The organism is Streptomyces sp. NPDC056734, assembly GCF_042790455.1.
GTDB lineage: Bacteria > Actinomycetota > Actinomycetes > Streptomycetales > Streptomycetaceae > Streptomyces.
On sequence record NZ_JBHTZD010000015.1, the window covers coordinates 197,362 to 254,030 of the forward strand.

The 56,669-nt window shown below is 72.4% G+C and carries 47 protein-coding genes and 2 pseudogenes (1 of these 49 running past the window's edge); 26 read left to right on the forward strand and 23 right to left on the reverse strand.

The annotated features are described in order from the left end of the window. Positions 1 to 159: 159 nt before the first annotated feature. From rsgA to ACFRFC_RS23695, 4 genes are all read right to left on the reverse strand, one after another. A complete protein-coding gene (gene rsgA, locus ACFRFC_RS23680) occupies positions 160 to 1,287 on the reverse strand; it encodes a ribosome small subunit-dependent GTPase A (RefSeq protein WP_382693747.1) in 1,128 nt (375 codons plus the stop codon). Positions 1,288 to 1,549: 262 nt separating this feature from the next. Beyond that, positions 1,550 to 3,043: a cellulose binding domain-containing protein gene (locus ACFRFC_RS23685; protein WP_382693748.1), complete on the reverse strand. Its 1,494-nt coding sequence runs from the start codon at positions 3,041 to 3,043 to the stop codon at positions 1,550 to 1,552. A gap of 203 nt (positions 3,044 to 3,246) precedes the next feature. Further along, entirely contained in the window at positions 3,247 to 3,837 is a 591-nt protein-coding gene (locus ACFRFC_RS23690) for a hypothetical protein (protein WP_382693750.1), read from the reverse strand. Between the two features lie 10 nt (positions 3,838 to 3,847). Continuing rightward, on the reverse strand, positions 3,848 to 5,167 hold the full coding sequence (locus ACFRFC_RS23695) for a radical SAM protein (protein WP_382693751.1): 1,320 nt from the start codon (positions 5,165 to 5,167) through the stop codon (positions 3,848 to 3,850). A gap of 122 nt (positions 5,168 to 5,289) precedes the next feature. On the opposite strand from ACFRFC_RS23695, the gene ACFRFC_RS23700 reads away from it, so the two are divergent. The 3 genes from ACFRFC_RS23700 to ACFRFC_RS23710 all read left to right on the forward strand — a co-directional run bounded on the left by ACFRFC_RS23700 (position 5,290) and on the right by ACFRFC_RS23710 (position 10,253). Continuing rightward, complete coding sequence (locus tag ACFRFC_RS23700; protein WP_382693753.1) at positions 5,290 to 5,811, forward strand: TetR/AcrR family transcriptional regulator; 522 nt, start codon at positions 5,290 to 5,292, stop codon at positions 5,809 to 5,811. A gap of 63 nt (positions 5,812 to 5,874) precedes the next feature. Beyond that, positions 5,875 to 7,152 (forward strand): FAD-binding protein, encoded by a 1,278-nt coding sequence (locus ACFRFC_RS23705; protein ID WP_382693755.1) that lies wholly within the window; start codon positions 5,875 to 5,877, stop codon positions 7,150 to 7,152. A gap of 233 nt (positions 7,153 to 7,385) precedes the next feature. Then, positions 7,386 to 10,253: a glycoside hydrolase family 2 TIM barrel-domain containing protein gene (locus ACFRFC_RS23710; protein WP_382693756.1), complete on the forward strand. Its 2,868-nt coding sequence runs from the start codon at positions 7,386 to 7,388 to the stop codon at positions 10,251 to 10,253. A gap of 327 nt (positions 10,254 to 10,580) precedes the next feature. Here the strand turns inward: ACFRFC_RS23710 and ACFRFC_RS23715 are convergent, their stop codons facing one another. Beyond that, the gene (locus ACFRFC_RS23715; RefSeq protein ID WP_382692807.1) at positions 10,581 to 11,105 is read right to left on the reverse strand and encodes a hypothetical protein; all 525 of its coding nucleotides are present in this window, start codon (positions 11,103 to 11,105) and stop codon (positions 10,581 to 10,583) included. Then, the gene (locus ACFRFC_RS23720) at positions 11,102 to 12,820 is read right to left on the reverse strand and encodes a PHP domain-containing protein (protein ID WP_382692809.1); all 1,719 of its coding nucleotides are present in this window, start codon (positions 12,818 to 12,820) and stop codon (positions 11,102 to 11,104) included. Before ACFRFC_RS23720 ends, ACFRFC_RS23715 begins: the two co-directional genes overlap by 4 nt. Positions 12,821 to 13,076: 256 nt before the next feature. On the opposite strand from ACFRFC_RS23720, the gene mmuM reads away from it, so the two are divergent. Then, a complete protein-coding gene (mmuM, locus tag ACFRFC_RS23725; protein WP_382692811.1) occupies positions 13,077 to 14,015 on the forward strand; it encodes a homocysteine S-methyltransferase in 939 nt (312 codons plus the stop codon). 256 nt (positions 14,016 to 14,271) lie between these two features. On the opposite strand, the gene ACFRFC_RS23730 is transcribed toward mmuM, so the two are convergent. Beyond that, positions 14,272 to 15,879 (reverse strand): carboxylesterase/lipase family protein, encoded by a 1,608-nt coding sequence (locus ACFRFC_RS23730; RefSeq protein WP_382692813.1) that lies wholly within the window; start codon positions 15,877 to 15,879, stop codon positions 14,272 to 14,274. Positions 15,880 to 16,187: 308 nt separating this feature from the next. Here ACFRFC_RS23730 and ACFRFC_RS23735 point away from each other — a divergent pair, with 308 nt between their 5' ends. Beyond that, positions 16,188 to 17,003 carry an SAM-dependent methyltransferase gene (locus ACFRFC_RS23735; protein ID WP_382692815.1) on the forward strand — a complete coding sequence of 272 codons (816 nt, stop codon included), beginning with the start codon at positions 16,188 to 16,190 and terminating at the stop codon, positions 17,001 to 17,003. Between the two features lie 162 nt (positions 17,004 to 17,165). Here ACFRFC_RS23735 and ACFRFC_RS23740 read toward each other — a convergent pair whose 3' ends face one another. After that, positions 17,166 to 17,900: a class I SAM-dependent methyltransferase gene (locus tag ACFRFC_RS23740; protein WP_382692817.1), complete on the reverse strand. Its 735-nt coding sequence runs from the start codon at positions 17,898 to 17,900 to the stop codon at positions 17,166 to 17,168. A gap of 182 nt (positions 17,901 to 18,082) precedes the next feature. Between ACFRFC_RS23740 and ACFRFC_RS23745 the strand changes: the two genes are divergently transcribed. Continuing rightward, complete coding sequence (locus tag ACFRFC_RS23745) at positions 18,083 to 18,484, forward strand: VOC family protein (protein ID WP_382692819.1); 402 nt, start codon at positions 18,083 to 18,085, stop codon at positions 18,482 to 18,484. Here the strand turns inward: ACFRFC_RS23745 and ACFRFC_RS23750 are convergent. Together ACFRFC_RS23750 and ACFRFC_RS23755 are read right to left on the reverse strand one after the other, a co-directional pair. Continuing rightward, the gene (locus ACFRFC_RS23750) at positions 18,464 to 19,159 is read right to left on the reverse strand and encodes a helix-turn-helix domain-containing protein (protein WP_382692821.1); all 696 of its coding nucleotides are present in this window, start codon (positions 19,157 to 19,159) and stop codon (positions 18,464 to 18,466) included. The genes ACFRFC_RS23745 and ACFRFC_RS23750 overlap by 21 nt on opposite strands. 10 nt (positions 19,160 to 19,169) lie before the next feature. Further along, positions 19,170 to 20,105: an AraC family transcriptional regulator gene (locus ACFRFC_RS23755; RefSeq protein WP_382692823.1), complete on the reverse strand. Its 936-nt coding sequence runs from the start codon at positions 20,103 to 20,105 to the stop codon at positions 19,170 to 19,172. Positions 20,106 to 20,187: 82 nt separating this feature from the next. On the opposite strand from ACFRFC_RS23755, the gene ACFRFC_RS23760 reads away from it, so the two are divergent. Next, entirely contained in the window at positions 20,188 to 21,039 is an 852-nt protein-coding gene (locus ACFRFC_RS23760; protein ID WP_382692825.1) for an NmrA family transcriptional regulator, read from the forward strand. 30 nt (positions 21,040 to 21,069) lie between these two features. Here the strand turns inward: ACFRFC_RS23760 and ACFRFC_RS23765 are convergent, their stop codons facing one another. Further along, positions 21,070 to 22,236: a YihY/virulence factor BrkB family protein gene (locus ACFRFC_RS23765; RefSeq protein WP_382692827.1), complete on the reverse strand. Its 1,167-nt coding sequence runs from the start codon at positions 22,234 to 22,236 to the stop codon at positions 21,070 to 21,072. Positions 22,237 to 22,347: 111 nt separating this feature from the next. On the opposite strand from ACFRFC_RS23765, the gene ACFRFC_RS23770 reads away from it, so the two are divergent. From ACFRFC_RS23770 to ACFRFC_RS23840, 15 genes are all read left to right on the forward strand, one after another. Continuing rightward, a complete protein-coding gene (locus ACFRFC_RS23770) occupies positions 22,348 to 23,982 on the forward strand; it encodes an acyl-CoA dehydrogenase family protein (RefSeq protein WP_382692829.1) in 1,635 nt (544 codons plus the stop codon). A gap of 431 nt (positions 23,983 to 24,413) precedes the next feature. After that, positions 24,414 to 25,700: a GAF domain-containing protein gene (locus ACFRFC_RS23775; RefSeq protein ID WP_382692831.1), complete on the forward strand. Its 1,287-nt coding sequence runs from the start codon at positions 24,414 to 24,416 to the stop codon at positions 25,698 to 25,700. An 86-nt stretch (positions 25,701 to 25,786) separates the two neighbouring features. Continuing rightward, the gene (locus tag ACFRFC_RS23780; protein ID WP_382692833.1) at positions 25,787 to 27,055 is read left to right on the forward strand and encodes a hypothetical protein; all 1,269 of its coding nucleotides are present in this window, start codon (positions 25,787 to 25,789) and stop codon (positions 27,053 to 27,055) included. Between the two features lie 137 nt (positions 27,056 to 27,192). Then, the gene (locus ACFRFC_RS23785; RefSeq protein WP_382692834.1) at positions 27,193 to 27,765 is read left to right on the forward strand and encodes a GNAT family N-acetyltransferase; all 573 of its coding nucleotides are present in this window, start codon (positions 27,193 to 27,195) and stop codon (positions 27,763 to 27,765) included. A 127-nt stretch (positions 27,766 to 27,892) separates the two neighbouring features. Beyond that, complete coding sequence (locus tag ACFRFC_RS23790) at positions 27,893 to 27,976, forward strand: putative leader peptide (RefSeq protein WP_360852596.1); 84 nt, start codon at positions 27,893 to 27,895, stop codon at positions 27,974 to 27,976. Between the two features lie 128 nt (positions 27,977 to 28,104). Then, positions 28,105 to 29,802, forward strand: a complete 1,698-nt coding sequence (locus ACFRFC_RS23795; RefSeq protein ID WP_382692836.1) for a nitrite/sulfite reductase — start codon at positions 28,105 to 28,107, stop codon at positions 29,800 to 29,802. Further along, positions 29,799 to 29,978 carry a hypothetical protein gene (locus ACFRFC_RS23800; protein WP_382692838.1) on the forward strand — a complete coding sequence of 60 codons (180 nt, stop codon included), beginning with the start codon at positions 29,799 to 29,801 and terminating at the stop codon, positions 29,976 to 29,978. The genes ACFRFC_RS23795 and ACFRFC_RS23800 overlap by 4 nt, the downstream gene beginning before the upstream one ends. Then, positions 29,975 to 30,685 (forward strand): phosphoadenylyl-sulfate reductase, encoded by a 711-nt coding sequence (locus ACFRFC_RS23805; RefSeq protein WP_382692839.1) that lies wholly within the window; start codon positions 29,975 to 29,977, stop codon positions 30,683 to 30,685. Before ACFRFC_RS23800 ends, ACFRFC_RS23805 begins: the two co-directional genes overlap by 4 nt. Before the next feature lie 92 nt (positions 30,686 to 30,777). Then, positions 30,778 to 31,314 (forward strand): adenylyl-sulfate kinase, encoded by a 537-nt coding sequence (cysC, locus tag ACFRFC_RS23810; RefSeq protein WP_382692841.1) that lies wholly within the window; start codon positions 30,778 to 30,780, stop codon positions 31,312 to 31,314. After that, positions 31,311 to 32,243 carry a sulfate adenylyltransferase subunit CysD gene (gene cysD / locus ACFRFC_RS23815; RefSeq protein ID WP_382692843.1) on the forward strand — a complete coding sequence of 311 codons (933 nt, stop codon included), beginning with the start codon at positions 31,311 to 31,313 and terminating at the stop codon, positions 32,241 to 32,243. Before cysC ends, cysD begins: the two co-directional genes overlap by 4 nt. Before the next feature lie 2 nt (positions 32,244 to 32,245). Continuing rightward, positions 32,246 to 33,580 (forward strand): sulfate adenylyltransferase subunit 1, encoded by a 1,335-nt coding sequence (locus ACFRFC_RS23820; RefSeq protein ID WP_382692845.1) that lies wholly within the window; start codon positions 32,246 to 32,248, stop codon positions 33,578 to 33,580. Positions 33,581 to 33,960: 380 nt separating this feature from the next. Continuing rightward, complete coding sequence (locus ACFRFC_RS23825) at positions 33,961 to 35,067, forward strand: aliphatic sulfonate ABC transporter substrate-binding protein (protein ID WP_382692847.1); 1,107 nt, start codon at positions 33,961 to 33,963, stop codon at positions 35,065 to 35,067. Positions 35,068 to 35,073: 6 nt separating this feature from the next. Beyond that, positions 35,074 to 35,889: an ABC transporter ATP-binding protein gene (locus tag ACFRFC_RS23830; RefSeq protein ID WP_382692848.1), complete on the forward strand. Its 816-nt coding sequence runs from the start codon at positions 35,074 to 35,076 to the stop codon at positions 35,887 to 35,889. Beyond that, on the forward strand, positions 35,876 to 36,796 hold the full coding sequence (locus ACFRFC_RS23835; protein WP_382692850.1) for an ABC transporter permease: 921 nt from the start codon (positions 35,876 to 35,878) through the stop codon (positions 36,794 to 36,796). Before ACFRFC_RS23830 ends, ACFRFC_RS23835 begins: the two co-directional genes overlap by 14 nt. Positions 36,797 to 36,801: 5 nt before the next feature. Further along, entirely contained in the window at positions 36,802 to 37,557 is a 756-nt protein-coding gene (locus ACFRFC_RS23840) for a sirohydrochlorin chelatase (RefSeq protein WP_382692852.1), read from the forward strand. Between the two features lie 80 nt (positions 37,558 to 37,637). On the opposite strand, the gene ACFRFC_RS23845 is transcribed toward ACFRFC_RS23840, so the two are convergent. After that, positions 37,638 to 38,201 carry a DUF1697 domain-containing protein gene (locus tag ACFRFC_RS23845; protein ID WP_382692854.1) on the reverse strand — a complete coding sequence of 188 codons (564 nt, stop codon included), beginning with the start codon at positions 38,199 to 38,201 and terminating at the stop codon, positions 37,638 to 37,640. Between the two features lie 382 nt (positions 38,202 to 38,583). Between ACFRFC_RS23845 and ACFRFC_RS23850 the strand changes: the two genes are divergently transcribed. Then, positions 38,584 to 40,833: an MMPL family transporter gene (locus ACFRFC_RS23850; RefSeq protein ID WP_382692856.1), complete on the forward strand. Its 2,250-nt coding sequence runs from the start codon at positions 38,584 to 38,586 to the stop codon at positions 40,831 to 40,833. Positions 40,834 to 40,977: 144 nt separating this feature from the next. Here the strand turns inward: ACFRFC_RS23850 and mgt are convergent. The 5 genes and pseudogenes from mgt to ACFRFC_RS23875 form a co-directional block, all read right to left on the reverse strand. Then, a pseudogene (gene mgt, locus ACFRFC_RS23855) lies at positions 40,978 to 42,244 on the reverse strand (macrolide-inactivating glycosyltransferase). 44 nt (positions 42,245 to 42,288) lie between these two features. Next, the gene (gene erm / locus ACFRFC_RS23860) at positions 42,289 to 43,065 is read right to left on the reverse strand and encodes an ErmE/ErmH/ErmO/ErmR family 23S rRNA (adenine(2058)-N(6))-methyltransferase (protein WP_382692858.1); all 777 of its coding nucleotides are present in this window, start codon (positions 43,063 to 43,065) and stop codon (positions 42,289 to 42,291) included. A gap of 306 nt (positions 43,066 to 43,371) precedes the next feature. Next, the gene (locus ACFRFC_RS23865) at positions 43,372 to 44,676 is read right to left on the reverse strand and encodes an ABC transporter substrate-binding protein (protein WP_382692860.1); all 1,305 of its coding nucleotides are present in this window, start codon (positions 44,674 to 44,676) and stop codon (positions 43,372 to 43,374) included. Then, the gene (locus tag ACFRFC_RS23870; RefSeq protein ID WP_382692862.1) at positions 44,676 to 45,509 is read right to left on the reverse strand and encodes a carbohydrate ABC transporter permease; all 834 of its coding nucleotides are present in this window, start codon (positions 45,507 to 45,509) and stop codon (positions 44,676 to 44,678) included. Before ACFRFC_RS23870 ends, ACFRFC_RS23865 begins: the two co-directional genes overlap by 1 nt. After that, a complete protein-coding gene (locus tag ACFRFC_RS23875; RefSeq protein WP_382692863.1) occupies positions 45,506 to 46,444 on the reverse strand; it encodes a carbohydrate ABC transporter permease in 939 nt (312 codons plus the stop codon). The genes ACFRFC_RS23870 and ACFRFC_RS23875 overlap by 4 nt, the downstream gene beginning before the upstream one ends. Before the next feature lie 207 nt (positions 46,445 to 46,651). On the opposite strand from ACFRFC_RS23875, the gene ACFRFC_RS23880 reads away from it, so the two are divergent. Continuing rightward, positions 46,652 to 47,515, forward strand: a complete 864-nt coding sequence (locus ACFRFC_RS23880; protein WP_382692864.1) for an aminoglycoside phosphotransferase family protein — start codon at positions 46,652 to 46,654, stop codon at positions 47,513 to 47,515. A 261-nt stretch (positions 47,516 to 47,776) separates the two neighbouring features. On the opposite strand, the gene ACFRFC_RS23885 is transcribed toward ACFRFC_RS23880, so the two are convergent. The 4 genes and pseudogenes from ACFRFC_RS23885 to ACFRFC_RS23900 all read right to left on the reverse strand — a co-directional run bounded on the left by ACFRFC_RS23885 (position 47,777) and on the right by ACFRFC_RS23900 (position 52,165). Next, positions 47,777 to 48,493: a 3'-5' exonuclease gene (locus tag ACFRFC_RS23885; protein WP_382692865.1), complete on the reverse strand. Its 717-nt coding sequence runs from the start codon at positions 48,491 to 48,493 to the stop codon at positions 47,777 to 47,779. Positions 48,494 to 48,598: 105 nt separating this feature from the next. Then, positions 48,599 to 49,846, reverse strand: coding sequence for an SAV2148 family HEPN domain-containing protein (locus tag ACFRFC_RS23890; protein ID WP_382692877.1), 1,248 nt, complete (start codon positions 49,844 to 49,846; stop codon positions 48,599 to 48,601). A gap of 103 nt (positions 49,847 to 49,949) precedes the next feature. Then, positions 49,950 to 51,259: pseudogene (locus ACFRFC_RS23895) on the reverse strand (copper amine oxidase). A gap of 72 nt (positions 51,260 to 51,331) precedes the next feature. Then, positions 51,332 to 52,165, reverse strand: a complete 834-nt coding sequence (locus ACFRFC_RS23900; RefSeq protein WP_382692878.1) for a Tat pathway signal sequence domain protein — start codon at positions 52,163 to 52,165, stop codon at positions 51,332 to 51,334. Positions 52,166 to 52,415: 250 nt separating this feature from the next. On the opposite strand from ACFRFC_RS23900, the gene glgX reads away from it, so the two are divergent. Further along, a complete protein-coding gene (glgX, locus tag ACFRFC_RS23905; protein WP_382692867.1) occupies positions 52,416 to 54,536 on the forward strand; it encodes a glycogen debranching protein GlgX in 2,121 nt (706 codons plus the stop codon). A 36-nt stretch (positions 54,537 to 54,572) separates the two neighbouring features. On the opposite strand, the gene ACFRFC_RS23910 is transcribed toward glgX, so the two are convergent. Both ACFRFC_RS23910 and ACFRFC_RS23915 read right to left on the reverse strand, forming a co-directional pair. Beyond that, the gene (locus tag ACFRFC_RS23910; RefSeq protein WP_382692869.1) at positions 54,573 to 55,739 is read right to left on the reverse strand and encodes a sensor histidine kinase; all 1,167 of its coding nucleotides are present in this window, start codon (positions 55,737 to 55,739) and stop codon (positions 54,573 to 54,575) included. Positions 55,740 to 55,743: 4 nt separating this feature from the next. Next, on the reverse strand, positions 55,744 to 56,397 hold the full coding sequence (locus ACFRFC_RS23915) for a response regulator transcription factor (RefSeq protein ID WP_382692871.1): 654 nt from the start codon (positions 56,395 to 56,397) through the stop codon (positions 55,744 to 55,746). A gap of 122 nt (positions 56,398 to 56,519) precedes the next feature. Between ACFRFC_RS23915 and ACFRFC_RS23920 the strand changes: the two genes are divergently transcribed. Then, positions 56,520 to 56,669: the beginning of a hypothetical protein gene (locus tag ACFRFC_RS23920; RefSeq protein ID WP_382692872.1), read on the forward strand. Its footprint extends 414 nt past the window's final position; 150 of the gene's 564 nt are visible here — the first part of the coding sequence; it begins with the start codon at positions 56,520 to 56,522; the stop codon falls past the right edge of the window.

The following is a 56,669-nucleotide window of genomic DNA, read 5'->3' on the forward strand; positions in this document are numbered from 1 at the left end:
GCACCCCACCCGGGGGCGGCACCCCACCCGGGGGCGGCACCCCACCCGGGGGCGGCACCCCACCCGGGGGCGGAGCGCGCAGTGGCGCGGCTCCGCCCCCCCTCCGGCGTCGGACGTCGGCCAGCGAGCCGGTAGTCACATGGGTCCGCCGGACAGGCCCTAGCGCTGTCGGCCCCGCTTGGCCTCCTGTGCCGCTCGGCCGATCGCTCCCTTCCTCTTCCAGTCCTTGCGGATCTCCGCGCGGACGCGGGCGTCGGTCTTGGCGACGATTCGCTGGTTCTCGCGCAGGAGCTTGCGGTAGCTCTCCAGGCGGCGGGCCGGGAGGGCGCCGGTGTCGATGGCCTCGCGGACCGCGCAGCCGGGTTCCGACTCATGGGCGCAGTCGTGGAAGCGGCAGCGCGCGGCCAGTTCGTCGATCTCGGAGAACACCTGTCCGACGCCGGTCTCGGCGTCCCAGAGGCCGACGCCGCGCAGGCCGGGGGTGTCGATCAGCACCCCGCCGCCGGGCAGCGGCAGCAGGTTGCGGGTCGTGGTGGTGTGGCGTCCCTTGCCGTCGGTGTCGCGGGTGGCCTGGACGTCCATCACCGCCTCCCCGAGGAGCGCGTTGGCCAGGGTCGATTTCCCGGCCCCGGACTGGCCGATCAGCACGGACGTACCGCCGCCGACGACCGCCGCGAGGACATCGACGCCGTCACCGTCCAGCGCGCTGACCGGCAGCACCGGCACCCCGGGCGCCGTGGTCTCGACGTCCTGCACCAGGTACCCGAGCGTCGCCGCGTCCGGCACCAGGTCGGCCTTGGTCAGCACCACGACCGGCTGGGCGCCGGACTCCCAGGCGAGGGCGAGGAAGCGTTCGACGCGGCCGAGGTCCAGTTCGACGGCGAGTGAGACGGCGATGATCGCGTGATCGACGTTGGCCGCGAGGATCTGCCCCTCGGACCGCTTGGACGAGGTGGAGCGGACGAACGCCGTACGGCGTGGCAGGTACGCCCGGACATAGCGCGGATTGCCGCCGGGCTCCACGGCGACCCAGTCGCCCGTGCACACGACCCGCAGCGGATCGTGCGGCGTGACGAACGCGGTGTCGGCGCGCAGCGGCCCGGCGGCGGTCAGCACATCGCACTGGCCGCGGTCGACCCGGACCACGCGTCCGGGCAGCAGCCCTTCGGCCGCGTAGGGGGCGAACTCGGCCGCCCAGGCGTCGTCCCAGCCGTAGGGGAGGAGGGTGGAGAGAACCGCGGAATCGGCGGAATCCGCGGAGTTCGCCGAAGCAGAGTGGGGAGTCAACGGGGACCCTTCTACATGCGGTCCCGGCGGGCGCGTAGGCGCGGTGAGGTCAGCCGGTGACCGCGGAGGTGGACGTGATGGTGTGCGGGATGCGGGCAGCGCCCAGCGCAGTGACAGCCATCTGTCGACACCTCCTGACTCTCTCGTCGGTACGGCTCCGGCGGTGGCCCAGTGGGCCCGCCGTCGCTCCCCGAGACTTTAGCCCGGCTCTCCCCGGCCCCGTCAACGCGTTTTCCACCTGCCCTTTCCCGTCCGCCGCGGGTCAGCGCGTCACACACTCCCGCCCGTTGAGGGTGAAGTCGTGGGCCGGTACGTTGCCGTCGTCCAGGAGGGCGACGAAGCCGAAGGTGAGCGAGCCGCCCGCCGGGACGGCCCGGTTGTAGTGGGCGGCGCGTGCCGTCACCCGGGAGCCGTCCTGCACATGCCGGGCGTCCCACATCGTGGAGATGCGCTGGCCGTCGCGGAAGCTCCAGCCGACGGTCCAGCCGTCGAGGGCGTGTTCGGTGCTGATCTCGACGGTGGCCTCGAAGCCGGTGGACCACTCGCTGGTCACGTCGTACGTCGCCCGGCAGCCGCTCTCGGGGCTCGCGTCCACCCCGCCGGTGGCCTCCGTGGAGGTAGAGGTGGAGGTGGAGGTGCCCTGGGGTTCCGGGTCCGGGTCCTGGTGGGCGGGTGGTGCGGTGGAGGCGGCCGGGGTGGGCGGCGGCGGCGACTGTGACGGGCGGGGGGTCTCCGACGGCTCCGGCGACTCGTCCGGCTCCGCCGTGTCCGGGTCGGCGATGGGCACCCGGTCGGGGGCGTCGCCCTGGGCCGCGGCGTCGCTCGTCGCGCCGCCGAACGGCATCAGGGAGACGCCGAGCGCGATGACGGAGACGAGCACCGCCCCGGCGAGCAGCCCGCCGCGCAGCACCCCGATCCGGCGCGGGTCCGGCGTCCGGCGGGCACCGGCGCTCGCGGCCTGTCCGGCGGCGAGCCGGACCTCGGCGGCGCGGCGGCGGCGTTCGAGGTAGGCGAGGCCGCCCCAGCCGAGCACCCCTCCGGCGAGCGCGGCGGGCAGTCCGCCGCCCTGCACCCGCAGACAGGCCGCGGCCTCCGCGCAGTGGGCGCAGCGGGCGAGATGGCGGGAGAGGTCATCGGGGGTGTTCGCGACGGCGGTCCGGGTGACGGCGTCGAGCATCCGGGCGTAGCCGCGGCACTGCGGGTCCATCGGGCGGTCGAGATGGTTGCGTAAGCAGCGGTCGCGGAAGAGTGCGCGCACCTCGGTGCGCTCCTCGGCGATCCCGGCCGGGTCGAGTCCGAGGCGGGCGGCGACCACGGGCAGCGGCTGCGCCTCGACCTCCGTCAGCCACAGCAGGGCGGCGTCGGGCCGCTGCATGTCCTGGAGGCCGCGCAGCGCGAGCGGGCGCTGGGACGGCGCCCCGGCGGTGTGCCGCACGGCCTGCCCGGAGGTGAGCCACAGCCGTAGCTCGGGGTCGAGCCGGTGGCCCTGGCCGCGGCGCTCCCAGTCGGCGGCCGTGTCACGGACCGCGCAGAGCAGCAGCGGGAGGTGCGGCAGGGTGGCCGGGCGGCGTCCGGCACCACGGCCGCTGCCGCCGGTACGGGTCTCCCGGATGCCGTGCGCGAACGCCTCGGTGGCCAGTTCCACGGCGGCGTCGGAGCCGCCCGTGCACAGGTCCGCGTACGAGAGCACGGTGTCCCAGCTCTCGTCGAACTCCGCGGCCTCCATGGCGTTCTGGGGGGTCGGCAGGTCTGGCATGGGTCTCCTGCGTCCAGAGCGAGGTCAACTCACCCTATGGATACGGGAGTTATGGGGAACCTCGCGGGCGCTGCCGAGCCTTTCACGTTTTCACCACAAATGACAAGCCAGGCATCCGATTAGCCGCCTCCGGCGCCTCGCGGGTCTCCGCGGGTCTCCGCGGGTCTCCGCGGGTCTCCGCGGGTCTCCGTGTCTCCCGCAGCTCACGCCCCCCGCGCCAGCAGCTCCCCCACCTCGCCGCCCACCTCGCAGGACACCGCCCCGGGCACCGCGCACCGCACCTCGAACTCCAGGTCCCTGGCCCGCGCCCACTCGGCGGCGTCCCGCTCACGGTCGAGGAACGCCGACCGTCCCGGCAGCAGCCGCAGCAGTGCGCTCCCCGCGTCCCAGTCGGCGGTGACGGTCACCAGCCCGGCGTCCTCGCCGGTCAGGAACGAGGCCATGCCGCGCAGCGCGGTACAGGCCCAGATCAGGCCGGGGAGCCGGAAGTCGACCCGTACGTCGGCGTCGAGGGCGAGGGAGCCGCTGTCCGGGTCGTACCCGGCGCTCAGGACGTCGTCCTCGGCCAGCGTGCTCAGCAGCCCGGCGTGGTCCCCGCCGGTCCAGCGGTCGCACTCGGCGACGGCGGCGGACAGTTCCTCGCGGTAGCGGCGCCCTTCGCTCCAGGGCGCGCAGAGCCCGGCCCAGTCCCGCTCCCCCCACGTGGACGCGGGGCGGACGGGCGCCCGTAGATACGCCTCCAGCCGCGGTCGGCCGATGATCACCGCCGCGGCCAGCGTCACATACTGACCCACGCCCTGTGCCTCACACCTCCACCGGCTCCTCGGCCGGAAGGCTGTCCATGAAGGAGCTGACGGAGAAGACCGCGCGGCCGGGGCCGGGCTTGCCGTAGCCGGGGGGCGAGGCGAGGCCGAACTCGTCCATGGTGGCGCGGTACGCCTCCAGCAGCCGGATGTGGTACTCCAGCGGGGCGCCCTGCGGGTTGGCCTTGCCCAGCGGGGTGGTCGGCTCGGGGCACCAGGTGGTGAAGCGGGGCGTGATGCCCCGGGACATGAAGAAGCGCAGGCCCTCGGTGGTCGAGGCGATGGCCTCGTCGACCGTCTTGAAGCCGAACGGCTCGGCCATCTCGACCCCCGCGACGAAGTTCGGGATGACATTGCGGGCCCCGAAGACCTCCGCCGACTCCAGGATCCGCTTGTGCCACACGTCCCGGCCGACGTACCGCTCCTTGCCGGGGCAGAACATCTTGAACAGGTACTCGTCCCACACCTCGTAGTTGGGGTGGTAGATCTGCACGCCGTAGTCCTTGAAGCGCTGGACGTCGTCGCGCGGCAGCGCCTGGGCGACCACCTTGCCGATCCAGCGGCCGGGGAAACGCTCCTCGATGGCCTTGGCGTAGTGGCCGTAGAAGTCGGCCTCGTCGCGGCCGGAGACGGTCTTGGTGATGGCGCCGCCGGTGAGGGTGTAGGCCGTGGACGCCTTGGCGGTGTCGTACCGGTCGATGATCTCCAGCGCCTCCAGCACCTCCTCCACGTCCTTGACGCCGGTGTACGGCCGCCCGGCCGCCTTGTGCTGACGCCAGTTGTGATTGATGTCGCAGTACTGGCACTCCTCCTTGGCGCCGAAGTACTGGCAGACCCGGAAGACGGTCAGATAGATCAGGTAGCCCCACTGGATGGTGGGGGCCACCTCCATGACCGACTTCCCGTTGGAGAGGGTGTGCCGGTAGTACTCCGGCATCGGCGGCACGCCCACGTCGGCGATGCGCTTGCCGTCGAGGTAGAGGCCGAGCATGCCGGAGTCGTCGGCGGCGACGCGGTAGGGGGAGGCCGGGTTCACCCGGACCGAGACGACCGTGCGGCGCAGATCGTAGGGGCCGCCGGTGAGGATGATCTCCTCCGGCGGGCGGCGCAGCGCGGCTTCGCCCAGTTCCGGGAGGGTGCCGTGGTCGAAGGAGAAGATGAAGTACGACTTCGGCTTGACCTCGCCCCCCTCGTTGTCACTGAGCGCCGACGGGTCGAAGGCGAGACCGCCACGCAGGAGATCCTCCTTGAAGACCGCCTCCCGTGGCACATGCGGGAAGCGCTCCATCAGATCCTCGACGAGCGCGGTGCGGCTGCCCATCCTTGTCTCCTCCCTGCGGCGGTGTTCGACTCTTCACGGTATGCCCCCGGCCCCGGCGGGTGTGCGGCCGGGTCCGGGGGTGAGCGTTGACGCTTCTGACAGTTTTCGTCAGAGTCGTCCGTATGACCAAACGGGACGACATCGCGGGGGCGGCGGTCGCGGTCTTCGCCCGCCATGGTTTCGCGCACACCTCGATGGATCTGATCGCCCAGGCCGCCGGGGTGTCCCGCCCCGCGCTATATCAGTACTTCCGCAACAAGCACGATGTCTTCGCGGCCGTCGCCGAGTGTGTGACCGGCCGGATCGTCCGGGCGGCCGAGCGCGCCCGGGACACCGAGGGCCCGCTGGCCGACCGGGTGCACGGGGTGCTGCTGGTCAAGCTGGCCGCGGCCGGGACCGGCGGGGCGGCCTTCCCGCACGAGCTGGTGGTCCAGGCCGCCGCGATGGGCCTGCCCCCGGCCGACGACGAGCTGGTCTACCTCCTCGCCCAGCTGCTCGCCGGGACGCCCGAGCCGATGGAGACCGCCGCCGTCCTGCTCGCCTCGACGGTCGGCATCGCCCGCTCGGACGGCGGCCCCGAGGTACTGCACCGCAGGCTGCGCCGGCTGGTGGACCTGGTGATCGGCGGCCTGACGGTGCGCTGAGCGCGCCCATCCGGCCAGGGTGATGTGATGATCACTACATGTCCGCCGGGGAGGGATCGCCACATGACCGGGACAACGGGAACGACGGGGACCACAGGGACCGTGACCAACTGGGCCGGGAACATCACCTACACCACCGGGCAGGTGCGCCGGCCGCCCACCCTCGGCGCCCTGCGGGACCTGGTCACCTCCGCCGCGCGGGTGCGGGTGCTGGGCAGCGGGCACTCCTTCAACACCCTCGCCGAGCCCGGCCCCGGAGGCGTCCTGCTGTCGCTCGACGCGCTGCCGCCGGTGCTCGACATCGACACGGACGCCCGTACGGTCCGGGTCTCCGGGGGCGTGCGGTACGCCGAACTCGGCCGCGCGGTGCACGCCCGCGGCCTCGCGCTGCCCAACCTGGCCTCGCTGCCGCACATCTCGGTGGCCGGTTCGGTGGCGACCGGCACCCATGGCTCGGGGGCGGGCAACGGACCGCTGTCGGACGCCGTACGGGAGGTGGAGCTGCTCACCGGCGACGGTACGACGGTGACGATCGGCCGGGGTGACGCCCGCTTCGGCGGTGCCGTCACCGCGCTCGGCGCGCTCGGCATGGTCACCGCGCTCACCCTGGACCTGGAGCCCGCGTTCGAGGTCGAGCAGTGGCTCCGCACCGAACTGCCGCTGACCGGCACCGACTTCGAGGCGGTGCTGAGCGCCGCGTACAGCGTGAGTCTGTTCACCGACTGGAAGGCGCCGGGCTTCCGGCAGGTGTGGGTCAAGCGGCGTACCGATCAGCAGCTGCCAGAGCTGCCCTGGGGCACGCCCGCGACCGAGGCGCTGCACCCGGTGGCGGGGATGCCCGCGGGAAACTGCACCGAGCAGCTCGGGGTGGCGGGGCCCTGGCACGAGCGGCTGCCGCACTTCCGGGCCGAGTTCACGCCGAGCAGCGGTGACGAACTCCAGTCCGAGTATCTGATGCCCCGGGAGCACACCGCGGACGCGCTGGCCGCGCTCGACGCGCTGCGGGCCGACCTCGGGCCGGTGACCCAGACCTGTGAGGTGCGCACGGTCGCCGCCGACGGGCAGTGGCTGAGTCCGAGCCACGGCCGGGACACCGTGGCAGTGCACTTCACCTGGGTGGCGGACACCGCCGCCGTACTGCCGGTGATGCGGCGGGTCGAGGCGGCGCTGGACGGTTTCGCGCCCCGGCCGCACTGGGGGAAGGTGTTCGAGATGCCGGGCGCGGTGGTGCGCGGGCGGTACCCGCGGTTCGACGACTTCCGGGCGCTGGTGCGGGAGCTGGACCCGGACGGCAGGTTCACCAACGCGTTCGTACGGGGCTTTCTGCCCGCCCTGCCGTGACCGGGGGCCGGTGAGGAGCGGTCCGCCGCCACGGGGGCCCGGTCGGAAGCGGTCCGCCGCCCCCGCCCCCGTCGGTACGCCGTTGCGGTGACCGTCGCGGTCCGCACGGGCGCGCGTCCCGCCATCGGCGCGGGCTTCCTGGGATGCCCCAGGGGACAGCCCCGCGGGCACCCTCTGGGCGACGGCTTCCGCGCCGTCGCCGGGACCGTCACCCAGGCCGACCGAGGAGAGCGATGTCCTTCCGTCCGACCACCGCCCCCGCCTACGTCGAGGACGTCTCGCCCGGCAGCGGCTTCCTGCCGCCCCGGGCCCGCCCCCTGTCCACCGACGCCACGACGCTGTCGCTGAACGGCACCTGGCGCTTTCGGCTCTCCCCCACCGCGGGCGCCGAGGACGACTCCTTCGCCCGGCCCGGGTACGACGCCGGGCACTGGGCCGCGATCACCGTGCCCGGCCACTGGGTGCTCCAGGGCGAGGGGGCGTTCGGCGCCCCGAGCTACACCAACCAGGTCTATCCGTTCCCGGTCGACCCGCCGCGCGTACCGGCCGAGAACCCCACCGGGGACCATCTGCGCGTCTTCGACCTGCCCGGCGGCTGGCCGGGCGACGGCGACGCGGTGCTGCGCTTCGACGGCGTGGAGTCCTGCGCCCGGGTGTGGCTGAACGGCACCGCGCTCGGCGAGTTCAAGGGCTCCCGGCTGCCGCACGAGTTCGCGGTCGGGGCGCTGCTGAGGCCGGGCGGCAATGTGCTCGCGGTACGGGTCCACCAGTGGTCGGCGGGCTCGTATCTGGAGGACCAGGACCAGTGGTGGCTGCCCGGGATCTTCCGGGACGTGACGCTGCTGCACCGCCCGCCCGGCGCGGCGCGTGACTTCTTCGTGCACGCCTCCTACGACCACACCGCCGGGACGGGCACACTGCGCGTCGACTCCGAGGTGCCCGGCCGGGTCACCGTCCCGGAGCTGGGCCTGGACCTGGCGACCGGCGAGACGGCGACGGTGCCGGTGGCGCCCTGGACTGCGGAGACCCCACGGCTGTACGACGCCGTACTGGCCACGGCGGGCGAGCGGGTGGCACTGCGCGTCGGCTTCCGGACCGTCGCCCTGCACGACGGCCTGATCAAGGTCAACGGGCGGCCGGTCCTCTTCAAGGGCGTCAACCGGCACGAGTGGCACCCCGAGCGGGGCCGGGCGCTGGACGTGGCCACGATGCGCGAGGACGTGCTGCTGATGAAGCGGCACAACGTCAACGCCGTGCGCGCCTCGCACTATCCGCCGCACCCGGCCTTCCTGGACCTGTGCGACGAGTACGGGCTGTGGGTGATCGACGAGTGCGATCTGGAGACCCACGGTTTCACCGGACAGGACTGGCGGGACAACCCGGCCGACGACGACCGCTGGACGCCCGCGCTGCTCGACCGGGCCGCGCGGATGGTCGAGCGGGACAAGAACCATCCGTCGGTGATCGTCTGGTCACTGGGCAACGAGGCGGGCACCGGGCGCGGGCTGACCGCGATGGCCCGCTGGATCCGGGCGCGCGACTCCTCGCGGCTGCTGCACTACGAGGGCGACCACGACTGCCGCGACACCGACATGTACTCCCGGATGTATCTCCCGCACACGGAGACCGAGCTGATCGGGCGCGGTCTGGACGGCGGCACCCAGCGCCGCCGACGGCTGCCGTTCGTGCTGTGCGAGTACGCGCACGCGATGGGCAACGGGCCGGGCGGACTCACCGAGTACCAGCGGCTGTTCGAGTCGTACGACCGGCTCCAGGGCGGGTTCGTCTGGGAGTGGATCGACCACGGGGTGACGGACACGCGGTACGGGTTCGCGTACGGCGGTGACTTCGGGGAGGAGCTGCACGACGGGAACTTCGTGTGTGACGGGCTGCTGTTCCCGGACCGCACCCCGTCCCCGGGGCTGGTGGAGTTCAAGAAGGTGATCGAGCCGGTCCGCATCGAGGGCGACGGCCGGGGCGGCACCGTACGGGTGACGAACCGGCAGGACTTCGCCGATCTGTCGGCGCTGGCGTTCGAGTGGGCGTACCAGGTGGAGGGCGTGACGGTGGCGGCGGGCACGCTGTCGGTGCCGCCGCTGGCGGCGGGCGAGTCGGCCGAACTGAAGCTGCCGCAGCCGCCGGACGGGCCCGGCGGTGAGGCGCTGTGGACGCTCCGGGCGGTGCTGGCCGGGGACACGGCGTGGGCCGAGCGGGGGCATGAGGTGGCGTGGGCGCAGTTGCCCGCCGTCGCCCGCCGGGTGCCGTCGGTGCCGGCGGGCGCCCGCCCGCAGGAGCGCGAGGGCGGGATCGTCCTCGGCCCGGGGGTCTTCGACTCCGGCACGGGGGCGCTGCTGTCGCTCGGGGAGGTGCCGGTGACCGGGCTGCGGCTGGACGTCTGGCGGGCGCCCACCGACAACGACGAGGGCGCCCCCTGGCAGCCCGGCCCCCGCCTCGGGCCGCTCTGGCGCACGCTGGGCCTGCACCGGATGCGGCACCGGCCGGAGGGCGTGGAGATGGCCGCGGACGCGCTGACGGTACGGACTCGGGTGGCACCGGCGGGCCGGGAGGCGGGCCTGTCCACGGTGTACCGGTGGACCGGCGACGGCACCCGGCTGCGGCTGGCGGTCACGGTGACCCCGCAGGGCGCGTGGCCGGTGCCGCTGCCCCGGCTCGGGGTGCGCTTCGGGCTCGCGGCGGCGGACCGGGTGAGCTGGTACGGCGGCGGGCCCGGCGAGGGCTACCCGGACACCCGGGCGGCGTGCCGCACCGGCCGCTGGCGGTCCACGGTCGACGCCCTCCAGACGCCGTACGTCCGGCCGCAGGAGAACGGCGCCCGGCCCGGTGTGCGCTGGGCGGAACTCGGCGGGCTGCGGGTCGAGGGCGACCCGGAGTTCTGGCTGACCGCCCGCCGCTGGAGCACCGAGCAACTGGACGCGGCCGGGCATCTGAGCGACCTGACGCCCGGGGAGACGGTGTGGGTCAATCTGGACCACGGGCAGAGCGGCATCGGCTCACAGTCCTGCGGGCCGGGCCCGCTGCCGCCGTACCTGCTGCGGGCGGAACCGGCCGAGTTCGCGTTCGTGTTCACCCCGACCGGCTGAACGCCGCCCACCCCGCCGGGCACCGGGGCAGTGGCCCTGTTCCCCGGCCGGGGAACCTGCGGCTCCTGGACCGGATCGCGGCCCCAGCGCCGGTCGTGGGCCACCGCGGGGACATCGTCGCCCAAAACCGCGCGGTCGCCCCGGGCTCTCCCGGGGCGCGCCCGCGGGGTGTGACGGCCGGGCGGGGGCCCGGCCGGGGCCGGGGGGGGGGCGCCCCCCCGGGGCCACCCCCCCCACCCCCCCCGCGGCGCCCCCCGGCCCCGCCGCCGCCCCCCCGCGCTGGGTGAACCGGCCGGGCGTGAACCGGCCGGGAGGTGAGCGGAGCGCTCAGTGGTCGGCGCAGCAGGGCGTCGGGTCCGGGTGTTCGAACGGCACCAGGATGCCGCCCGCGGCGGGCTGGGCGGCGAGCACCAGACGGCCCTGGCGCCACTGCGGGCGGACATGGTCGCGGGTGTGGAGCGGCAGGTCGGGGGCGGGGTCGCCCGGGGTGCCCAGGACGGTCACCGCGTCGATCGCGGAGGCGGCGAGGATCTCCCCGACCGGCAGGGTGCCGGTGAGCGCGGCGACGCCCGGGTAGCGGACGGCCCTGCCGCAGTCGTCGGGGGCGCCGTCGGTGACCTCGTGGCCCCAGGTGGTGAGCCGGTCCCGGGCGGCGCGCAGCGCCTCCGGCGTGTCCAGGGTGAAGGACAGGACGACGCGCGGCCGGTCGTCCCGCACCAGGTGGGTGCAGCCGAACCCGCCCTCGGGGAGGGCGAGCTCGGCCGCGAGCGCCTGGAGCAGGTGATCGGCCGCACGCAGGTCCTTCGTCCCCGCGTCGACCGTGAGGACGGACCCGAAGACGAAGGGGGTCACGAGGGCAGGACCCACACCGGGTTCGTGTAGAACCACAGGTCCTTCCACGGGTCGGCGTCGCCGACCACGTCCAGCACCGGGCCGTTCGGGTCGACGGCGGCGCCGCCCACGCCCACACCGTTGCGGTTGCCGTCGGTGCCGCGCAGCCGGACGTAGACCGGGCGGTCGACCTTGCCGAGGTCGTAGGTCAGCTTCGCGGTGCCGGTGGACTTGTTCACCTCGTACGAGCCGACCACCTTCGCGGACGGGGCGGTGAAGGTGTCCCGGTCCTTGACCTCGCCGGTGACATCGCCCTGGATGACATCCACGCGGGCCAGCTTCGGGGTGAACCCGGCCCAGTTGGGACCGCCGGCCAGCGCGACCTCGACGGAGAGGGTGACGCGGGTGCCCTTCTTGACCTGGAGGGCGCCGCCGAGGGTGGCCCAGCGGCTGCCGCCGGTCAGCCGCACGTCCAGACCGGAGAGCAGCTGGCCGTGGTCGACCCAGATACGGCCGGCCCGGATGCCGTCCATGACGGCGGCGTACGAGAAGTCCGCGGAGCCGACGTGGGTACGGCTGTAGTAGCCGGGCCAGTAGTCGCCCTGCGCCAGGTCGATGCCGCCGTAGACCGGGTCGTCGTAACGGCCGTTGGTGTTGAAGTCGCCGCCGCCGCGGGCCGCGGTGTCGGCGTAGACCTGGTGGGAGTCGGAGTTGGCGGTGATCCACCAGGGCTTGCCCTCGGCGATCAGGCTGTCCCACAGGCCGCCCACGGTGGCGGTCATCCAGTCGAAGCCGCCCCAGGTGCGGTAGCTCTCCAGCGGGTAGCCCGCGAAGGAGTCGGCGCTGGGGTTGTTGTCGTAGATGCCGCGGGCCCGGCCGGGGCCGAGCGGGGCGGGCAGTCCGGCGGCCTGGTGACCGGGGGCGCCCTCGAAGCCGACGGCGATCTGCCGGCTCGTCGTGGAGGCGTCGCGCCAGGCGCGGATCTCGTGCGGGGAGTCCACGCCGCGCCGCGCCGGGTGGTTGGCCAGCATCAGCGCGTCCTGCACCTTGCGCTTCTTGACCTGGTCGGAGAGGAAGGCCAGACCGGCGACCGCGAGGGCCTCGTTGGCGGGCGAGTTGCCGGTGGCGCCCTTGACGCTGCCGTCGTAGTCGTTCTCGAACTGCTTGAGGACGGCCACCTCGTTGGCGCCGGGGTGCACGAACACCGTGCCGTGCTCGGCGGACGGGATGTTCCACTCCAGGCCCTGGAAGACCAGGGTGTCCTCGTACGCGGAACGGGCCGCCTTGATGTCCGGGTTGACCTTCTCCACACCGATCTTGGCGTGCGTGGCGCTGCCGTGGTCGGTGATGACCAGCCAGTCCATGCCGTGCTTGGCGCCCTGGCGGACCTGGTCGCCGACCGTGTACTTGCCGTCGTTGCTGTACTGGGTGTGGATGTGGTGGTCCCCGGCCAGCCACAGGAAGCCGTTGGTGCGGCTGCCGGAGGAGGACGACGCCGACTGGGCCGTGGAGGCCGCGGCGGCCTGCGGCGCGAGCACACCGCCGGCGGCGAGACCTGCGCCGAGCAGTCCGGCGCGGCGCAGCAGTGAGCGGCGGGAGCGCTGGGCGGGGCTCAGTTCGGTGTCCGGCACGGAGGCGTCGAAGGCGGCGGGCAGCGCCGTCTGCTCCTGCTCGTGGTCATGGCCGTGGTCATGATCGTGGTGGTGGTGATGCCCGGGTCCGTGGCTGTGCCCCATGATGTGCCTCCTGTTACCGCCGCTGTCTTCCGCGGCGGCGGCTGTACGCGGTGCTGCTGCTCCGCGTGAGGAGAATCAAGGGGGCACATGAACTTTGCGCGACCATCGGGTGATCATCGGACGGCCCCGACACGCACGCTCGCACGGCCGTTCACAGCTTGCGCGCGGGACTTCGCGTTTGGGCCGGTTTGAGGCGACCTGGGGGCGGGCCCCATTGCCCGAGCCGATGGGGCCCGGGGTCGACTAGCGTCGAGATATGAGCAGCGCACAGCCTTCCTCGTTCGCCGCCGCGCTCGCCGCCGGGACGCTGGTGCTCGACGGGGGGATGTCCAACCAGCTGGAAGCGGCCGGGTACGACCTGGGGGACGCGCTGTGGTCGGCGCGGTTGCTGGCGGAGGCGCCGGAGGCGATCGTCGCGGCGCATCTCGCCTACTTCGCGGCCGGGGCCGATGTCGCCATCACGGCCAGCTACCAGGCGACCTTCGAGGGGTTCGCGCGGCGGGGCGTCGGGCGGGAGCGGGCGGCGGAGCTGATCGGGCGCAGTGTGGAGCTGGCGCGGGAGGCGGCGCGGCGGGCGGGGGTGGCGCGGCGTCTGTGGGTGGCGGGGTCGGTGGGGCCGTATGGCGCGATGCTGGCGGACGGGTCCGAGTACCGGGGGCGGTACGGGGTGGGGGTGGCGGAGCTGGAGCGGTTCCATCGGGCCCGGGTGGAGGTGCTGGTGGGGGCCGGGGTGGATGTGCTCGCGCTGGAGACGGTCCCGGACACCGACGAGGCGGTGGCGCTGCTGCGGGCCGTGCGGGGGGTGGGGGTGCCGGTGTGGCTGTCGTACACGGTGGAGGGGCTGCGGACGCGGGCCGGGCAGCGGCTGGAGGAGGCGTTCGGGCTGGTGGCGGGGGTGGATGAGGTGGTGGCGGTGGGGGTGAACTGCTGTGCGCCCAGGGAGGTGGGGCCGGCGGTGGGGCTGGCCGCCCGGGTCACCGGGAAGCCGGTTGTTGTGTATCCCAACAGTGGGGAGACGTGGGGTGGTGGGGGGTGGGTGGGGCGGTCTGCGTTTTCCGGGTTCTCCGGGTGTTCCGGGTTTCCCTCCGGGATGGTGCGGGGGTGGCGGGAGGGTGGGGCTCGGCTGGTGGGGGGGTGTTGTCGGGTGGGGCCGGATGTGATCGCTTCCGTTGCGGGGGTTTTGCGGGAGGGGTAGGGGGTGGGGGGTTTTGGTTGTGTGCCGGGTGCGGGTTGTGTGTGGCTGGTCGCGCAGTTCCCCGCGCCCCTAAGAAGGGCGGTTGCCCAGCCGCCCCCTCACGGCTCCCGCGTCCAGCCCCCCTCACGGCTCCCGCGCCCTGTCTCCCCCTGCGTCCGGCTCCCGCGCCCTCTCGCCCCTCTACGTCCGGCTCCCGCGCCGTGTCGCCCCCCCCTGCGTCCGGGTCACGCTCCGCCTCCCCCTACGTCTGTGCGGCTCACGCTCCGCCGCCCCCTACGTCCGTGCGTCTCACGTTTCCCGGGAGGCGTAGGCGGCGGACCACTGAGCGGAGGTCTGTCATGCGGGCCGGGAGGGGGGTGGGGGCGGGTGGGGGTGGGGACTGGGGTGGGGGCGGGGTGGTCCAGAGGGAGAGGTGGGCGTCTCGGGGGGACTTGACGGTGTGGGGTGGGCCGGCGCCGAAGAGGTGGACGGGGTGGGTGGGGTCCCAGTGCGGCCAGCCCGGGGTGCCGTCGGTGGCGAAGCGGATCCAGGAACGGTGCATGGCGTCGGCCAGGGCCCGGGGGGCGCCGGTGCCCGCGAGTTTGACGGCGTCGGGGGTCTCGCCGGTGTCGAAGACGAAGCCGAGTTCCAGGGCATGGCAGGCGCCCAGGTCGGGGAGGAGCGACGGCCAGGCGAACTCGTAGAGGTAGGACGAGGCGGGGCGGGCGTCGGCCAGGTGGTGCATCGGAAGGCGCAGGAGATGGTCGGTGACCATCTGGCCGACGATCTCGGCGGTGCCGGCCTCGGGGCTCAGGGTGCGGTAGCCGCGCGGCACCTCGTGGCCGCAGCGGCAGCGGGCCATGGCACCGGCGAGGGCGACCGGGCCGAGACGGTCGACGCGTTCCAGGAGGCCGCCGGGGACCAGCCACAGGCGGTACTCGTCCCGGGTCCAGCCCATCAGCAGGTCCACACCCGGGGCCGCGCCGCCCTCGGTCAGGGCCGTCAGGGGGTCGCGCGGGACGACCTCGCCGTCCACCACGATGCCGAAGGCCGGGCCGCCCAGCACCGGGCTGCTGAGCCGGCCCACCTCGGCCTGGGTGCGCAGCAGCAGCTCACGGTCGACGTCGGCGAAGGCCGCGGCGGTGGCCGGCACCCTCAGCCGGGTGGCCATCCGGCGCACCATCCGCCGTACCTTGTCCCGCTCGACCGCCTCCGGCGCCCCGCTCTGGAGCACCGCCCGCCGCACCAGGCCCTGGGTCTGCGGGGCGGCGATCAGGGCGCCGACGCTGATGGCGCCCGCCGACTGGCCGAACACCGTGATCCGCCCGGGGTCCCCGCCGAACGCCTCGATCGACTCGTACACCCAGGTCAGCGCGGCGATCTGATCGCGCAGACCGGCGTTTGCGGGGGCGTCGGGGAACAGGCCGTAGCCCTCGACACCGAGCCGGTAGTTGATCGAGACGAGAACCACCCCGTCCCGCGCGAACGGGCCGCCGTCGTAGACCGGCACCGCGGACGACCCCCGGGTCAGCGCGCCGCCGTGCACCCACACCATGACCGGCAGCCGGGCGCCGGGGCCGGGCTCGGGCGTCCAGACGTTCAGGTTCAGACAGTCGTCGCCGGGGACGACCGGGTCGGAGAGATACTGCGCGAAGGCTTCGGAGTACGGCGGTTTCGGCGGCGTCGGGCCGAAGTCGACGGCGTCCCGGACCCCGTCCCAGGGCGCGGGCGGCACGGGCGGCCGGAAGCGGTTCGGGCCGAAGGGGGGCGCCGCGTACGGGATCCCCCGGAACACCGCGACCTCGTTCTCGTAACGTCCCCGCACCGCCCCGTACGGCGTCCGCACCACGGGGTCCGTCCGGTCCGCCCGGTCTGCCCTTGTCATCCGCCCACCAGCCCTTCATCACGGCTCGCGCGTCCCTTCCAGAGCATCACACCGGGCGGATCTATTCCGGTGCGGGACGGGTGCGCGGGGGCTGTTCAGGTGATGGCGGGCGTTCGATGATCTTGCCGGAGGGGCTCCAGGCTGTCCTTCGTCCGCGACGTCGTGGCATCGTGTACTCGCCACCCCCAGAAGATGGCCAAAACTTCACCGTGCGCATACGGCGAGCCGTCACAAAGCCGCAGCTCCGGTCGGAAGTTCGCCTACGTTGTTGCTGACCTGATCATTTCTCTTCCGCAGGAGGCACTGCCGTGTCGGAGTCCAACCCCCAGATCGTCGCCTCGGCGGAGCTTCGCGCTCGGATCGACACCACCAAGCCGCACTCCGCCCGTTTCTGGAACTACTTCGTCGGGGGCAAGGACAACTACGAGGTCGACCGCGAGATCGGGGACCACATCAAGGAGATCTTCCCCGGGCTGGTCGATGTCGCGGTCACCAGCCGGCACTTCCTGGGCCGTGCCGTGCGGTACCTGGCCGTGGAGCAGGGCATCCGGCAGTTCCTGGACGTCGGCACCGGGCTGCCGACCGCCGACAACACCCATGAGGTCGCCCAGCGCGCCGCGCCGGACGCCCGGATCGTGTACGTCGACAACGACCCGATCGTGCTGACCCACGCCAACGCGCTGCTGACCAGCACCCCCGAGGGCAGGACCGCCTACCTGGACGCCGATCTGTACGACCCGGACACGGTCCTCAAGGCCGCCGCGGGCACCCTTGACTTCTCGCAGCCGATCGCCCTGATCATCCTCAACACGCTCGGCCATGTCGCCGAGTACGACAAGGCACGCGCCCTGGTGCAGCGGCTGATGGCCGGTCTGCCCGCGGGCAGCCACCTGGTGATCAGCGACTCCACCGCGACCAGCGAGGGCATGATCGCCGCGTCGGACGCGTACAACGCGAGCGGCGCGGTGCCGTACTACGTGCGCAGTGTGGAGGAGATCGCCGGGTTCTTCGACGGCCTGGAGCTGGTGGAGCCGGGGGTCACCCAGGTGAACCGCTGGCGGCCCGAGGGCGACGCGTCGGACGTGGCCGTGGACGCGTACGGCGCGGTGGGCCGCAAGTCCTGAATTCGCCCCCGAGGGGGCGGCCCGGTGACCGTCGACTTTCGGCCACGTACCGATACCGGTCACCGGTCCGCTCCCCCGGGCCCGGTCACCGACGGCGGGGGCGGCGTGCGTCCGTCCCCTCGACCCGCCCCACGGGCCGGTGATCTTCGACCGGCCGATGTGTCAGTCCGCCGCGGGGCGCAGCGCCACGAACACGAACTCACGGCCGGGCCGGTCGGGCGCGTCCCGCACGTCCGCCACCTGGTATCCGTGCTCCGCCAGGTCGGCCGCCACCTCCGCGCGCTCGCGGAACCGCAGGGTCGAGTGGGAGCGCAGGGTTTCGCCGGTCCCGGGAAGGTCGTAGGACGAACGGAACGTCACCAGCGGGCCGTCCGCCTCGATCAGGTCGATCCAGTGGGTGACCGGACCGACCCCGGGGACGTCGGTCACGGCGTACGTCTCCTCGCGGTTCCACTTCTCCCAGGCCCGGCGGGCCGGGTCGCGGGTCTCGAACACCAGACGCCCGCCCGGCCGCAGCGCCCGGTACGCGCCGCGCAGGGTCCGCCGCCAGTCCCGCGGGTCGGCGATGGACTGGGCGACATTGCCGGTCATGGTGGCCAGGTCGGCGGTGAGCGGGGGCAGTACGCCCGCGTCGCCGTGGATCCAGCGCACCCGCCCGGCGCCCGGCTTGCCCCGCGCCACGTCCAGCGAGGCCGCCGCAGGATCGACGCCCACCACCTCCAGGCCACGCCCGGCCAGCAGCAGCGCGAACACGCCGGTCCCACAGCCGATGTCCAGCACCCGGCGGGCCCCGAACTCCTCGGCCATGCCCAGATAGGCGTCCAGATCGGATCGGTCCGGGTCGAGCGGATCGTAGAGCGGGGCGAGCCGGGGATCGGCGAAGCAGGCGTCGGGCATGGGGCGACGGTAGGGGGACGGGGGGCTATGGGCAACGGGTTTCCGGGGGCTGTGACGTCCGGTGTGGGGTCCCCTCCGGGGTCCCGTGTCCTGGCAGGCATCCATCTCCCGACGCCCCACCTCCTGGAGTCCGCGTCCGATTCCTTCAAGACCCCCGCCCCCTCCCCACCTACGGTGACCCCATGACTCCACGATTCGACGCTTTCGGCCTGGTCGTCTCCGACATGGCCGCCTCTGTCGCCTTCTACCGCCGGCTCGGGTTCGCCTTCCCGGACGGCGCGGACGCGCAACCGCACGCGGAGGCCGAGTTGCCCGGCGGGCTGCGGCTGCTGCTGGACACCGAGGAGAGCGTGCGCGCCTTCCACCCCGGATTCGTGCCGCCCGCAGGGTCCCGGCACTCGCTCGCGCTGCGCTGCGACGACCCGGCCGAGGTGGACCTGGTGTACGGGGAGCTGACCGGGGCCGGGTACCACGGTGAGCTGAAGCCCTGGGACGCCTTCTGGGGGCAGCGGTACGCGGTGGTGCACGACCCGGACGGCAACGGCGTGGACCTGTTCGCCGCGCTACCGGGCGCCGCCGAGTAGCTCCCCGAGCGGCAGCCCGGTCAGGTCCTTCACGTCCCGGGACAGATGCGCCTGGTCGGCGTAGCCCGCGCGGGCGGCGGTCTCGGCGTACGGGACGCCCGCGCGGGCCAGGGCCAGCGCCCGCTGGAGCCGCAGCACCCGGGCGAGGGTCTTCGGGCCGTAGCCGAAGGCGGCCAGGGAGCGGCGGTGCAGCTGGCGGGCGCCCAGGCCCAGCCGGTCGGCGGTCGCGGCGACCGGGCGGCCCGCGGCGAGGGCGGCGACGACCCGCCGCAGCGCGGGGTCGGGCGGCGCGGTGAGCGCGGCGCGTTCCAGCGCCACGGCTTCCAGGGCGGCGCCGGGATCGGCGGCGGCGGACAGCCGCGCGGCCAGCGGGCGCACCTCGGCGAGCGGCCACAGGTCGGTCAGGGCCACCCGGCGGTCGCGCAGCTCGTGCGCGGGGACGCCGAGGAGCGCGGGCGCGGTGCCGGGGGCGAGACGGACGCCGGTCCAGGGGCCGCCGTTCCCGTCCCCGGGGCGGTGCGCCCGGGTGTCGGGGCCCGCGACCAGCAGCCGGCCGTCGTGCCAGAGCAGATCCATGCAGCCGTCGGGCAGGACGCGGCCGGTGCCGGGGCCGCCGGACGGGGTGTTCGTCCAGACGACCGCGCCGGTCAGCCGGGAGGCCCGTTCCTGGTACACGTACGCCAGGCTACGCCCGGCGGGAGCGGTGCTCCTGGGGGCTGACGCCGTACACCCGTTTGAAGGCGCTGGACAGGGCGAAGGCGCTGCCGTAGCCGACCCGGCGGGCGATGGACTCCAGGGTGTCGTCGCTGTCGCGCAGCCGGTCTGCGGCCAGGGCGAGGCGCCAGCCGGTGAGGTACGTCATCACGGGCTCGCCGACCAGGGCGGTGAAGCGGCGGGCGAGCGCGGCGCGGGAGACACCGGCCTTGGCGGCGAGGCCGGCGACCGTCCAGGGGTGCGCGGGATCGTCCTGGAGGAGGCGCAGGACCCGGCCGACGACCGGGTCGGCGAGGGCGCGGTACCAGGCGGGTGCGGCGGCGTCGGGGCGGGAGAACCAGGCCCGCAGGATGGCGATGACCAGCAGGTCGAGCATCCGGTCCAGGACCACCTCCTGGCCGGGCTCGTCGCGCACGATCTCCTGCATGACCAGCGGGGCGAGCGGGCAGTCCCACGCGTCGGGGCCGAGGCAGAGCAGCGGGGGCAGGGCGTCCAGCAGCCGGGCGCTGATCTCGCCCTGCCAGAGATAGGTGCCGATCAGCAGGACGGTCTCCCCGTCGGGATGGTCGCCCCAGGTGCGTACACCGAGGTCCATGGAGCCGTTGAGGGGGCGGCCGTCGGGGTAGCTGCACTCGCCGCCGGGCAGGATCAGCGCCTGCGGGGCGGTGCCGGGGTCGTCGGCGCAGGTGTACGGGGCGGGCCCGCGCGCGATGGCCACGTCACCGGCGCGCAGCAGCAGCCGCTCCCCGGTGTCCGGGAGCACCCAGGCCGTGCCGCGCACCATGACCATCACCGTCAGCGGCGCGTGGTCCTCCACGCGCACGCCCCACGGCGGGTCGAAACAGGCCCGGATCATATGGGCACCCCGCGCGCGGGGGCCGTCCAGCAGGCCGGCGAGTGCGTCCATGGGGGCCAGCGTAGACGGGCGCTTATGGGGGTGAGCGGCTCGGCGATGGGCGGTCCGGGGTCCCGGGCGTTGACTGGGAGACATGGCACACCACAAGAAGGACATCAAAGACACCAAGGACATGACGCTGGTCGTCACCGGGGCCTCGGGGCGTACCGGGCGCCGGGTGGCGGCGGCGGCGAGCGGCGCGGGCCTGACCGTACGGGCCGCCTCGCGGGCGCGGGGCTTCGACTGGAACGACCGGACGACCTGGGCGGACACGCTGCGCGGCGCGGACGCGGCGTATCTGGCGCACCCCGCCGACGTGGGTGCCCCGGAGGCGACCCTCGCGGTCGGGCTGCTGGCCCACGAGGCGGTGGCGCTGGGTGTGCGGCGGCTGGTGCTGCTGTCGGGGCGCGGGGAGGAGCAGGCACGGCCCACCGAGGAGGCGCTGCGGGAGTCGGGCGCGGACTGGACGGTCGTACGGTCCGCCTGGTTCATGCAGAACTTCAGCGAAGGGCTGCTGGCGGACCAGCTGCGGGGCGGGGAGCTGGTGTTCCCGGCGGGCGGGGTGCGGGAGCCGTTCGTGGATCTCCAGGATGTGGCGGACGTGGTCGTGACGGCGCTGACGTCCGGTGACACCTATGTCCGCACGTCGCTCGACGTGTCCGGGGGACAGTTGCTGACCTGGGGCGAGGCGGTCGCGGAGATCGCCGCGGTCAGCGGCCGCGACCTCGCCTTCCGCTCGCCGCCGATGCCGGAGTACGGCGAGGCGCTGGCCGGTTTCGGCCTGCCGCCCGAGGAGGTCGCCTTCCTCCTTGAGGTCTTCGAGGGCCTGCTCGACGGCCGCAACGCCCATCTCTCCGAGGGGATCCGGGAGGTGCTGGGCCGGGCGCCCCGTACGTTCTCGGAGTTCGTCCGGGAGTCGGCCGCGGCGGGGGTGTGGCAGGGGTGAGGCAGGGGTGAGCCGCCGGCCGGGCCGGGGTCAGCCCTCCCGGTTGCCCCGGTGGTCGTTCTCGCCGTGCTTGCCCGGTGTCTTGCCGTGGGTGGCGCGCAGGCGGGACGTGACGTCCTCCGGGGGGAGGAAGCGGGACCAGCGTTCGGGGAACTCCGAGGGCATGTCCGGGTCGTCGGGATCGTCGGGGTGGGCCTCGCGGGCGGCCTTGGCGCGGGCGACGTACTCCTCGACCTGGGCCTCGCGCAGCCGTTCGTTGGCGGCGCGGGCGGCGGCGGTCGCGGCGGCGGGCCAGACGCGGTCGATGGCGGCGTTCATGGCCGCGCCGACCAGGACGGCGAAGGCGGACACGCCGATCCACAGCAGGACGGCGACGGCGGCGGCCAGGGAGCCGTAGATCGTGGCGCCCTCGACGGTGTTCGCGAGGTAGATGCGCAGCAGGAAGCTGCCGAGCACCCACATGCCGAGGGCGACCAGGGCGCCGGGGACGTCCTCGATCCATGGGGAGCGGACCGGCACCGAGACGTGGTACAGCGTGGTCAGGAAGGCGATCGACAGGACGATGACGACCGGCCAGTACAGCACCTGGACGAGCGTCGTGGACCAGGGCAGGATCCGCAGCACCGCGTCCGGTCCGGCCACCATCAGCGGCAGGGCGATGGAGCCGACCACCAGGGCGACGAGGAACAGCAGGAACGACACCAGCCGGGTCTTGACGATGCCGCGTACACCGTCGAGGCCGTACATCACGGTGATCGTGTCGATGAAGACGTTGACGGCGCGCGAGCCCGACCACAGGGCGAACAGGAAGCCTATGGAGATCACGTCGGGCCGCCCGCCGCGCATCACATCGTCCAGGATCGGCTTGGCGATCTCGGTGACGCCCTTGTCCGACAGGACCGTGCGGGACGCCTCCAGGAGGTTGGTCTCCAGGCTGGAGATGGTGTCGGTGCCGGTCCAGTCGTCGACGTAGCCGAGCAGTCCGATCATGCTGAGCAGCAGCGGCGGTACCGACAGCAGGGTGAAGAACGCGGCCTCGGCGGCCAGGCCCAGGATCCGGTACTCGATACAGGAATGGACGGTGTCCTTCACCAGCAGCCAGGCGGTCCGGCGCTTGGAGACGTTCCGGTAGAGGGCACGCGCGCGATGCAGACGGCCGGAGGGCGGCGTCTTCGGGAGGTCACTTGCTGGCTGCACGAGCCAAAGGTATCGGCCTGGCCAGGCATCACTCACCCAGGTGGGGGGCGGGCAGGGGAACGCGTGTCCGCGAGCCGATCGGTTCGCTACCTGACGGTAGGTTTGAGGATCATGGCACGCAGCACGCACACCGTCACCAACCAGCCACCACCGCTCCTCGGATACGACGTCTACTCGGCCGACCGCGCGCTGGTGGCGGCCGTCGAACGCCATCTCGCCCCGCTACCGCTGGAGGAGGCCCGCGGCGAGTTGTCGGCCCTCGGCAGGAGCGCCGGATCCGCCCAGGTACAGGAGTGGGGGGTGCAGGCGAACGAGTATCCGCCGCGCCTTCGCACCCATGACCGGTACGGCCATCGGATCGACGAGGTGGAGTTCCATCCGGCGTGGCACCGGCTGCTCGGCAAGGGTGTCGGGTCGGGCCTGACGTCGGCCTGGACGCGGCCCGGCGGACAGGTGCGGCGGGCGGCGGCGTTCCTGGTGTGGACGCAGGTCGACGCGGGCAGCACCTGCCCGCTGTCGATGACGCACGCGGCGGTGGCCGCGCTGCGGGCCGATCCCGCGCTCGCCGCGGAGTGGGAGCCGCGGCTGACGTCGGAGATCTACGACCGGGGGCTGCGCCCGGCCCGGGAGAAGGCCGGGGCGCTGTTCGGGATGTGCCTGACGGAGAAGCAGGGCGGCAGCGACGTACGGACCAACACCACCCTCGCGCGCCCGCTGGCGGAGGCCGGGACGTATCACCTGACCGGGCACAAGTGGTTCTGCTCGGCGCCGATGTCGGACGGCTTCCTGGTGCTGGCGCAGGCGCCGGGCGGGCTGACCTGTTTCCTGGTGCCGAGGGTGCTGGAGGACAACAGCAGGAACGTCTTTCTACTTCAGCGGCTCAAGGACAAACTGGGCAACCGTTCGAATGCGTCCGCCGAGGTCGAGTTCGCCGGGACCTGGGCCCGCCGGGTCGGCGAGGAGGGGCGCGGGGTGGCGACCATGATGCGGATGGTCACCGCGACCCGGCTGGACTGCGCACTCGGCTCCGCGGGCCAGATGCGGCAGGCGCTCGTGCAGGCGGTCCATCACTGCGCGCACCGGGGGGCGTTCGGCGGTCCGCTGCTGGATCTGCCGCTGATGCGCAATGTGCTGGCCGATCTGGCGCTGGAGTCGGAGGCGGCGACCACGCTGACGATGCGGCTGGCGGCGGCCTGCGACGACGGGGGCGAGCAGGAGCGGGCGCTGCTGCGGATCGCGGTGCCGGCCGCCAAGTACTGGGTGACCAAGCGGTGTACGCCGATGGTGGTGGAGGCGGCCGAGTGTCTGGGCGGCAACGGCTATGTGGAGGAGTCGGGGCTGCCCCGGCTGGTGCGCGAGTCGCCGCTGAACTCGCTGTGGGACGGGGCCGGGAACGTCCAGGCGCTGGATGTGCTGCGGGCGCTGCGGCGGGAACCGGACGCGCTGGACGCCTATTTGCTGGAGGTCGGTGCGGCGCGGGGCGCCGATCACCGGCTGGACCGGGCGATCCGGGACCTGCTGACCGAACTGGCCGATCTGGAGGGCGTCGAGGCACGGGCCCGGCGGCTGGCCGAACGGCTGGCGCTGGTGCTGCAAGGGGCGCTTCTGGTGCGGTACGCGCCCCCGGCGGTGGCTGACGCGTTCTGTGCGTCGCGGCTGGGCGGTGACGGGGGTGCGGCGTTCGGCACGCTGCCGCACACGCTGCCGCTCGGGGAGCTGGTGGAGCGGGCGATGCCGGCCGGCTGATCCGGCTCGGGGATCCGGTCGGCTGATCCGGCCGGCTGATCCGGTCGGGCGTACGGCCCGTACGGCCCCGGCCTGGGCGGCTGTCCGATGCCGCCCGGCGGGGCGCACAGTGGCGAGGGTGGTGCTGCGCCGACACGGCACCACCCCCGCGACGCCGGCCCGGCAACGGGCCCACGGACGCCCGCAGGGGCGACGTGGTTCAAGTTTCAGCCACCCCAGGGTCGTTCACCAGGGTTGCAGAGGGTTGCAACTTTGAGCGCGTGTGTGCCCGGACTGTGCCCGTCCGTTACCCACGGACAGGCACTATGAACGGACAGGCACGATGGAATGGCCAGGCGAACGCGGCCGGAAAGCGTCGTTGACGGCGCTTGACATCCGGTGGCGGTACAGGGCTCTGCGGGAGGACATCAGTGGCGAAGGCGCCGACGCACATGACGCAACTCGCCGCCGTGGACGCGGCGCGCGCGGCTCGGATACTGCGCGAGGTGCGTGCCGCGCGGCTGGCCGGGGAGCGTGCCCGGATCGCGCCCCGGCCGGTCATCGAGCAGTCCTGGGGACGGATGCTGCGTGGCGGTGTCGACCCCGACCGGCATTTCCGCCCCGGGCTGCTGGACACCGACGAGGTGCTCCGGCGCCGGGAGACCTCGCCGCTGCGGCATGTGCTGCCGGTGCTGCGCCAGGGGCTGCTGTCGGTCGCGGACACCGCCCGGCACATCATGGTGGTGGCCGACGAGGAGGGCCGGGTGCTGTGGCGGGAGGGCAGTTCCCCGGTGCTGCGGATGGCCGACGGGCTGGGCTTCGAACTGGGCGCCGACTGGCGCGAGGACGTGGTCGGCACCAACGGCGTCGGCACGCCCGTGGTGGTCCGGCGGCCGGTGCAGGTCTTCGCCTCCGAGCACTTCGTCGCCACCTGCGCCGAGTGGACCTGCGCCGGGGCGCCGATCACCGATCCGCGCGACGGCCGGCTGATCGGCGTGGTCGACCTCAGCGGACCGCTGGAGACCATGCACCCGGCGACGCTCGCCTGGGTCGACTCGGTGGCCAAGCTGGCCGAGGCCCGGCTGCGTGAACGCCACTGCGGCGAACTCGACCGGCTGCGCGCGGTGGCCGCGCCGGTGCTGGCCAGGCTCGGCGGCCGGGCCCTCGCGGTGGACCGGGACGGCTGGACGGCGGCGGTCACCGGGACGCCCTACCTCAGCCGGGTGGCGCTGCCCAGGTCGTGCGCCCCGGGGCGGCGGACCGTGCCGGGGCTCGGGATGTGCGTGGTGGAGCCGCTGGGCGACGGCTGGCTGCTGCGGATCGCCGACGAGCCGCTGGACGAGGACGGCTCACGGATCGTGCTGGACCTCACCCATCCGCGCCGCCCCTGCGTCGAGGTCTCCGGCGGCGCGGGCACCTGGAGCCGGGAGCTGAGCCCGCGCCACGCCGAACTGCTCTATCTGCTGGCGACCCATCGCGCCGGCCGCAGCGCGGCGGATCTGGCCGAGGACATGTTCGGCGATCCGGGCCGCACGGTGACCGTGCGGGCGGAGCTGTCCCGGGTGCGGCGCTACCTCGGCAGCCTGCTGGAACATCGGCCGTATCGTTTCTGCGAACAGGCGGACGTCGAGGTGCTGCCGCCCGCCGACCCACGCGATCTGCTGCCCTGCTCCAGCGCCCCCGCGGTGATCGGCGCACGGCTTTTTGCTGCGTCTTCGTCCGCGAACCCGGGTACCTGACGTAGCATCCTTTCCGGGCCACCCCACCTGCGCCTCAGTCAACGTACGGATCATCAGGCGCAGTTGGCCCGGCCTCGGGAGGATCCATGAAGCAACGCGGCAGACACCGTCGGCGCAGGCGAGGCAGGGCGCTGCGGGCCACCCTGGCCGGAGCGGCACTGGCGCTCACCGCCACCGCCACCATGATCAGCGTCTCCCAGGCCACCAGCACCGGCGATCCGGGCCCCCTGGAGCCGCTCACCTCCCCCGGCGCCACCGCCCCGCTGGCCCTCGCCGAGGACCCGGTGCCCGGCGATTCCCTGAACCGGCTCAGCGCCTCCCTGGGCGCCCCGGTCGGGGTGAGCACCGTCCTGGCCGAGCCCGAGGGCGCCCTGCGCGACGCGGACCACTGTCCCTCCGCCGACCGGGCCGCGCTGCCCGTCACCCCGGCGGCCACCCGCGCCTACTGCTGGGACCCGGCCGACACCCGGGGCTGGACGGCGGGCGCGGTCACCACGTCCGGCGACGCCGACGACGACGGCCGCTGGGGACAGCACCAGGTGATCCTCTCCGGCTGGTCCGCCGAGAACTCCGGCACCGGGGACGATCTCGCCCGGGTCGCCTTCGTCGACGCCGACAGCGCCCGCCCCGACTACTCCTTCGCCCTGCTGGTCGTCCCGGACGACGACGGCCGCGACTACCAGGGCCTGGACTCCCGGCTGAGCGGAATGGTCTGGTACGGCGACAAACTCGTCGTCACCACCGCCGACACGGACGCCGACGCGCTGTACGTCTTCGACCTGGACCGCATCCACCGCACCACCGTCAGCGAACCGGCCGTGGGCAAGGTGGCCGACGGCTGGTCGGCGGCCGGACAGCCGTTCGTGCTGCCCGCGGTGGCCGCCTACACCGGCGAGGTCCACCCGGACGCCCTCTCCCTGGACCGCAGCACCGCGCCCGACACCCTGGTGGCGAGCGAGTGGGTGCCGGCCGACGCGGAGGGCGGCAGCAGGCTGTGGCGCTATCCGCTGACCGAGGACGCCCTGTCGGGTCCGCTGGTCACCGGTGCCGGGGGCCTGGCCACGCCCGAGGAGGCGTACCGCACTCAGGCCACCGGGGTGCGCGGGGTGCTGGCGTACCGGTCCGGCTGGTATCTGAGCCGGCCCGCGGACCCCGACACGGACCGCGGCACCCTGTGGTGGCAGAGCACCGAGGGAGCCAAGGCCGCCGAGTGCGGGGCGGAGGAGTTCCGCACCTGCTGGAGCGGTTCGGCCGCGCCCCTGTCGTACTGGGCACAGACGGGCGAGCTGTGGTCCCAGTCGGACCACGCGCTCTTCGCCCTGCCCCTGGCCTCGGTGGACGACTCCCTGGGCTGACCGCCCCGCCGGTAACCCCGCCCGTACCCCTCGCCCGCGCCCCCGGCCCCGTACCCCCTTGCCCGCACCCCCGGCCCTCGCCCCTGCCCGCACAGGCCGATCGACAGATCCGGCCGTCGGATGATTCCCTGGCCGGCATGAGCAACATCGCCGTGACCACCTGGTCCCTGGAGCAGACGGACCGGTCCGATCTGCTGCCCTCCGCCGCCCCCGAGGGCGATGTCCGGATCGTCCGCGCCGAGGTGCCCTCACCGGAGTTCAGCCGCTTCCTGTACGCCTCGGTCGGCCAGGACATCCGCTGGACCGACCGGCTGAGCTGGACGTACGAGCAGTGGCGCGGGCAACTGGAGCGGCCGGGCGTGGAGACCTGGGTGGCCTACGAGCGCGGCACGCCCGCCGGGTACGTGGAACTGGCGCCCGGCGACGACGGCGTGGTGGAGATCGAGTACTTCGGGCTGATCCCGGCCTTCCGGGGCCGGCGGATCGGCGGTCATCTGCTGGCGTACGGCGCCGCCCGCGCGTGGGATCTCGCCGAGCGCTGGCCGGGGCTCGCGGTGACCAAGCGGGTGTGGCTGCACACCTGTAGCAAGGATGGCTCACATGCGATGGACAACTATCTTCGCCGGGGGTTCGCGCTGTTCGACACCAAGGTCGAGGAGGAAGCGGAGGTACCCACTCCGGGTCCCTGGCCGGGGGCCTACCCTGCCTGACCTGCGCCGACAAGCCCTGCGGCGGACCGTGTGACCGATCACACTCTCGTCTCACCCTTCGGGACAAGGGTGTCCACATCGTGGATAATGCTGGACTGTGTCCAGAACGCCGTGCCACGCTTCCGTCATGTCTGGAACTGGAGTCGCCTTGGTGAGCCGACGGCACGTCGACCTCGGCCGCATGTCCAGCGCCATCTGTCCGGCCGGCTGACCGCACCAGCGCCGCCGTAGCCCCCGCACCACCCTCCCCCTTTGCGCAATGCCGCGCAAGCATGCCGCCATGCGCCCTTACGCGCAGGTCAGAGCTGCTTTCCGCCTGTTCCGAAGGACGTCTTCATCATGGCCGCCACCCCTGAGAAGCCCGCCGCCTCCGCGCCCCGCCGCAAGGTGAGCCGTCACCGCGGCGAGGGCCAGTGGGCCGTCGGACATCACACCCCGCTGAACGGCAACGAGCAGTTCAAGAAGGACGACGACGGTCTCAATGTGCGGACACGCATTGAGACGATCTATTCCAAGCGCGGTTTCGACTCCATCGACCCCAACGACCTGCGCGGCCGGATGCGGTGGTGGGGTCTGTACACCCAGCGCAAGCCCGGGATCGACGGCGGCAAGACCGCGATCCTGGAGCCGGAGGAGCTGGACGACGAGTACTTCATGCTGCGGGTGCGCATCGACGGCGGCCGGCTGACCACCGCGCAGCTGCGGGTGATCGGCGAGATCTCGCAGGAGTTCGCGCGCGGCACCGCCGACCTCACCGACCGGCAGAACGTGCAGTACCACTGGATCCGTATCGAGGACGTCCCCGAGATCTGGAACCGGCTGGAGGCCGTCGGCCTGTCCACCACCGAGGCGTGCGGCGACACCCCCCGGGTGATCCTCGGCTCGCCGGTCGCGGGCATCGCCGAGGACGAGATCATCGACGGCACCTGGGCGGTGGACGAGATCCAGCGCCGGATCGTGGGCAACAAGGACTTCTCCAACCTGCCCCGCAAGTTCAAGTCCGCGATCTCCGGCTCCCCGCTGCTGGACGTGGCCCACGAGATCAACGACATCGCGTTCGTCGGCGTCGACCACCCCGAGCACGGCCCCGGCTTCGACCTGTGGGTCGGCGGCGGGCTGTCCACCAACCCCAAGATCGGCGTCCGGCTGGGCGCCTGGGTCCCGCTGGCCGAGGTGCCCGATGTCTACGAGGGCGTCATCTCCATCTTCCGCGACTACGGCTACCGGCGGCTGCGCACCCGCGCCCGGCTGAAGTTCCTGGTCGCCGACTGGGGGCCGGAGAAGTTCCGCCAGGTGCTCCAGGACGAGTACCTGAAGCGCCCCCTGCTCGACGGCCCGCCGCCCGCCCAGCCGGTGGCCCGCTGGCGCGACCACGTCGGGGTGCACCGGCAGCGGGACGGCCTGTTCTACGTCGGTTTCGCGCCGCGCGTCGGCCGGGTGGACGGCGCCACCCTCACCAAGATCGCCGAACTGGCGGAGGCCCACGGCTCGGGCCGGGTCCGGACCACCGCCGAGCAGAAGATGATCGTCCTCGATGTCACCCAGGAGCAGGTCGACTCCCTGGTGGCGGGCCTGGAGGCGCTGGACCTCACGGTCACGCCGTCCCCGTTCCGGCGCGGCACCATGGCCTGTACCGGCATCGAGTTCTGCAAACTCGCCATCGTCGAGACCAAGGCGCGCGGCGCCGCGCTGATCGACGAACTGGAGCGCCGGATGCCGCGGTTCGAGGAACCGATCACCATCAACATCAACGGCTGCCCCAATGCCTGCGCCCGTATCCAGGTCGCGGACATCGGTCTCAAGGGCCAGCTGGTCCTGGACGCGAGCGGCGAGCAGGTCGAGGGCTACCAGGTGCACCTGGGCGGCGCGCTCGGCCTGGAGGCCGGTTTCGGCCGCAAGGTGCGCGGTCTGAAGGTCACCTCCGATGAACTGCCCGACTATGTCGAGCGGGTCCTGACCCGGTTCCAGGAACAGCGCGAGGACGGCGAGCGGTTCGCCGCCTGGGTCACCCGCGCCGGCGAGGAGTCGCTGTCATGAGCGAGCGCGCGGCACCCTTCTACTGCCCCTACTGCGGCGACGAGGACCTGCGGCCCAGCGAAGTGGGCCACGGGGCCTGGGAATGCGCGGCGTGCAGTCGCGCATTCCAGTTGAAGTTCCTCGGACTGCTGTCCCGGGGACTTCGGCACGACACCACAGGAGGGGACGGGATATGACCGCGCTGACGCAGGCCCCGACAACCGACGACCTCAAGGCGCTCGCCGAACGGGCGGGCCGCGACCTGGAGGACGCCTCCGCGCTGGAGATCCTGCGCTGGGCGGCGGACACCTTCGGCGAGCGTTTCTGTGTGACCTCCTCGATGGAGGACGCGGTGGTCGCCCACCTCGCCTCCCGCGCCAGGCCCGGCGTCGACGTCGTCTTCCTCGACACCGGCTACCACTTCGAGGAGACCATCGGCACCCGCGACGCCGTGGAGGCGGTGATGGACGTCCGGGTCATCACCCTCACCCCGCGGCAAACCGTCGCCGAGCAGGACGCCGAGCACGGCCCGAAGCTGCACGACCGCGACCCCGACCTGTGCTGCAAGCTGCGCAAGGTGCAGCCGCTGGAAGAGGGGCTGAAGAGCTATCAGGCGTGGGCGACGGGCCTGCGCCGCGACGAGTCCCCGACCCGCGCGAACACGCCGGTGGTCGGCTGGGACGACAAGCGCCAGAAGGTGAAGATCTCCCCCATCGCCCGCTGGACCCAGGACGACGTGGACGCCTACGTCGCCGAGCACGGCGTGCTCACCAACCCGCTGCTGATGGACGGTTACGCCTCCGTCGGCTGCGCCCCCTGCACCCGCCGGGTGCGGGAGGGCGAGGACGCGCGCGCCGGCCGCTGGGCGGGCCGCGGCAAGACCGAGTGCGGGCTGCACGGCTGACCATGACCGCGCCTTCGACGCATCCGACCCCCCTGACGCCCCCGGCGCCACGGACGACGCCCCCGCCGCATCCGACGAACCAGGAGATCCACGTGACGACCGGAGCCACTGTCTGGCTCACGGGTCTGCCGAGCGCCGGCAAGACCACCATCGCCCATGAACTGGCCGGCCGGCTGCGCACCGACGGCCACCGGGTCGAGGTGCTCGACGGCGACGAGATCCGCGAGTTCATCTCCGCGGGCCTCGGCTTCTCCCGCGAGGACCGGCACACCAATGTGCGGCGCATCGGCTTCCTCGCCGAACTGCTCGCCCGTAACGGGGTGCTGGCCCTGGTCCCGGTGATCGCGCCCTACGCCGACAGCCGGGAGGCGGTGCGCAAACGCCACCAGGAGGGCGGGGCTGCGTACATCGAGGTGCATGTGGCGACCCCGGTGGAGGTGTGCAGCGAGCGGGACGTGAAGGGGCTGTACGCCCAGCAGGCCGCCGGTGAGCTGACCGGGCTGACCGGCGTGGACGACCCGTACGAGGAGCCCGAGGCGCCGGATCTGCGGATCGAGTCGCAGCACCAGAGTGTGCGGGAGTCCGCCGCTTCGGTGTACGCCCTGCTGAGCGAAAGGGGACTGGCATGACGGCCGTGGCCACGGTGACCGAGACCGGAAGTCCGTACGCCCTCTCGCATCTGGACGCGCTGGAGTCCGAGGCGGTCCATATCTTCCGTGAGGTGGCGGGCGAGTTCGAGCGGCCGGTGATCCTGTTCTCCGGCGGCAAGGACTCCATCGTCATGCTGCATCTGGCGCTGAAGGCGTTCACGCCCGCCCCGGTGCCCTTCTCGCTGCTGCACGTGGACACCGGGCACAACTTCCCCGAGGTCCTCGCCTACCGGGACCGCACGGTCGAACGGCACGGACTGCGGCTGCATGTCGCCTCCGTGCAGGACTACATCGACCGGGGGGTGCTGCGGGAGCGTCCGGACGGCACCCGCAACCCGCTCCAGACGGTGCCGCTGACCGAGAAGATCCAGGACGAGAAGTTCGACGCGGTGTTCGGCGGCGGGCGGCGCGACGAGGAGAAGGCGCGGGCCAAGGAGCGGGTGTTCTCGCTGCGCGACGAGTTCTCCCAGTGGGACCCGCGCCGCCAGCGCCCCGAACTGTGGAACCTGTACAACGGGCGGCACGCGCCCGGCGAGCACGTCCGCGTGTTCCCCCTCTCCAACTGGACCGAGCTGGATGTGTGGCAGTACATCGCCCGTGAGGGCATCGAGCTGCCGGACATCTACTTCGCGCACGAGCGGGATGTGTTCCTGCGCGGCGGGATGTGGCTGACGGCCGGGGAGTGGGGCGGGCCCAAGGACGGCGAGACCGTCGAGAAGCGGCTGATCCGCTACCGCACGGTCGGTGACATGTCCTGCACGGGCGCGGTCGACTCCGAGGCGACCACGCTGGACGCCGTGATCGCCGAGATCGCCGCCTCCCGGCTCACCGAGCGCGGCGCGACCCGCGCCGACGACAAGCTGTCCGAGGCCGCGATGGAAGACCGCAAGCGCGAGGGGTACTTCTAGCCATGAGCACCATCACGACCGAGGAACTCGCGGCCACCACGCTGCTGCGGTTCGCCACCGCCGGTTCCGTCGACGACGGCAAGTCCACGCTGGTCGGGCGGCTGCTGCACGACTCCAAGTCGGTCCTGTCCGACCAGCTGGAGGCGGTGCAGCGGGTCTCCGCGAGCCGGGGCCAGGACGGGCCGGACCTCGCGCTGCTCACCGACGGGCTGCGCGCCGAGCGCGAACAGGGCATCACCATCGACGTGGCGTACCGCTACTTCGCCACCACCCGACGCCGCTTCATCCTCGCCGACACCCCCGGCCATGTGCAGTACACCCGCAACATGGTCACCGGCGCCTCCACCGCCGAACTCACCGTCATCCTCGTCGACGCCCGCAACGGCGTCGTCGAACAGACCCGCCGCCACGCCGCCATCGCCGCCCTCCTGCGCGTCCCGCACGCCGTGCTCGCGGTGAACAAGATGGACCTGGTCCGCTGGGACGAGAAGGTGTTCGCGGCGATAGCCGAGGAGTTCACGGCGTACGCCACCGAACTGGGCGTCCCCGAGGTCACCGCGATCCCGATCTCCGCGCTGGACGGGGACAACGTGGTGGAGCCGTCCGCGCACATGGACTGGTACGGCGGCCCGACCGTCCTGGAGCACCTGGAGACCGTGCCGGTCAGCCATGATCTGGCGCACTGCCACGCGCGGCTGCCCGTGCAGTACGTGATCCGGCCGCAGAGCGCCGAGCACCCCGACTACCGGGGGTACGCCGGGCAGATCGCCGCGGGCACCTTCCGGGTCGGCGACGAGGTGACCGTGCTGCCGTCGGGGCGGAGCACCACGGTCAGCGGCATCGATCTGCTGGGCAGGCCGGTCGACGCGGCCTGGACCCCGCAGTCGGTGACGCTGCTGCTCGCCGACGACATCGACATCTCGCGCGGCGATCTGATCGTGCCCGCGGCGGACGCGCCGGCCACCACCCAGGACGTGGAGGCGACCGTCTGCCATGTCGCCGACCAGCCGCTGACGGTCGGGCACCGGGTGCTGCTCAAGCACGGCACCCGCACGGTCAAGGCGATCGTGCGGGACATCCCGTCCCGGCTGACGCTGGACGATCTGTCGCTGCACCCGCACCCGGGGCAGCTCGTCGCCAATGACATCGGCCGGGTCAAGATCCGTACCGCCGAGCCGCTGCCCGCCGACTCCTACGCGGACTCGCGGCGCACCGGCTCCTTCATCCTGATCGACCCGGCGGACGGCACCACCCTCACCGCGGGCATGGTCGGCGAGTCGTTCGCCGCGCCCGTGCCGGTACGGGACGCCACCGACGACGACGGGTGGGACTTCTGACGTGAGCGTCACTCCGGACATGAGCGCCACCCGTGACATGAGCGGTACTTCAGACATCAGCGGGACTCCTGACATGAGCGGGACTTCTGACATGAGTGGGACCGAAAGAGGCCGGATCGAGATGGGTGGGGGCGGCTGACATGAGATCGACCGATTTCTTCTCCACGTTCGCGAAAGAGGGCGGCCGCGTCGGCAGCGGCACCCTCGGCAGCGGACAGGGCGGGGTGGCGCGATGTGCGTGAACCGTGCGACCTCCGCGATGCCCTGTCCGATGACCACCGCACTGCGCCACGCGCCTCGCGCGCGGCGAAAACCAGCCGACCTCCCGGCCACGCCCTGAAAAGGCCGTGACCGCCGGGCCACCGAGAGGAACACCTCCCGTGCCTGCCAGAAACGCCCTTCGCCGCTCGCTCGCGGTGATAGCCGCGCTCCCTCTGCTCACCCTCGCCGCCTGCGGCTATGGCTCCGAGTCCACGGACAATGACACCACCGAGGTCGCGGCCGGGGCGGAGAAGATCGACGGTCTGGACTCGGTCCGGATCGGGTACTTCGGCAATCTGACCCACGCGACCGCGCTGGTCGGCCGCGAACAGGGCATCTTCCAGGACGAACTGGGCGCCACCAAGCCCGAGTACTCCACCTTCAACGCGGGCCCCTCGGAGATCGAGGCGCTGAACTCCGGCTCCATCGACATCGGCTGGATCGGCCCCTCCCCCGCCATCAACGGCTACACCCAGTCCGACGGCAAGAACCTGCGGATCATCAGCGGTTCGGCGTCCGGCGGTGTGAAGCTGGTGGTCAACCCGGACAAGATCAAGACCCTGGAAGACATCAAGGGCAAGAAGATCGCCACCCCGCAGCTCGGCAACACCCAGGACATCGCGTTCCTCAACTGGATCAAGGAACAGGGCTGGGAGGTCGACGCGGAGTCCGGCAAGGGCGATGTCTCAGTGGTCCGCACCGAGAACAGCGTGGCCCCGGACGCCTACAAGTCCGGCTCCATCGACGGCGCCTGGGTGCCGGAGCCGACCGCCTCGAAGCTGGTCGCCGAGGGCGCGAAGGTGCTGCTGGACGAGGCCTCGCTGTGGCCGGACGAGAAGTTCGTGATCACGAACATCATCGTGTCCCAGACGTTCCTCACCGAGCACCCGGCGGCCGTGGAGGCCGTGCTGACGGCCGCGGTGAAGACCAATAAGTGGATCAACGACAACCCGGACGAGGCGAAGGCGTCCGCGAACGCGCAGCTGGAGGCCGACACCGGCAAGCCGCTGCCCGCCGATGTGATCGACCCGGCGTGGGAGTCCATCCTGATCACCAATGACCCGCTGGCCGCCACCCTGAACACCCAGGCGGAGCACGCGGTCCAGGCCGGTCTGCTGGAGGCCCCCGACCTGTCCGGGATCTACGACCTCACGCTGCTGAACAAGGTGCTCGCCGCCGAGGGCGAGGCCACGGTGGACGACGCCGGGCTCGGCGTCACTTCATAAGCCCCGATGACATCCCAGGAGGTGACGACCATGGTTACGACGACCCTCACCAAGGCCGCCGACGCCGGCACGTCGGCGGAGCACGCCGCCCGCATCGAACATGTCTCGAAGTCCTTCGCAGGCCCCGCCGGGCAGCAGCTCGTCCTGGACGACATCACGCTCGATGTCGCCCCGGGTGAGTTCGTCACCCTCCTGGGAGCCTCGGGCTGCGGCAAGTCCACCCTGCTGAATCTGGTGGCGGGCCTGGACCGGCCCAGCGCCGGCGCCATCACCACCGACGGCCGGCCGGCGCTGATGTTCCAGGAGCACGCGCTGTTCCCGTGGCTGACGGCGGGCAAGAACATCGAGCTGGCCCTGAAGCTCGGCGGGGTGGCCAAGCCGGCGCGGCGCGAGCGCGCCGAGGAACTGCTGGCGCTGGTCCGGCTCCAGGGGGCGTACGGCAAGCGGGTGCACGAGCTGTCCGGCGGGATGCGCCAGCGGGTCGCGCTGGCCCGGTCGCTGGCGCAGGACAGCAGGCTGCTGCTGATGGACGAGCCGTTCGCGGCGCTCGACGCGATCACCCGGGACGTGCTGCACGACGAGCTGACCCGGATCTGGAGCGAGACGGGCGTCTCGGTGCTGTTCGTGACGCACAACGTGCGCGAGGCGGTGCGGCTCGCGCAGCGGGTGGTGCTGCTGTCGTCGCGGCCGGGCCGGATCGCCCGCGAATGGACCGTGGGCATTCCGCAGCCGCGCCGCATCGAGGACGCGGATGTCGCGGAGCTGTCCCGGGAGATCACCGAAGAACTGCGTGGGGAGATCCGCCGTCATGGCCAGCACTGACACCTCCGTCGCCAAGGACGGCAGAGACGGCAAGGACACCCGGGACCGCCACGATCAGGCCGGTGTCGAGGCGGGACTCGACGCCCTGGACACGGTCCAGACCGGCCGTACGCCGTGGCGCACCACCCTGGTGCAGAAGGTTCTGCCGCCGGTCACCGCCATCGCGCTGGTGGTGGCGGTGTGGCAGGCGCTGATCTCGTTCGGCGTGGTCGACGACCCGAGCAAGCTGCCCTCGCCCGGGGATGTGTGGAGCGAGGTCGAGAGCGCCTGGCTCAAGGGCGATCTCATCGGCTACATCTGGACGAGTGTCTCGCGCGGTCTGCTCGGCTTCCTGCTCGCGCTGTCGATCGGCACCCCGCTGGGGCTGCTGGTGGCGCGGGTCCGGTTCGTGCGCGCCGCCATCGGCCCGATCCTGTCCGGGCTCCAGTCGCTGCCGTCGGTGGCGTGGGTGCCGCCGGCCGTGATCTGGCTGGGCCTGAACAACCAGATGATGTACGCCGTGATCCTGCTCGGCGCGGTGCCGTCCATCGCGAACGGGCTGGTGTCGGGCGTGAACCAGGTGCCGCCGCTGTTCCTGCGGGCGGGCCGCACGATGGGCGCGACGGGGCTGAAGGGCACCTGGCACATCGTGATGCCGGCCGCGCTGCCGGGCTATCTGGGCGGTCTGAAGCAGGGCTGGGCGTTCTCCTGGCGGTCGCTGATGGCCGCCGAGATCATCGCGTCCTCGCCGGATCTCGGCGTCGGGCTCGGCCAGTTGCTGGAGAACGGGCGCAACACCAGCTCCATGTCCATGGTGTTCCTCGCGATCCTGCTGATCCTGACCGTCGGTATCGCCATCGACCTGCTGATCTTCAGTCCGCTGGAGCGGCGGGTGCTGCGCAGCCGCGGGCTGCTCGTGAAGAGCTGATCGCCATGGTCCAGGAACCCGTGCTCCTCGTCATCGCCCACGGCAGCCGTGATCCGCGGCACGCCGCGACCGTGCACGCCCTCGTGGAGCGCGTACGGTCGCTGCGGCCGGGGCTGCGCGTGGAGACCGGGTTCCTGGACTTCAACATCCCCTCGGTGCGGGGGGTGCTGCGCTCGCTGGCGGCGGAGGGGGTACGGGACGTGGTGGCGCTGCCGCTGCTGCTGACCCGGGCGTTCCATGCGAAGGCGGACATCCCGGCGGTACTGCGGGAGGCTCCGCCGGGGCTGCGGATCCGGCAGGCCGAGGTCCTCGGCCCGTCCCCGCTGCTGCTCTCCGCGCTGGAACGACGGCTGTACGAGGCCGGGTTGACGCCGGCCGACAAGGCGTCGACGGGGGTGGTGCTGGCCTCCGCCGGGTCCACCGACCCGGAGGCCATCGCGGTGATCGAGTCGATCGCGCGGGAGTGGTGGCGCAGCGGGTGGTACGCCGTGCGGCCGGCGTTCGCGTCGGCGCGGCTGCCGCGGACCGAGGACGCGGTGGCGCGGCTGCGGGCGCTGGGCTGTGCGCGGGTGGCTGTGGCGCCGTATGTGCTGGCGCCGGGGTTTCTGCCGGATCGGATCGCGCGGGGGGCGGCCGGGGCGGAGGTCCTCGCGGACGTGCTGGGGGATTCTGTCGAGGTGGCTCGGGTGGTGCTGGGGCGGTATGAGCGGGCGAAGCCCCAGGCCGCGTTCGCCGGGTACGGGTCGTCCGTGGGTGCCTGAGGAGGCTCGCGGGGTGCGGGTTGTCCGTGGTTGCTCGCGCAGTTCCCCGCGCCCCTCAAAGCCTTGGCCGTACCGCCTGTTTACCGGCTCTCGGTGCTGGTGGTCAGTTCGATGAGTTTGCGGACCGTGTTCCAGTTGCGGGTGGTGGCGGTCAGGCCCCTGGTGTGGCGTGGGCTGGCCAGGGTGTCGGCGAGTTTGGAGCGGCCGAGGCCGTTCGGGGCGTAGAGGTAGAGGGCTCGGTCGCCGAGGCGGAACTCCTCGGGGAGGAAGGCCGCGCGGTCGAGGTCCGTGTAGCGGGAGTCGTCCACCGGCCCGGAGAAGTAGGTGACGTGGAGCTGCCTGGCCTCCAGGTCGGCGGCCGGGTAGGGGCAGGCGTCGGCGATCGTCTTCAGATAGGCGTGGTCGCGGACCAGGAGGCCGACCGGGAATCCGAAGTGCCGCTCGATGGCCTGGGCGAGTTCCGCGGCGAGCGACTCCTCGTCGCCGTGGGACGCGGTGAACACGGCCTGGCCGCTCTGGAGGTAGGTCCGGACCCCGACATGGCCCAGACCCTCCATCAGGGTGCGCAGTTCGGCCATCGGGACCTTGCGGCTGCCGCCGACGTTGATCCCGCGCAGCAGCGCCGCATAGGTCGTCCGTGTCATCGGGCCACCCTATGCGGCCGTCGTGCCCCGTGGGGGCGGGCACGACGGCCGGTGGTGCTCCGCGCACTCTGGCCGAAAAACGGGCCCCGGATCAACCACTTCACGCACCTGTGACATGTCAGACAGGGCTCCCGTCACGACAAACCCGGATGTCCATGAACGGACCGGACCCTGATCCGCGCCCCGTGGACCCCCGATAGGTGTAGGGGACCCATGCCCTTCGCCGTCCTCCCCGAAGCGGACGGACCGGGGTACGCAGGGATGATCCGGGCGCCTCTTCTTTCACCGGGCAGTACGACGAGATGGCTTTATCCCGCTCATACCTTCGATGCGAGGGGTGGCGGCAGCAGGCGGCCACCGGGCACGAGGGGGCAGGCCCGTCATGGGGAACCGAAGCAGGAGAGTGCGGGGCATCGCCGCGCGGGCCGGCGGCTGGAGTGCCCGGCATCGCTGGGCCGCCGTGGGGATCTGGGTGCTGTTCGTGGCGCTGGCGATGGGGCTCGGTTCCGCGGCGGGCACGGTCGAGGTCAAGGACAGCGAGCAGCTCAAGGGGGAGACACAGACCGCGGCGAAGCTGATCGAGGACGCCGGGATCGAGGAACCGGCCAGTGAGACGGTGCTGATCCAGACGAAGGACGGCTCGCTCACCGCCACGGACGGTGAGTTCCGCGCCGCCGTCGACGCGGTGGTCGAGGCCGTCGACGCGACCGGGGAGGTCACGGGCATCACCTCCCCGTACGACACGCGGACCATCTCGGAGGACGGGCGCAGCGCGCTGGTGCAGTTCGACATGCGCGGGGACTCCGAGACGGCCGGTGAGCGGGTGCAGCCGGTGCTGGACGCGGTCGGGGAGGTCCAGCGCGAGCATGAGTCGCTGCGGATCGAGGAGATCGGCGGCGCCAGCATGATGAAGACGTTCGACCAGGCGTTCGGCGACGACTTCAAGCAGGCCGAGTACTCGGCGGTGCCGGTGGCGCTGGGCATTCTGCTGATCGCGTTCGGCGCGCTGGTGGCGGCCCTGGTGCCGGTGCTGCTGGCGATCACCGCGATCATCGCCACGATGGGCCTGATGGGCCTGGTGAGCCATCTGATGCCGATGAGCGACACCGCCAACTCCGTGATGCTGCTGGTCGGTCTGGCGGTCGGCGTCGACTACTGCCTGTTCTATCTGCGCCGGGAGCGCGAGGAGCGGCAGGCCGGCCGGGACGCGCAGACGGCGTTGCAGATCGCCGCCGCGACCAGCGGACGCGCGATCGTCGTCTCGGGCGTCACCGTGTGTGTCGCCATGGCGGGGATGCTGTTCACCGGGATCGCCGAGTTCGAGGCGATGGGCCTGGCCTCGCTGATCGTGGTCGCGGTCGCGATGGTCGGCTCGGTGACCGTGCTCCCGGCGGTGCTCTCGCTGCTGGGTGAGCGGGTGGAGAGGGGCAGGGTGCCGTTCCTGCGCCGTCGCAGCGCGGCGGGCAACAGCGGGAGCCGGTTCTGGAGCGCGGTCCTCAAGGGCGTGCTGGCCCGGCCGGTGGTGTCGGTCGTGGTGGCGGTCGGCGCGCTGCTGGCGGTGGCGGCGCCCGCGGTCGGCATGAAGACCCAGGACCTCACCCTGGACCAGGAGTTCGGCGACTCGCTGCCGATCGTGCAGACGTACGACCGGGTCAACACGGCCTTCCCTGGCGGTTCGGATCCCGCCGAGGTGGTGGTGAAGGCCGACGACATCAACGCGCCCGAGGTGCGGGATGCGCTGGCCAGCTTCCGTGAGCAGGCGATCAGTTCGGGTGCCTCGCGCGGGCCGGTCGAGATCAGCGTGCACGACGAGGAGAACCTCGCGTTCGTCTATGTCCCGCTGGTCGGCGGCTCCGACCTGGACAAGGCGGGCGCGAGCCTGGACATCCTGCGCGACGAGGTGCGGCCCGCGACGCTCGGCGAGGTCGAGGGCGTCGAGGCGCCGATCACCGGTCAGGTCGCGGGGTCCAAGGACTTCAGCGATCAGCTGGTGGGCGCGGTCGTCCCGGTGTTCGTCTTCGTGATCCTGTTCGCGTTCGTGCTGATGCTGCTGTCGTTCCGCTCGCTGACCGTCGCGATCACCTCGATCGTGCTGAACCTGCTGTCGGTGGGCGCGGCCTACGGGATTCTCGTCGCCGTCTTCCAGCATGGCTGGGGCGCGTCCCTGGTGGGCGCGGAGGGCGTCGGCGCGATCGTCAGCTGGCTGCCGCTGTTCCTGTTCGTGATCCTGTTCGGCCTGTCGATGGACTACCACGTGTTCGTGGTCTCCCGGATCCGCGAGGCGCGGCTGCGGGGGCGCACCACGAAGGACGCGATCACCCACGGTGTGGTCACCACGGCGGGGGTCGTCACCAGCGCCGCCGTCATCATGGTCGCCGTCTTCGCCATCTTCGGCACGCTGTCCATGCAGTCCATGAAGCAGATGGGGGTGGGCCTCGCGGCGGCGGTCCTGATCGACGCGACGATCATCCGGGGCGTGCTGCTCCCGGCGGTCATGGCCCTGCTGGGCGAACGCAACTGGTACTTCCCGAGCTGGCTCCGCCGCCTGCCCGACCTCACCCACGACGAGACCCCGGAGCCGGTCAGTCCGCGCGGGGAGGCTCGGGAGGAGGGGGTGACGGTGAAGGTGTAGCGGGGGTAGCGCCGGGCGCGGAAGGGCCCGCCGGTTCTCGGGGGAGAACGGGGCGGGCCCTTCGGCGCGCGGGGGTGGGACCCACCCAGGGGCAAACCCTCCCGTGGGGGACCCACCCAGGGGCGACCCCTCCAGGAAACCCGCCTAGCCCTTCCCTGCCCGGAGCCCGGCGGCAGCCAATTCGGCCTCGATGAGGTCCGCCGCCCGGCGGGTGCCGCCCTCGTCGGTCATCTCGGCCTGGATCTCCCGGAGACGGGCCCGCACCTTCGGGTCGGTGGTCAGGTCCTCGGCGAGGGTGCGCAGGGTGTCGGCGGTGGCCTCCTCCGTGGGGAGGACCTTGGCGACGCCGAGCGTCTGCAGCATCTCCGCGTTGCCGAACTGGTCGGCCGCCTGGGGTACGGCGATCATCGGGGTGGCCGTCGCCAGTCCCTCCTGGCTGCCGCCGGCGCCCGCGTGGGTGATGAACAGGTCGGCCTCGCGCAGGATCGCCAGTTGAGGAACCCAGGCGTGCACCTCGGCGTTGGCGGGGATCTCGCCCAGTTCGGCGGGGTCCACATGCCGGCCGATCTGGAGGACGAGATGCCAGCCGGGCCGGTCGCCGAAGGCGCTCAGACAGGCCCGGTAGAACGCGGGCTGTTTCGTGAAGGCGGAGCCCAGCGACACCAGGACGACCTTTCCGGCACCGGCCGGGCGCCGCCAGTCGCCCTGGGCGCGGCGGTCGCCCCGGCAGGCGCCGACGAAGGTGTACACGGAGGTGTCGACCCGGTCGGCGTGCGGCTGGAGGGCCTTGGGGATCAGCACCAGCGAACGGTCCGGGCGGCCCCCGAAGTCGTCCGGGTGCAGCGGTACGCCGTTCTCCTCCAGCCAGGTCCGGAAGCGGGCGTAGTACGCCCTGCCGCGTTCGGTCCGTTTGGGCTCGGCCCACATCGGCTCGGCGACCTCGGTCTCGTACCCCTCCCAGGCGACGAGGGACGGCGAGAGCGAGATCGCGGGGACGCCCCAGCGGTGGGCAAGGACCCGTGCCGGGTAGGCGGCGATGTCGTGCAGCACGAGGTCCGGTTCGTCGCCCTCGTAGGCGGCGCGCAGTTGGGGCAGTGCCTGGATCGCGTCGTCCAGGAACGGCTCCACGTTGTCCAGCAGGGTGGAACCCCACGCCTCGGGGTCCGCGTCTGGACCCGGCAGCGTGGAGTTCCACGGCTTCACCTCGGCGCCGGTCTCCGCGACCCGCTCCGCGAAGGCCGGCGGGATCGCGTACGTCACCCGGTGGCCCCGCGCGACCAGCTCGCGGATGACCTCGATGCTGGGGTTCACGTGGCCGTGGGCGGCGATGGAGAACATGGCGAGGTGGGTGGGGGTCGTCATACGACCCACCCTATGCGAGACGAGACGTCTCGTGCAATGTGAGGAACAAGGTGAGGAACGAGGTGTCCGGCGTGGCGCCGCTCCCCCGCGCGGTCAGCACAGCACCTCGTGCAGCCGCAGCCAGCGGGCCGGTGGCACCTCCCCCACCAGCGCTCGCGGGTCGATCCGGGCCACACGGAACGCCGCGTCCACCCGGCGCCGGGGGTGCGCCCGCCGCAGGGAGGCGTGCAGACTGCCGCCGACCCCGGTGAAGCCCAGCTCCACCAGCCCGCGCCAGCTCGCGTACGCCTCGGCGTCGACCAGCGGTGTGCCGCGCCGCTCGATCCGGATGATCCCGGCGTCCACGCGCGGCACCGGAGTGAAGCTGCGGCGGCCGACCCGGGCGAGCAGCCGCCATTCGTAGCGCGGCCAGCTGCGCACGGTCAGCAGGGTCCAGCTGCCGTAGTCGCCGGTGCGCTTGCGGGCGTATTCGAGCTGGGTGAGCAGGGTCGCGTCGGTGAGCGCGGGGGCCCGCAGACACCAGTCCACGACGTCGGCCGTACGGGAGAACGGCACGTTCCCGGCGACCGAGAAGGGCGTGCGCGGCGGGCGGACGGCCAGGAAGTCGCCCGCGACGACCTGGACATGCGGGGTGCCGTCGAAGCCGGTGCGCAGTGCGGGGATCAGACGCCGGTCGATCTCGTAGGCGCGCAGTTCCCGGCAGCGCGGGGCCAGGTGGCGGGTCAACGCGCCGTTCCCGGCGCCCACTTCCAGGACGAGGGGGGCGGGGTCGCCGTGCGGTACGGCGAGTCGGGCGAGCCGTTCGGCGGCGGCTCGGTCGGTGAGGAAATTCTGCGAGAGCGCACGGGAGGTGCGCGGCGGGCGGGCCATGCCTGCGGGTCCTTGTCTTCCGTGAAAGGGGAAATGGGCAGCCGAAGGCCCTGACCGGAAGACAGAAAGAGAGAAAGAGGGGTGGCGAAGGTGGCCCGCGCGGGTCGTGAGGACCCTGGATCAGCGGGTGTCGCGCCCCGGCCCGGTCAGGGCTTCGGGGCAACCACGCACTCGGGTGTAGTGCGTGCAGCCCCGGCCAAGACCGGAGAAGAAAATTGCGTTGCATCCTGCCACGGACAGCACGCTAGGCAGGGGCGGCGGGGGGTGCAAACGAATTTCGGACCGGCCCGCCCCTGGGGCCCCAGGTCAGCGCTGGTAGCGGGCCAGTACCAGGTTGCCGTCGGTTTCCAGGCGGTGTTCCAGGTCGGCCGCGTCGATCGCTCCGCTGTAGTACTCCTGGAGGGCCGGGGTGGCCACCTTGTCCTTCCATTCGGGGTAGCCCCGTACGGACTGGGCGGGGGCGGGGCGCAGATGGGGGGCGAGGGCGGTGCCGGTGGCCCAGTCGTGGTCGGGGGTGTGCAGGGCCGGGTCGGCGAGGGCGGTCGTGCCGGTCGGGAGCATCCAGTCGCCGAGGGCGAGCCGGACCATGTTGTCCGGCTGGAGGAGAAAGTCGAGGAAGGCCGCCGCCTCCCGCTGATGCGGGCTGTCGGCGGCGATGGACAGGGTCTGCGGGCTGACGCCCTGGGTCAGGCCGTCCGTCCCGGCGGGCGCGGGCAGCACCTGCCAGTCGAAGCCCTCCGGGGCCTGCTGCACGATCTGCTGCCGGTAGGAGAAGCCGAGCGGGACCATCGCGTACCTGCCGCCGAAGAAGCCGGGCAGGGTGTCGGAACCGCCGCTGCCGAGGGTGGTGGGTGAGGCGCTGCCGTCGGTCTCGACCTGGGCGCGGACGGTGTCCGGCACCACCGCGTCGCCCGGCTCGTAGCGGATGGTGACCTTGCCGTCGGCGCCCCGGTGGAAGAGCTGCCCGCCGGTCGAGAGGGAGAGGTTGAGGGTGGCGGAGACGGGGTCCTTCAGGGGCCACGCCACGCCGTACTTTCCGTCCCCGGAGAGGGACTTGGTGATGGTACGGAACTCCGTCCAGGTCCAGGGGGTCTCCGGCGTCGGGATCCGTACCCCTGACTCCGCCAGCCATCGCGCATTGGCGATCAGCACCCTGGGCTCCTGGAGGAACGGCACCCCGTAGATCCCGTCGCCGAAGGTGGTCGTCCGCCAGGTGTGGGGCGGGATCTCGGACCTGAGCCGGTCCGGCAGCAGCCCGGTCAGGTCGGCCAGGTAGCCGCCGTACGCGAAGTCCGCGAGGTCGTCGGACGCGTCGTGGATGATGTCCGGCGCCTCACCGCCCTCGAAGGAGGTCAGCAACTGGTCGTGCACGCTGTCCCAGCTGCCCTGGACGTACTCCACCTGTACGTCGGGGTGGGTGGCGTTCCACTCCGCCACCAGTTCCTTGTTCACCGCGACGGACTCGTCCTGCCAGGCCAGGGACTGGAAGCGCAGGGTGATCCGGCCGTCCGGGCCCGTGTCCCCTCCGTCGCCGGAGCAGCCGGCCAGCAGCAGGGTCAGGGCGGTCGCGAGGGCCGCGCCCAGCCGGGCTCCCCGGGCGGTCCGGCGCATCAGCTCTTCACCGCCCCGGCGACCATGCCGCCCGTGATCCGGCGCTGGATGACCGCGAAGACGACCAGCGAGGGCAGGGTGGCGAGGACGGCCGCGGCGGTGAGCGGGCCGAGGTCGGCGACGCCCTCCGCGCCGATGAAGTGGGTGAGGATCACCGGCAGTGTCTGTTTCTCCGGGGTCTTCAGCAGCACCAGCGCGAAGAAGAACTCGTTCCACGCCGTGATGAACGCGAACAGGGCCGTCGCCACGATGCCCGGCGCGAGCAGCGGCGCCGTCACCGACACCAGGGTGCGCAGCCGACCCGCCCCGTCGACGGCCGCCGCCTCCTCCAGCTCCACCGGCACCGCCCGGACGTATCCGGTCAGCATCCACAGCGCGAACGGCAGCGCCCACACCACATACACCAGCACCAGGCCCGGCACCGAGTCGATCAGGCGCAGATTCTTCAGCACCAGGAACAGCGGGATGATCACCAGGACGAACGGGAACGCCTGGCTGACCACCACCCACCCGCTCGCCGCCCGCGCCAGCCGGCCGCGCTGCCGGGCCATGACGTACGCCATGGGCGTCGCCACCAGTACGGCGACCAGGGCGGCGGCGACCGCCGCGAGCAGGGAGTTGAGCCCGGCCCGCAGCAAGGGCTGCTCCTCGAACGCCTGGCGGAAATTGTCGAGCGTGGGCCGGTCCGGGATCCAGGTGGGGTGCAGACTGCCGAGTTCCCGGGGCGGTTTGAACGCGGTGGACAGCAGCCACAGGAACGGGAAGGCGAGGAAGACGAGATAGCCGAGCAGGGCCGCGTACTGGCCCACGCGGGTCGCCGTACGGGTCCTCATGACTCCTCGCCTCCCTTGAGCCGGCCGCCCAGGAAGACGGCGAGCGCGATCGAGATCAGGGCGACCATCACACAGCCCATGGCCGCCGCGTAGCCGAACTGGCCGTAGCGGAACGCCTCTTCGTAGGCGAAGAGCATCGGCAGCCGGGTGCGCCCGCCGGGGCCGCCGCTGGTGAGGACGTAGACCAGGGCGAAGGCGTTGAAGTTCCAGATCAGATTGAGCGCGGTGATGGCGAGTGCGATGGGGCGCAGGGCGGGCCAGGTGACCGTGCGGAAGCGGCGCCAGGCGCCGGCGCCGTCGAGGGCGGCGGCCTCGTGGAGTTCGCGCGGGGTGTTCTGGAGCCCGGCGAGCAGGGCGACCGTGGTCTGCGGCATACCGGCCCAGATCCCTACGACGATCACCGCGGGCAGGGCGGTGCCGAGCGAGGCGAGCCAGTCGTGGCCGTCGCCGAGGCCGAGGTCGCGCAGGGTCTCGTTGAGGATGCCGGCGTCCGGGTTGTAGACCAGCCGCCACATGATGGCGACGACGACCTCGGGCATCGCCCACGGGACGATGGCCAGGGCGCGGGCGAGCCAGCGCAGCCGCAGCCGCTCGTTGAGCAGCAGGGCGAGGCCGAGGGCCAGCAGGAACTGCGGCACGGTCACCCCGGCGGCCCACACCAGCCCGATCCGGAACGACTCCCAGAACAGGCCGTCCTTGAGCAGATCCTGGAAATTGAGGGTGCCGATCCACTGGGTGGGCTCGGTCCGGCCCGACTGTGCGTCCGTGAACGCCAGCAGGATCCCGTACAGCAGTGGGCCGACGCTCAGCAGCAGGATGGGGATCAGGGCGGGCAGCACCAGGAACCAGCCGCCGTGGCCGGTGGGCCGCCGCCGGGGCGCCGGGGACCCGGGTGCGCGGCCGGCCGGGCGCTCGGCCTCGGTCGCCAGGGTCACGTCAGCGGCTCCGGTGTCACGCGGCGGCTCCTTCGCACGGTTCGTGACGCTCGGGACCCGGCGGGCCCCCGTCATGGTCGTGAACGCGACCGGGGCCGTCAAGACACCGCGCGCCAACCGTGACCTGTGCGAATGCGACACTGGCCGGTGCGTGGCGGGAACACGACCCCGGTCGGCGCGGCAGGGAAGCGATCACGGAGGCGGACGATGGACGAGGCTCGGGCGCGGGACGTACTGGGCCAGGCGGGGGTGCTGCCCGGACCGGTGCGGGACGCGCGGCTGCTCGCCCTCGGGGAGAACGCCGTGTTCGCCGCCGGTGACCTGGTCGTCAAGGTGGGGCGCGACGCCGAGCTGCTCGACCGGGCGCGGCGGGAGGTGGCTGTCGCGGGGTGGCTGGCCGACGCGGGGGTGCCGGCGGTGCGGGCCGCGGAGGCCGAGCCGCGGCTGGTGGCGGGGCATCCGGTGACGGTGTGGTGGCGGCTGCCGGACGCCGTACGGGCCGCCGGGCCGCGGGATCTGGCCGAACTGCTGCGGGTGGTGCACGCACTGCCCGCTCCTTCCTTCGCGCTTCCCCGGCGGGAACTGCTGGGTGGGGTGGAACGGTGGCTGCGGCTGGCCGGGGACGCGGTCGATGCGGCGGACGCGGCGTATCTGCGGGAGCGGCGGGACGGGTTCGCTGCCGCTGCGGCTGGGCTGACGCCGCGTCTGCCCCCTGGGCCGATCCATGGGGACGCGCTGCCGCGCAATGTCCATGTCGGGCCCGGTGGGCCGGTCCTGGTGGACCTGGAGACCTTCTCCTCGGATCTGCGTGAGCATGATCTGGTGGTGATGGCGCTGTCGCGCGACCGGTATGGCCTGTCTGCCGGCGACTACGAGTCGTTCGTCTCGGCCTATGGGTGGGATGTACGGGAGTGGGAGGGGTGCGGGGTGCTGCGGAGGGCCCGGGAGACGGCGAGCTGCGCGTGGGTGGCGCAGCATGCGCCCGCCAATCCCGCGGCCCTGGCGGAGTTCCGCCGCCGCGTGCGGTCCCTGCGGGAGGGGGATGAGTCGGTGCGCTGGTACCCCTTCTGAACCGGCGTCAGGGCTCACGTCGGGGCGTGACGCAACCCGGCGCGACAGGGCGCCGCCGCGCCCACCCGTGCCGCCCTGCGGCACGACTGCCCGCAGTTACGCCAGATAGCGGCGGGCTAACCCCAACGCCCCCAGGGGCGCGGGGAACTGCGCGACCAGCCCCCACTCAGCCGCACCCGGACGACCAGCGCGGCCCCCTCAACCGCACCCGGACAACCCGCACGCCCCCCTCAGCCGCACCCGGACGACCCGCGCGCCCCCTCAAACCGTCCCCGTGAGCTCCCGTATCGGCCACGTCGTGTCCACCACCGCCCCCGCCTCCCCCTTCCCCCGCAGGAAGTGCTGGAAGTCCGCCGCCCATTCGGCGTACCACTCCACCTGGCGGTGGTGCAGCTCGGCCGGGCCGAGGGACGCGACCTTGGGATGCCGGACGGCTATCGCGCGGGCGAGCCGCGCCGCGGCGACCGCGTCCGCCGTCGCGTTGTGAGCGGCGTCCAGCCGGACGCCGTACTCCGCGCAGACCGCTTCGAGGTTGCGCTTGCCACGCCGGTAGCGGTCGGCCCAGCGGTCGATGGTGTAAGGGTCGATGACCGGCGCGGGCTCGCCCCCGAGCCGCTCGCGCAGCGACGGCAGCCCATGGCGGCGCAGCTCCGCGCTGAGCAGCGTCAGATCGAACGTCGCGTTGTAGGCGACGACCGGGACGCCCGTCTTCCAGTACGTCGTCAGCGCGGCGGCGATGGCGTCGGTCACCTGGTCGGCCGGGCGGCCCTCCGCCGCCGCGCGCTCGCCGGTGATGCCGTGCACCGCGACCGCGTCGGGCGGGATGGGGACGCCCGGGTCGGCGAGCCACTCCCGGCGTCCCAGGACCTGCCCGGCGCGGACCTCGATCACGGCGCCCGTGACGATCCGCGCCTCGCACGGGTCCGTCCCCGTCGTCTCCAGGTCGAAGCCGATCAGCAGCTCCCGGTGCCAGGCCATGACAGGTCCCCTCTTCTTGGTGGTGCTCTCCCCCAGTGATCTCCACCTTCGCACGGGGCACTGACAATCAGAGGAGCAGGTTCCGCTTGGCCGCCCCCGCCCCGTTCACGACACCGGCCGGGAATCCGCCCAGGCCAGTTCGAACTCCTCGCGGTAGGTCGGGAAGAGACCGCCCTCGTCCGCGTCAGCGGGGTCGTCGGGCTTGACGAGGCGGCCGCTGTTGCGCAGGACCAGGACCGGTGCCTCCATGCCCCGGGTGGCGCGCAGATAGGACTGGACGACGGCGATGCCGTCACTGCCGTCGCCGTCGACGAGGTACGCGGTGAAGCGCGGGGTCTCGTCGTACACCTGGATCTCGAAGGCGCCGGGGTCGCGCAGCCGGGCGCGGACCCGGCGCATGTGCAGGATGTTCATCTCCACCGCGCGGCTCAGCTCGCCGCGCTTGAGGCCCAGTTCGCGCTCGCGGCGCTTGACCGCGCTGGAGGCGGGGTTGAGGAACAGCAGACGGGCCCGGCAGCCGGCCTCGGCGAGGCGGACCAGGCGGCGGCCGGAGAAGTTCTGCACCAGCAGGTTCAGGCCGATACCGAGGGCGTCGAGGCGGCGGGCGCCGCCGAAGATGTCCTCGGCCGGGAACCGGCGCAGCAGCCGCACCCGGTCGGAGTGGACGGCCACCACGTCCGCGTAGCGGTCGCCGACCAGGTCCTCCACGGCGTCCGTCGGCAGCCGTCGCGCGGAGGGCACGTCACCGCCCGCGCCGAGCATCTCCAGCAGCCGGGCGGAGGCCCGCTCGGCCTGGTTCAGCACGGCCTGGGACAGCGCGCGGTTGCGGGAGACGACATTGCGGGTGACCTCCAACTCGTCGAGCGCCAGCTCGACGTCCCGGCGGTCGTCGAGGTACGGCTCGAAGCACGGCCAGTGCTGCACCATCAGCTCGCGCAGCTGCGGGAGGGTGAGGAAGCTGAGGACGTTGTCGTCGTCCGGGTCGAGCAGATAGCCCTTGCGGCGGCTGACCTCGCGGACGGCGACCGCGCGCTGCACCCATTCCTGGCCCGCGGGCCCGGCGGCGGCGACCACCCAGTCATCCCCGTGGACGGGCTCGTAGATCGGGCGGATCAGGGCGGAGACCACCGCGCGCAGCCGCTGTTCGACGAGGTTCAGCCAGATGTAGGCCCGGCCGGCGCGCTGGGCGCGGGTACGCACCTCCAGCCAGTGCTCGGCGCCCCAGTCCAGCTCGGAGCCTATGGACCCGGTCCCCATCGGCCGGGCCAGGGACACCGTGCCGGGCTGGACATCCGCCGCGTTGCCCTCGTGACGGTCGTCACCAGGGGGCAACTCCAGCCCACCCGAGCCCACCCGCGCACCGCCTTCCGCTCCCCCGAGCTGTCCCTGTGTCAACGATCAAGGAAGGGTACTCCGGGAGCGGTGGGCGGTGCAGCCGGATGGACAGGGTCGTTTCTCAACGGCCGCCGCGGACCTGACCGTTCTGACCGGCCAGCTCCTTGGGCGTGAGCGGATTCATAGCGGTCACGTCCCTCGGGACCAGGGAGAAGCCCTGCCAGTGCACCGGCATGGGCTGCTGGTCCTCGTCGCGCGCTATGTGGTGGAAGCCGACGTTGACCCAGGTCACGGGGTTGGTGAGGGTCTGGCCATTGACCCATTTGTCGACACTCTTGCCCGCGCCGGTGCCGCAGTCGAGCGGGTTGTTGCTGGCGAACTGCTCGCACTTGTTGTGCTGCGTGAAGTACACGTCGTGCTGGGAGAAGGACCGGCCCGGGTACGTGCTGGTGGGGCCCTGGACGATCTCGTAGGAGCGGCGGTGGCCGTCCTTGTTCTTGCCGGTGTTGCTGACCACGCGCCACCAGCGCATGTTCTTGCTGTCCCCGGCCAGCTCCTTGGTGATCTTGGTGAGGGTGGTTCTGTTGGTCGGGCCGCGGCCGGCCGTGGCCGGGCTCACCTTGGAGTCGTACTGCTCGACGCGGGCCCTGGAGGAGCCGTCCAGGCCGAAGTTGAGCCGCCAGAAGACATTGTGGCTGTGGCTGGTGGCGTACGACGTGGCGTCCTTGCCGATGGGCCAGCCACGGCCGTCACCGGCGTCGTAGTCATCGGGCGCGAGGGAGCCGGTGGCGCCGACGTTCATGGTGATGGTGCCGTCGTCCGCGAAGCGCCACTCGGTGATGTACTCGTACCAGCCGACCTGGTTGACCGTGTACACAAGCAGGTCGGTGCCCTGCTTCTGGTAGACCTTGCCGGCCGTGTCGCCCTGCATGCGGTACGCGTGTCCGCGCGCGCGTGTGGTGGTGCACAGGCCCTTGACGTCCGCGTTCTGCGGGTCCCACGCCTCGGGCACGCGGACCGTGCGGATCTTTCCGCCGGGGCATTCGGCGGGGGTCAGCGGCAGCAGCCCGGAGCCGAAGAAGTGCTGGTGAGGTCGTCGTACTCGTTCTTGCCGTCGTCGTAGGGCACATGGATCTGGCCGAGCTTGGCGCTGCCCAGGACCTTGATGGGCCTGGTCTCGCCGGGGGGCTGGTAGGAGACGTCCTCCAGGACCAGGCCCGCCTTGCTCTCGTAGCGCCAGCACATCCGCCAGGTGGTGCCGCTCGTGAGCTTCTGCTCGATGCGGTAGGCGGCGCTGCACGCGGGGGCCGGGGCGGCGGCGCGGGGCTGGGCGGCGGCGGGTCCGGCACCGGCCGTGAGCCCGCCGGTGAGGGCGGCCAGGGCGAGGCCCGCCGAGGCCGTGCGGGCACGGCTGATTCTGTTGACACGCATGAAGGAACTACTCCCTTGCGTAAGGAGTGAGGAAGACGAACGGAGAGAGGGGGGAGGGAGGCGGACGTCCCGTCAGGGCTTCAGCGTGCCGACCTTGCCGGTGCTGAGGTTGATCACGAAGGAGCGGGCGTCGATCCAGGGCCCATTGATCACCTTCGGGAACAGCCGGGCGCAGCGCTGCTCGCCGCAGGTGTCGAGCGCCGCGGACCGGGCGCCGGGCGCGGCCCGGTACACCATGGCGGTCACGCGCAGCTGGTCGGTGGAGGTCAGTGCCTTGCTGGTGGCGTCCTGGTAGTCGGCCTTCAGGCCCGCGCCGAGCGGGTCGGCGAGCAGCAGTTCGGTCGCCCTCGTCGTCTCCGCGCGGGTCAGCGGGGGCTGCACGCCGCGCTGGGTGCCGGTCCGCTCGACCTTGCCCGTGTCGAGGTTGACGGTCCTGGTGACCAGGGTGTCGTCCTTGTAGTCGTAGAACGAGACGTCGGCGCGGCGGGGCGCGTCCGGCTTGTCCAGGTCGGCCGTGTCGGGTTCGGCGAGGTCGGTGCCGAGCCGTTCGGGGCCGCGGTCCCCCTCCACGCTCTCGCTGGAGCGCAGCAGTTGCCGGTCGAGCGCGATCTGTTCGACGCGGCGCAGTTCGTCGTCGGTGAGCGGGTCGCGGCCCTTGCCGCGCTCGCCTTGTTCGGGCGCCGCCTCGACGGTGCCGGGTGCCACCGCGCCGCTCTCCTCGCCCGCCGCGCCCCCGTCGGCGGGCTGTCCGGGTTGTTCGGCCTGCCCGGCCCGCTGTGTTCCCTGGGCGGCGGACGGTGTGTCGTCGGCGCCGGCCGTGCCCGGCAGCGTGACGGCGACCATCGCGGCGGTCCCGGCGACGGCTATGCCCGCGCCGGCCACCACCTTGCCCAGGTGTCGGCGCATCATCTCGCGCACATTTCCCCCTGCTCCCCCTTCGTGTCGCGGGAGTGAGTGTTGCCCCATCGGGTTCGGCCCCCGCGCACGGCGCTGGTCGGTCGCGCGCCGGCCTCGGCCGTCCGCGCGACGCGCCGGTCACGGCGGGCCAGGTCGCCCGGTAAGAGGGACCTGGGTCAGGGGAGGTTCCCTCACTTTCGTGGAGACTCGGCGCGCAAGGCGCCCCCAGCTGGGGGCCGCACCTGGAAGAGTCGTGACCATGCAGGTCTGGCCTGGAGAGGCGTATCCCCTCGGTGCCACGTACGACGGCGCCGGTACCAACTTCGCGGTCTTCACGGAGGCCGCGGACCGAGTCGAGCTGTGTCTGCTGCACGACGACGGCTCCGAGACGGCCGTGGAGCTGCGCGAGGCCGACGCGTTCGTCCGGCACGCCTATGTGCCGGGCGTCATGCCGGGCCGGCGCTACGGCTTCCGGGTGCACGGGCCGTACGTCCCGGAGCGCGGGCAGCGCTGCAACTCGGCGAAGCTGCTGCTCGATCCGTACGCGCGGGCGGTCGCCGGGCAGGTGCGGTGGGGCGAGGAGGTGTACGGCTATCACTTCGGCTCGCCGGAGCGGCGCAACGACCTGGACTCGGCGCCGCACACCATGTCGTCGGTGGTGGTGAACCCGTACTTCGACTGGGGCGACGACCGCCGGCCGCGGACCGAGTACCACCACACGGTGATCTACGAGGCCCATGTCAAGGGTCTGACCATGCGGCACCCGGGGCTGCCGGAGGAGCTGCGCGGCACCTACGCGGCGCTCGCCCATCCGGCGGTCATCGGGCATCTGACCGATCTCGGGGTGACGGCCCTGGAGCTGATGCCGGTGCATCAGTTCGTGAACGACCACCGGCTGGTGGACATGGGGCTGAACAACTACTGGGGCTACAACACCATCGGCTTCTTCGCCCCGCACAACGCGTACGCGTCCTGGGGCGACCGGGGGCAGCAGGTGCTGGAGTTCAAGTCGGCGGTCAAGGCGCTGCACGAGGCCGGGATCGAGGTGATCCTGGACGTGGTCTACAACCACACCGCCGAGGGCAACCATCTGGGCCCCACGCTGTCCTTCAAGGGCCTGGACAACGCCTCGTACTACCGGCTGATGGCCGATCACCGCTACTACATGGACACCACCGGCACCGGCAACAGTCTGCTGATGCGCTCGCCGCACGTGCTTCAGCTGATCATGGACTCGCTGCGGTACTGGGTGACCGAGATGCATGTCGACGGGTTCCGCTTCGATCTGGCGGCGACGCTGGCCCGGCAGTTCCATGAGGTGGACCGGCTGTCGTCGTTCTTCGACCTGGTGCAGCAGGACCCGGTGGTCTCCCAGGTGAAGCTGATCGCCGAGCCGTGGGACGTGGGCGAGGGCGGCTATCAGGTGGGCAACTTCCCGCCGCTGTGGACCGAGTGGAACGGCAAGTACCGCGACACGGTGCGGGACCTGTGGCGGGGCGAGCCGCGCACGCTCGCGGAGTTCGCGTCCCGGCTGACCGGTTCCTCCGATCTGTACCAGGACGACGGGCGGCGTCCGCTGGCCTCGATCAACTTCGTCACCTGCCATGACGGGTTCACGCTGCGCGACCTGGTGTCGTACGACGAGAAGCACAACGAGGCCAACGGCGAGGGCAACCGGGACGGCGAGAGCCACAATCGGTCGTGGAACTGCGGGGCGGAGGGCGACAGCGACGAACCGGGGGTACGGGCGCTGCGGGCCCGGCAGATGCGCAACTTCGTCGCCACGCTGATGCTGTCCCAGGGGGTGCCGATGATCAGCCACGGCGACGAGTTCGCCCGCACCCAGCACGGCAACAACAACGCCTACTGCCAGGACAGCGAGCTGGCGTGGGTGCGGTGGCCGAGGAAGACGGACCCGGACGACGGGGGGCTGCTGGAGTTCACCCGGGCGATGGTGTGGCTGCGCCGGGACCATCCCGTCTTCCGGCGGCGGCGCTTCTTCCACGGGCGGCCGGTGGAGGGCACCCACGACGAGCTGTCCGACATCGCCTGGTTCACCCCTTCGGGCAAGGAGATGACCCAGCGGGACTGGGACTCGGCGCCCGCCCTGGCGCTGACCGTGTTCCTCAACGGCAGCGCGATCTCGGAGCCGGGGCCGCGCGGGGAGCGGATCGCCGACGACTCCTTTCTGCTGCTGTTCAACGCCTCGCCGCGCACGCTGGAGTTCGAGGTGCCCGTGGACCACGGGCAGCAGTGGCAGATCGTGGTGGACACCGCACGCCCCGACCCGGTGCCGCCCGGCACGGGCCCCAAGGTGCGGGCGGGCGAGCGGCTGACGCTGGTGGACCGGAGCATGACGGTGTTGCAGCGGCCTGCGTGAGGGCCGCGCCCCCGCGGCCACTTCATCGGCTCACGCTCACGGCGGCGGTGGCTCGAACAGGCCCTGGCCCCGGCGGGGGAACGCCACGGTGATGTCCAGGCCGCCCTCCGGGCCCTGTTCGGTGAGGATGCGGGCGCGGTGCGCGCTGGCGATGGCGGCCACGATGGACAGGCCCAGGCCATGGCCGGAGGCGCGGGCCGAGCGATGGCCCAGGCGCTGGAAGGGCTGGTAGAGCAGGGGGATGGACTCGCGGGGGATCACGGGGCCGCTGTTCACCACCCGGACCTGCGGGGTGCCGCCCTGCACGCCGGTGGTCACCCGGATCCAGCCGCCGGAATTGGTGTAGCGCTGGGCGTTGCCGACCAGATTGGTCACCAGGCGCTCCACCAGGCTGGCGTTGCCCTCGGTCGTGGCGCCCGCGAGCTTCGTGTCCATGGTGACGTCCGCGCGGTCGGTGGGCGTGAGGTCGTCGAGGACGCCGGTGACGATCTCGGCGAGGTCCAGCGGCTCGGTCGCGAAGACCCCGCCCTGGCTGCTGGCCAGCGTCAGCAGCCCCTCGATCAGCCGCTCCTGGTCCTCCCCGATGGCCAGCGCCCGCTCGCACACCGCCCGCAGCGCCTTGACGTCGGGATCGGGGCTGCTGAGCGCGACCTCGATCACCGTGCGTTGCAGGGTGAGCGGGGTGCGCAGTTCGTGCGAGGCGTTGGCGACGAAGCGGCGCTGGGCGTCGAAGGCCGCGTCGAGCCGGGCGAGGAGTCCGTCGAAGGTGTCGCCGAGGTTCTTCAGCTCGTCGTCCGGGGGGCCGGGCATGGCGAGCCGCTCGTGCAGATTGTGCGCGGAGATCCGCCGGGCGCGGGAGGTCATCACCCGTACCGGCCGCAGCACCCGCCCGGCCACCACCCAGCCCAGGCCGCCGGAGATCCCGGTCATGGCGCCCAGCGCGATCCCGGAGCGGGTCAGCAGGGTGCGCTGGGCCTCCTCGCGCTGCTGGTCGAGGACGAACGTGGCCCGTGCCGAGATCTCTTGCAGCGCCGGGTTGCGCCAGGTGCTGGTGGCCGTGAGCTTGGTGCCCTTGGAGGCGGGGCTCTGCACCACCAGGAGGAAGGTGACGGCCAGCAGGGTCGCGCCGGACGCGAGGAACAGGGTGCCGTAGAGCAGGGTGAGGCGGAGCCGGGCCGACCAGCGGATACGGAACCGGCTCACCGGCTCAGATCCGGTATCCGACATGCGGCACCGTCTCGATCACGGGCGGGTCGCCGAGCTTGCGGCGCAGCCGGCTGATGGTCACCTTGACGGTGTTGGTGAAGGGGTCGGTGGCGTCGTCCCAGGCCCGTTCGAGGAGTTCCTCCGCGGAGACCACCGCCCCGCGCGCGGCGAGCAGCAGTTCGAGTACGGCCATCTCCTTCGGGGAGAGGTCGAGTTGGCGTCCGCCGCGCCAGACGGTGTGCTCGGCCGGGGAGAGCGACAGATCGCCGTGGGTGAGCACCGGGGGCACGGCGGGGTGGGCGCGGCGGGCCAGGGCGCGGATCCGGGCGACGAGTTCGGCGAAGGCGAACGGCTTGGTCAGATAGTCGTCGGCGCCCAGGCTCAGCCCGTCGACCCGGTCGGCGATGGTGGAGGAGGCGGTGAGCATGAGGATACGGGCCCGGCTGCCGTGCTTGATCAGCGCCCGGCAGACCTCGTCGCCGTGCATCAGCGGCAGGTCCCGGTCGAGCACGATCACGTGGTAGTCGTACACGGTGGCCTGTTCCAGCGCCTGCTGGCCGTCCAGCGCCAGATCGATGGCCATGCCTTCCTGCCGCAGTCCGGCGGCAATCGTCTCGGCCAGTTCGAGATGGTCGTCGACAATCAGCACTCTCATGCGGGCAAGGATGCCCCGCAGGCCATAACAGGGGAATAACGCGTGACAACGGGTGGGGTGGGTGAAAGAGGTGGACGCGGTTGTTCCCCGCGTGTAACCGGGCCGGGCGTAGAACTCACCGCATGTTCTCCACACATCGTCGCGCCCTGATCGGGCGTGTACTTCTTCCCGTATCCCTGCTGCTGACGGGCGCGCTGATCACCGGCTGTTCCGGCGAGTCGGAGGCCGCCGACGACGTGGCCGCCGACTCGTCCGCGACGCCGAACAGCCAG

Excerpts from the sequence above, each read along its gene's own strand:
- ACFRFC_RS23685 (WP_382693748.1), bottom strand. The coding sequence starts at position 3,043 with ATGCCAGACCTGCCGACCCCCCAGAACGCCATGGAGGCCGCGGAGTTC.
- ACFRFC_RS23695 (WP_382693751.1), bottom strand. The coding sequence starts at position 5,167 with ATGGGCAGCCGCACCGCGCTCGTCGAGGATCTGATGGAGCGCTTCCCG.
- ACFRFC_RS23700 (WP_382693753.1), top strand. The coding sequence starts at position 5,290 with ATGACCAAACGGGACGACATCGCGGGGGCGGCGGTCGCGGTCTTCGCC.
- ACFRFC_RS23705 (WP_382693755.1), top strand. The coding sequence starts at position 5,875 with ATGACCGGGACAACGGGAACGACGGGGACCACAGGGACCGTGACCAAC.
- ACFRFC_RS23710 (WP_382693756.1), top strand. The coding sequence starts at position 7,386 with ATGTCCTTCCGTCCGACCACCGCCCCCGCCTACGTCGAGGACGTCTCG.
- ACFRFC_RS23720 (WP_382692809.1), bottom strand. The coding sequence starts at position 12,820 with ATGGGGCACAGCCACGGACCCGGGCATCACCACCACCACGATCATGAC.
- mmuM (WP_382692811.1), top strand. The coding sequence starts at position 13,077 with ATGAGCAGCGCACAGCCTTCCTCGTTCGCCGCCGCGCTCGCCGCCGGG.
- ACFRFC_RS23730 (WP_382692813.1), bottom strand. The coding sequence starts at position 15,879 with ATGACAAGGGCAGACCGGGCGGACCGGACGGACCCCGTGGTGCGGACG.
- ACFRFC_RS23740 (WP_382692817.1), bottom strand. The coding sequence starts at position 17,900 with ATGCCCGACGCCTGCTTCGCCGATCCCCGGCTCGCCCCGCTCTACGAT.
- ACFRFC_RS23745 (WP_382692819.1), top strand. The coding sequence starts at position 18,083 with ATGACTCCACGATTCGACGCTTTCGGCCTGGTCGTCTCCGACATGGCC.
- ACFRFC_RS23755 (WP_382692823.1), bottom strand. The coding sequence starts at position 20,105 with ATGGACGCACTCGCCGGCCTGCTGGACGGCCCCCGCGCGCGGGGTGCC.
- ACFRFC_RS23760 (WP_382692825.1), top strand. The coding sequence starts at position 20,188 with ATGGCACACCACAAGAAGGACATCAAAGACACCAAGGACATGACGCTG.
- ACFRFC_RS23770 (WP_382692829.1), top strand. The coding sequence starts at position 22,348 with ATGGCACGCAGCACGCACACCGTCACCAACCAGCCACCACCGCTCCTC.
- ACFRFC_RS23775 (WP_382692831.1), top strand. The coding sequence starts at position 24,414 with ATGACGCAACTCGCCGCCGTGGACGCGGCGCGCGCGGCTCGGATACTG.
- ACFRFC_RS23780 (WP_382692833.1), top strand. The coding sequence starts at position 25,787 with ATGAAGCAACGCGGCAGACACCGTCGGCGCAGGCGAGGCAGGGCGCTG.
- ACFRFC_RS23785 (WP_382692834.1), top strand. The coding sequence starts at position 27,193 with ATGAGCAACATCGCCGTGACCACCTGGTCCCTGGAGCAGACGGACCGG.
- ACFRFC_RS23790 (WP_360852596.1), top strand. The coding sequence starts at position 27,893 with ATGTCTGGAACTGGAGTCGCCTTGGTGAGCCGACGGCACGTCGACCTC.
- ACFRFC_RS23795 (WP_382692836.1), top strand. The coding sequence starts at position 28,105 with ATGGCCGCCACCCCTGAGAAGCCCGCCGCCTCCGCGCCCCGCCGCAAG.
- ACFRFC_RS23800 (WP_382692838.1), top strand. The coding sequence starts at position 29,799 with ATGAGCGAGCGCGCGGCACCCTTCTACTGCCCCTACTGCGGCGACGAG.
- ACFRFC_RS23805 (WP_382692839.1), top strand. The coding sequence starts at position 29,975 with ATGACCGCGCTGACGCAGGCCCCGACAACCGACGACCTCAAGGCGCTC.
- cysD (WP_382692843.1), top strand. The coding sequence starts at position 31,311 with ATGACGGCCGTGGCCACGGTGACCGAGACCGGAAGTCCGTACGCCCTC.
- ACFRFC_RS23820 (WP_382692845.1), top strand. The coding sequence starts at position 32,246 with ATGAGCACCATCACGACCGAGGAACTCGCGGCCACCACGCTGCTGCGG.
- ACFRFC_RS23830 (WP_382692848.1), top strand. The coding sequence starts at position 35,074 with ATGACATCCCAGGAGGTGACGACCATGGTTACGACGACCCTCACCAAG.
- ACFRFC_RS23835 (WP_382692850.1), top strand. The coding sequence starts at position 35,876 with ATGGCCAGCACTGACACCTCCGTCGCCAAGGACGGCAGAGACGGCAAG.
- ACFRFC_RS23840 (WP_382692852.1), top strand. The coding sequence starts at position 36,802 with ATGGTCCAGGAACCCGTGCTCCTCGTCATCGCCCACGGCAGCCGTGAT.
- ACFRFC_RS23845 (WP_382692854.1), bottom strand. The coding sequence starts at position 38,201 with ATGACACGGACGACCTATGCGGCGCTGCTGCGCGGGATCAACGTCGGC.
- ACFRFC_RS23850 (WP_382692856.1), top strand. The coding sequence starts at position 38,584 with ATGGGGAACCGAAGCAGGAGAGTGCGGGGCATCGCCGCGCGGGCCGGC.
- erm (WP_382692858.1), bottom strand. The coding sequence starts at position 43,065 with ATGGCCCGCCCGCCGCGCACCTCCCGTGCGCTCTCGCAGAATTTCCTC.
- ACFRFC_RS23865 (WP_382692860.1), bottom strand. The coding sequence starts at position 44,676 with ATGCGCCGGACCGCCCGGGGAGCCCGGCTGGGCGCGGCCCTCGCGACC.
- ACFRFC_RS23870 (WP_382692862.1), bottom strand. The coding sequence starts at position 45,509 with ATGAGGACCCGTACGGCGACCCGCGTGGGCCAGTACGCGGCCCTGCTC.
- ACFRFC_RS23880 (WP_382692864.1), top strand. The coding sequence starts at position 46,652 with ATGGACGAGGCTCGGGCGCGGGACGTACTGGGCCAGGCGGGGGTGCTG.
- ACFRFC_RS23885 (WP_382692865.1), bottom strand. The coding sequence starts at position 48,493 with ATGGCCTGGCACCGGGAGCTGCTGATCGGCTTCGACCTGGAGACGACG.
- ACFRFC_RS23900 (WP_382692878.1), bottom strand. The coding sequence starts at position 52,165 with ATGCGCCGACACCTGGGCAAGGTGGTGGCCGGCGCGGGCATAGCCGTC.
- glgX (WP_382692867.1), top strand. The coding sequence starts at position 52,416 with ATGCAGGTCTGGCCTGGAGAGGCGTATCCCCTCGGTGCCACGTACGAC.
- ACFRFC_RS23915 (WP_382692871.1), bottom strand. The coding sequence starts at position 56,397 with ATGAGAGTGCTGATTGTCGACGACCATCTCGAACTGGCCGAGACGATT.